We start from the raw sequence: 49,071 nt of genomic DNA, 5'->3' as shown, positions 1-49,071 counted from the left end.
AAGCCCGTCCGCGCCGATGGTACTGCTATACCAAGTGGGAGAGTAGGAAGCCGCCTTCCTCGAAGGGCCCTTCACGTTACGTGGAGGGCCCTTTTTTTATGGAAAAGACCCTCCCCCGTTCAGATTCAGGGGGCAACGACCATACTCCTTATTTACTGCGGATACGATTTGACGTACTCCTTTGGAGACACTCCTTTGATTCTTCTGAATTGCCGGTTGAAGTTTGAGATATTGTTGTAATCGGCCCTATAACATATTTCTGAGACATTTAGTTTTTTCTCTAGTAATAGTTTACAAGCAAACCCAATTCTAATCTGGTTTACATATTGAGTAAAGTTTTCTTTGTGATTTTGCTTAAAATATCTGGAAAAGGCAGTGGGATTCATATGAACAACTTCAGCAACTCTTTTTAAACTAATAGTTTTATCAAAATTGTTCATGACATAATCATACACCTTGCCCATCCTACTTTTTTCGATGTTTCCAACGGAATTTGAAAAAGCAGGAGTAGACAGCAATCTATATTCCGTAGTATTTGAAATTGTATATAAAAGTTTAATAAAGAGAAGAATACGTTCAAAGCCTTCCGAAGACAATATGTTCAGAGCCATTTCCCGTATGAACTGTTTAATCCGTCCTGAGAATTTGATACCTCGCTCACTTAAGCTCAAAAATTCATCAATGGATTTCATTTCTGGTAGCGAAAGAAAGGTGTTGCCGGTAAAATAGCGTTCAAAATTAATTACTATAGCCTTTGCAGAAAGCTTGGATTCAGTTTCAAAATACTCGTTGTCGTTGAGCATTAGATGGGGTAAATTTTTGCCGATTAAAAGAACATCACCGTTTTTAAATCGCTCAATACTATCCCCTACAAACTGAGTTCCCTTACTTTCAAGTATTATTACCAATTCAAGTTCTGGATGATAGTGCCATACCTTAAAGAAGTTTTTTTGATCTAAATAGCTTGTACTAAAAGATTGGTTTAAGGGATTACTGCGATCTACAAGTTTAGCTTTCATTTGAGAATAATTGGAAAATACATTTATGTTTAATTCTTTGCATTTGTGATGCCAAAATGGAAAACATTGCAATTAAAATACCATAAAAAACTATTGATTATAGATTTTGTATCGTTTTTTGTTGAAAATTTAGTAGCCGAAATAAAACTATTGATAGAATTTTATCATAAATCAAAAACTCATTTCTTAATTTAATGACTTTCTTTTTGTTTAAAAGTTAAAATAATATGGATTATAAAAGTGATGATGAACTTTTTATCGTAATGAAAAAAGAACTGTTTTCTGCCGTTATTGGAGATGTGATGGATAAAATGGGTTTTTTACATCAGTTTTTACCTCCTCAAATTCAGCCATTACGAGCTGATATGGTCATTGTTGGTCGTGCGATGCCTGTGTTAGAGGCTGACTGCTATAATGAAAATTCCGAGAATTTGAGTAATCCGATAATGTCCAAACCTTTTGGTTTGATGTTGGAAGCGCTTGATGATTTAAAGAAAAATGAGGTGTATATCTGTACCGGCTCGTCTCCTACCTATGCACTTTGGGGTGAGTTAATGAGTTGTCGGGCAATGCAATGTGGAGCTGTGGGGACAGTTGTGGATGGGTATTCCAGGGATACCAAAGGTATTTTGAAATTGGATTTTCCAACTTTTTCGTATGGTAGTTATGCTCAAGATCAAGGACCGAGAGGAAAGGTTATCGATTTTCGGGTTCCAATAGAAATCAAAGGGGTTCGAATAGAGCCTGGTGATATTGTATTTGGAGATATGGATGGTGTCTGTATAATCCCTCAAAAAATCGAAAAGGAGGTATTAGAAGCGGCCCTGGAAAAGGCTAAAGGAGAGAAAGTGGTTCAAAAAGCAATTGAAAACGGAATGCCCGCCGTGGAGGCATTTAAAAAATATGGAATAATGTAGATGACGACATGCATATTAATATGAATAAATATATAGGTCAAAATGAAAAGGTTTGAAAACCAAGTAGCGATAGTCGTAGGTGGTGCAAGAGGTATTGGAAAAAAAATAGCTGAAAGACTTCTTTTGGAAGGAGCACAGGTTTGCTTGCTTGATATTTTGGAGAAAGACCTTGAGGAATGCAAATTGGATTTCAATGAACTCGGATTGAATGCTTCTACTTTTGTGGCTGATATTTGCGACGAAAATGAAATTATCAATACAGTAGAGCGGATAATTGAGGAAAGCGGTCGTATAGATATTTTGATTAATACAGCAGGTATAGTCGGACCATCAGCAACTAAGATTTTAGATTATGATTTAACGGATTTTCAAAAAGTGATTGATGTAAATTTAACTGGGGCATTTATCATCACCAAAGCAGTGTTACCTCAGATGATCAAACAAAATTATGGTAGAATACTGCATTTCACATCCATTGGAGGTAAAGAAGGAAACCCTGGAATGGTTGGTTATGCAGCCAGTAAATCTGGTATGATGGGTTTGGTCAAGGGCACGGGAAAGGAATATGCTGAAACAGGTATCACCATTAACGGTATAGCACCAGCAGTAATTTCAACCCCTATGAACGAGGACACCGACCCTAAAATGATAGCATATATGACTTCCAAAATACCAATGGGAAGATTAGGGACAACAGCTGAAGCGACATCCCTAGCTTGTTGGATAGTATCCAAGGAGGCAAGTTTTAATACAGGATTTGTATTTGACCTATACTTGGGAATAGTCTCACTAGCCGCTACTGAATTTGGTATTGCAACCTGTATGGCCAATGCCGAATTAGGATATAAATACGGATTTGCTGGAATTACCCCTGGAATAGCACTGGCATTTGCCATGTTTATTGTTGGTTGGACCGGATTTTGTATTAAACCCTTGAGGGATAGAGAAGTAGTAACCTTACCTGAGCTTTTTGCAAATAAATTTGGACCAAAGGTGCGTTGGGCTAGTGGCGTTGTGATTGTTTTGGGAGGATTGCTGAATATGGGGGGTCTCCGACAAGCTGGAATCTTTTTGACCGTAGTGTGTGGGTTTGAAGTGGGCTATTTGGAAGTTGTTATGACCCTTATTCTTTTAGGTGTTGCGATGTACACTATCCTCGGTGGAATGATATCTGTCTTCATAACGGATTATATTCAATTTGTGGTTATGAGTATTGGGTTGATTGCTGTGGTAATACTGCTGGTGGTTGATTTTGGATGGTTCAATATGTTGCAAAGTGTGGATGATTCATTGGGGGCAAATGCCTACAACCCATTTGCAAGTGAAACATATGGTATTGATAAAATCATGCTCGATGTTTTGGTGGCTTTTGCATCCGTATTGACCTGGCAGACTATAATATCTAGGGTCCTCTCCGCCAAGAATACGAAAATTGCAAAACGTATTTTCATAGGCACCTCCCCTTTCCTTTTGGTTCGGTTTACAATACCGGCAATATTGGGAATTGCTGCATTACATTATTTTGGAACACAACTATTTGTAGATGGAGAAGCGATTTTGGCAATGCCGAATCTTTTGGCCAAAGCACTTCCGGTTGGACTTATAGGAATTCTGATTGCGGCCATGCTGGCTGCCGATATGTCTACCAATTCATCGTATATGATTGCCTGGAGTTCGGTAATCTATAATGATATCATGAAACCCATTCACAAGGGTTTGTGGTCCGATAAAAAGGGATTGCTATGGAATAGGATTTTGATTGCGATAATTGGAGTGTTTTTACTACTGTATGGATTATGGTATCCTTTAAAAGGTGATCTGTGGGTCTATCTTCAGGTTACGGGAACGATTTATTTGTCCAGTATGAGTGTATTGTTAATTTCTGCCTGCTATTGGAAACCAGCCAACAATTGGGGCGCAATTGCAAGTATAGCAGTTGGCGGGATGATACCAATATCATATCTTATTTTACAAGAATTGGATGCTGCTCAAACAGAGATACTTAAAATAGGACCTTATAAATTTGGTATTGCTACCTATGCTGCTACTGCGATGGCAATGATACTTGGGTCGAAATTAAAACCTCTAATTAAAAAATAAGTTGGTTATGGAACATTGGTTTTGGACATTGTTGAGTGCACTTATTTTAGGATGGTATATTGTTGTAACGATAATTGTCGCTTTTAAAGGAAGTGGTGATATTAGAAAAATGATTGAAAAAATGAAAAAGAATTAAAATACGTTTTTTGATTTCCAATGAGAAGGTTTTGTGGGTTCGTACCCATATTGCATTCGGAGAGAATAACTTGTCACAATCGATGATATTATGTTGTCAACTTTTTTTGGAAAAAAAAGAAAATAAAAGGAGCAACAATTGTTGCTCCTTTTATTTTTTATCCATCAAAGTTTTTGAAATCTATATTCTGGGCAGATCCCCCTCACCTTTTAACGGTAAGGCCGATTCCCCCATAAGATAGGCATCTACATGATGGGCCGCTTGCCTGCCCTCGGAAATTGCCCAAACGATCAAGGATTGCCCCCTTCGTTGATCTCCTGCGACAAATACACCATCTACATTCGTTTTATAATCAGAATCCGAAGCCTTTATATTCGTTCTGGCATCGCTCTCCAGGCCTAATTGCTCCGCTACGGTCATTTCGGAACCGGTAAAACCCATGGCCAGTAGTGCCAATTCACATTTCCATTCTTTTTCCGTGCCTTCTACTTCTTTTAAAACGGGTCTTTGACCGGGTTGTTTGATCCATTCTACCTCTGAAGTTATCAATCCCTTTAAATTACCGCTTTTATCGCCAATGAATTCCTTTGTGGAAATACTGAAAAAACGTTCTGCTCCTTCTTTGTGGGAAGAACTGGTTCTTAAGCGCATTGGCCAAAATGGCCAAGGTTGGTCAGCGGGCCTGTCGGTCGTAGCCATAGGCATAATCTCAAAATTGGACACTGATTTTGCTCCCTGGCGTAATGAAGTTCCGATACAGTCCGAACCTGTATCGCCGCCACCGATTACAATGACATCTTTGTTTGTAGCCAAAATCTCGTGTTCGAAATTTTTTACCCCATCAACACGGCGATTGTTCTGGGGCAGGAAATCCATAGCCTGTACCACACCATTTAAATCAGACCCCTTGATGGGCAAGTTTCTACGCACTGTAGCACCCCCACAAAGGACAATAGCATCATAATCCGTTTTAAGTTCTTCGGCTTTGATATCCACACCAACATGAACATTGCATTTAAATACAATCCCCTCTTCTTCTAACACGCCTAATCTTCTATCAATAACGTGTTTTTCCATTTTAAAATCGGGAATGCCATAACGCAATAGTCCACCTGGTTTTTCATCCCTTTCAAAAACGGTTACGAGGTGTCCTGCACGATTCAATTGTTGCGCAGCGGCCAGTCCGGCTGGGCCGGAACCTATAACGGCAACTTTTTTATCCGTTCTTGTAGCTGGTGGTTCGGCAACGATCCATCCCTTTTCAAAGGCTGTTTCCACTATGTTTTTTTCGATATTCTCAATGGTCACGGGATCCTCATTAATGCCGAGTACACAAGCTTCTTCACAAGGAGCGGGACATAGACGTCCGGTAAATTCCGGAAAATTATTGGTCGAATGCAATATGTCGGTTGCCTTTTCCCATTTCCCTCGATATACGGCATCATTAAAATCGGGGATTAGATTTCCCAAGGGACATCCGCTGTGACAAAAGGGAATGCCACAGTTCATACAACGCCCCCCTTGTTCTTTCAGCTCTTTTTCTTCCATTGGAAGTGTAAATTCTTTGTAGTTTTTAACACGCTCCTCCACGGGCGCATAAGCCTCTACTTTTCTATCGAATTCCATAAATCCAGTTATCTTTCCCATATTTCGATTTATATAGTTTGTAATTTCTCTTTTTCTAGGCGAATAAGCGCTTGTTTATATTCTTCCGGGAGTACTTTGGTAAATTTGGGTAATGCCGTTTCCCAATTTTCCAGTATGCGTTGCGCCAATGGACTCAAGGTAGCATTATAATGACTTTCGATCAGATCTTTTAATTGTTTGATGTCATTGTCTTCCGTCACTTTCAGTAAGTTCAGACCTTCACTCTTACATCTTTTTTTGAATGTCTTTTTCTCATCAAAGATATAGGCTATTCCACCACTCATTCCAGCACCAAAATTTCGTCCTACTTCCCCGAGGATTACGGCGACGCCACCGGTCATATATTCACAACCATGATCACCAATACCTTCTACAACGGCTTTTGCCCCTGAGTTACGTACGCAGAAACGTTCACCCGCCTTACCGTTAATATAGGCACGACCCGCTGTAGCTCCATATAGGGTTACATTCCCTGTAATGACATTGTCTTCCGGGACTATGGTAGAACCATCGGGCACCTTTATGACCAATTTGGCCCCTGATAACCCTTTACCGAGGTAGTCATTCGTGTTTCCGTTGACGATCATTGTTAATCCTCGTGTTGCAAAAGCTCCGAAACTTTGGCCGGCAGAACCCGTAAAATTCAATTTTAGGGTGTTTATAGGAAGTCCTTGTGCACCGTATATTTTAGAAATCTCATTACTCACAATGGCACCGACTGCCCTGTCCGTATTATAAATAGGGAAATTTAGATTTGCCTTTTCTTTACGGAAAAGCGAGGGATTTGCTTTTGCGATGATGTCAAACTCCATTGATTTTTCAATGTTGTGCTCTTGTTTTTGTGTATTATGGAATTTTGTTCCGGCAGGAACGTCTATCCGGTGTAGAATAGGTGTTAGGTCTATACCTGCTGCCTTATAATGCTCAATGGCTTTTTTGCGATCCAGTTTTTGCACCTGACCCACCATTTCATTTACGGTCCTAAATCCTAATTTTGCCATGATTTCCCGTAACTCCTGGGCTATAAAATACATATAGTTGACCACGTGTTCCGGTTTGCCCTTAAACTTCTTTCTGAGTTCGGGGTTTTGGGTGGCAATACCAACGGGGCAGGTATTTAGATGGCAGACACGCATCATAATGCATCCGGAGGCTACCAATGGGGCGGTCGCAAAACCAAATTCTTCGGCACCCAATAGACAGGCTATGGCAACGTCCCTACCTGTTTTGAGCTGCCCATCGCATTCCAAAACGACCCTGTTTCTAAGATCGTTCAGAACCAAGGTCTGTTGCGCTTCCGCAATACCTAATTCCCAGGGAAGGCCCGCATGTTTTAAAGAGGTTAGGGGAGAGGCTCCAGTACCCCCATCGCTTCCGGAAATTAGAATGACATCGGCCTTAGCCTTGGAAACACCCGCGGCAACGGTACCTACTCCTACTTCAGAAACCAATTTTACATTGATTCTGGCCTTTCTGTTTGCCGATTTTAGGTCATAGATCAGTTGAGACAGATCCTCAATGGAATAAATATCATGGTGTGGCGGTGGCGAAATAAGCCCTACGTAAGGTGTTGAATTCCTTGTTTTTGCAATGGCCGGGTTTACCTTTGGCCCGGGAAGTTGCCCTCCTTCACCGGGTTTCGCCCCTTGCGCCATTTTTATTTGGATTTCTTTGGCACTGCTCAAATAGTTGGAAGTTACGCCAAAACGGCCCGAAGCTACTTGTTTTATGGCACTGTTTTTCCAATTTCCCGTTGCGTTCTTATAAAAACGCTCCTCATCTTCACCGCCTTCACCGGAATTACTTTTTCCTCCGATCCGGTTCATAGCAATGGCCAGGTTTTCATGTGCTTCCTTGCTAATAGAACCATAAGACATAGCCCCGGTCTTAAATCTTTTTACGATTTCCGTCCAGGGTTCCACTTCGTCCAAGGGAATAGGGTCATAATTGGAAAACTCGAACAGCCCCCTTATCGTCATTAGGTTTTTGGACTGCTTGTTGACCATGGCCGCAAAATCCTTATAAGTTTCCGGTTCATTGCCCCGTACCGCTTTCTGGAGTTTGGCCACGGATAACGGGTTGAACATATGTTTTTCACCATCTCTTCTCCAACGGTATTCCCCACCTATCTCCAGGTCAAGGTTTGCCGCTACTTCTTTTTTGGCGAATGCTTTTTGATGTCTTTTTGAAATTTCCTTTTCAATTTGATAAAGACCGATGCCCTGAATTCTTGTAGGTGTATTGGGGAAGTATTTTTCTACGATTTTTGAATTGATACCGATACATTCGAACAGTTGGGAACCTCTGTAGGAGTTTAGCGTGGATATCCCGATTTTGTTCATCACCTTTAAAATTCCCTTTCCAATGGCCTTATTGTAATTTTTGATGGCTTCTTCAAAAGTGAATTCCGTAATATCCTGTTCTTCGATCTGTTCTCCTATAATTTCATTGACCAGGTATGGGTTTACGGCACTGGCCCCAAACCCGAACAGCAATGCAAAATGATGTACTTCCCGAGGCTCGGCGGACTCAATGATAATGCTGACCTTGGAACGTTTGCCCAATTTTTGCAGCCCACTGTTTACAAACGAACAGGCTAAAAGTGCGGGGATCGGGGCGTGGTCTTTATCCACGTTCCTGTCCGAAAGAATAATAATATTGGTGCCTTCATCTACGGCTTTGGATGCTTGTTTTAATATAGATTCCAATGCATCTTCCAACCCATTGTTTCCTTTTTCGATTTTATAAAGGATGGGTATGGAAACTACCTTATAATCCGGACTTGCATCATAATTCTTTATTTTGTCCAAATCCTCTTTGGAGATGACCGGATTTTGGATTTTTAGTTTTCTACAATGTAGTTCTGAAAATTCAAAAATATTGTGGTCACTGCCCAGGGTTAAGCTAATATCTGTAATCAGTTCTTCACGGATACCGTCCAAAGGAGGGTTGGTAACCTGGGCGAACAACTGTTTAAAATAATTGTAGATCAGTTGTGGCCTTTGTGACAGGACGGCGATAGGGGTATCTGCCCCCATGGAACCTATAGGTTCTTTGGCCGTTTTGCCCATAGGTAGGATAATGGTATTGATATCCTCCAAGGTATATCCAAATACGGATTTCCTTTTTTCCAAAGGTGCCTCGCCCAAAAATAAAGGACAATCGTTATAAGGGATATCCCTTAGGTGTACCAAATTGGTATTCAGCCATTTTTTATAGGGATATTTTTTTGCAATATTTTCCTTTATCTCCTCATCGTTTACAATACGGCCTTCCTCCATATTTACCAGGAACATTTTGCCCGGTTCCAATCTACCATGGAATTCAACGTTTTCCGGGGCAATTTCCACTACACCGGTCTCTGAGGACATGACCACATAATCATCTTTGGTAACGGAATATCTTGAAGGTCTAAGGCCGTTTCGATCCAGGACCGCGCCAATATAGTTTCCGTCCGTAAAAGGGATGGATGCAGGTCCGTCCCAAGGTTCCATCATACAGGAATGATATTCGTAAAAGGCTTTTTTGGCCTCGGACATTTCGTCATTTTTCTCCCATGCTTCGGGAACCAAGATCATCATGACTTCCGGGAGTGAGCGGCCTGTCATCAATAAAAGCTCTACGACCATGTCCATAGTTGCGGAATCCGATTTGCCCGGTAAAATTATGGGCAGCACGTTTTTGATCTCTTCTCCGAACAGATCACTTTTAAGCAGTTCTTCCCTGGAGAGCATTCGGGACACATTGCCCCGCAATGTATTTATTTCCCCATTATGGCACATATATCTAAAGGGTTGTGCCAAATCCCAGGTGGGGAACGTATTGGTGGAAAAACGTTGATGGACCAACGCCAAACGGGTCACTACCCTGGAATCCAATAAATCCGTATAGTACAAGCTGATGTCATGCGGCATCAACAATCCTTTAAAAATGATGATTTTAGTGGAAAGACTTGGTACGTAGAAAAATTGGCTTTCCGATAATTTGGAACCAATAATGGTGTGTTCCGTTACTTTTCTGGCAATGAACAGTTTAAGATTAAAATCAAAATAGGATTGTTCGTTGCTTTCTTTTCCAATAAAGATCTGTTTGATGAAGGGCTCGGTTTCTCCGGCTATTCTTCCGGGGATGGAAGGGTTTACCGGAACATTTCTCCAACCCAAAAGTTGAAGCCCTTGTTTTTTGATATTCTCTTCAAATATTGATATGCAATAATCACGTTGATTTTCTTTTTGAGGTAAAAATACGTTGGCTACTGCATAATTACCGGATTCCGGCAATTCAAAATCACACACATCCTTAAAAAAAGTATGGGGGATATCAATTAGGATGCCCGCACCATCACCGGTCTTACCATCGGCACTTACGGCACCACGGTGCTCCAGCCGATCTAAGATTTCCAGTGCCTTATGAATAATATCATTGGATTTCTTTCCTTTTAGACTACATATAAATCCAGCTCCACAGTTGTCATGTTCAAATTCCGGGAGATATAACCCTTGTTTCTTCAGCTTCATAATTTATGGTATTTCTTCAAAAATATCATTTTAGTTGAATAATATTCAGTAAAATAGATATTATTGATAATAATATTCAACACTTTTAATTTGTGGTTAAAAAATGTTAGAATCTATATTTTCGGTATGATCTATTTATCAGATTGATAAATTTAGTACATTGTATAACCCCTTGATAGAAATTTCAAGGGGTATTTTTGTAAAATAACAAATTTTGGTATAAACACCCCCAAAAAATGAGGTGTAAATTTCCTTATTTATGTTATTTATGTATTTTTTTCAAAAAAAATAGGGGGGTATTGAGTTTTAATTGAGAATGCTTCTGGAGATTACAATTTTTTGAATTTCTGAAGTCCCTTCGTATATCTGGGTGATTTTGGCATCCCGCATCAATCTTTCTACATGATAGTCTTTTACAAAACCGTTGCCTCCGTGTATTTGTACGGCCTCTATGGTAGTTTCCATGGCTACCTGTGAAGCGTATAGTTTTGCCATGGCTCCTGAAAGATCATAATTATTACCCATGTCCTTGTCCCAAGCCGATTTATAGACCAAATGTCTTGCGGCCTGTATTTGGGTGTGCATATCGGCCAATTTGAAAGCGATTGCCTGATGGTTGCTTATCTCCGTACCAAAGGCTTTTCGTTCCTGGGCATACTTAAGGGCCAATTCATATGCCCCTGTGGCGATACCCAAGGCTTGGGAGGCAATGCCTATTCGTCCACCGGCCAGGGTTTTCATGGCGAACTTAAACCCAAAACCGTCCTTGCCGATCCTATTCTCTTTTGGGACTTTTACATCATTAAAAATAAGGGAATGTGTATCACTGCCCCGAATACCCAATTTGTTCTCCTTTGGACCAATTTCAAAACCTTCCGATCCTTTCTCGACAATTAAGGCATTGATGCCCCTGTATTTTTTATCCTTATCCGTTTGGGCAATCACTAAATGAACATCGGCGGAACTGCCATTTGTAATCCAATTTTTAGTTCCGTTGAGAAGATAGTGGTCCCCTTTGTCCGTTGCCGTGGTTTTTTGAGAGGTTGCATCGCTTCCCGCTTCCGGTTCGGAAAGGCAGAACGTCCCTATTATCTCACCCGTAGCCAATTTTTTTAGGTATTTTTCCTTTTGCGACTCTGTTCCAAAGGTTTCTAATCCCCAACAGACCAAGGAGTTGTTTACGGAAACGATAACGGATGATGAAGCATCTACTTTGGAAAGTTCCTCCATTACTAAAACATAGGACAATGTGTCTAATCCACTACCTCCGTATTTTGGATTTACCATCATGCCAAGAAACCCCAATTCCCCCATTTTTCTCACTTCTTCTTTTGGAAAAAGCTGTTTTTCATCTCTCTCTATTACTCCGGGGAGTAGTTCGTTTTGAGCAAAATCCCGAGCTGCACGTTGAATTAATTTCTGCTCTTCGGTCAACGAAAAATCCATAGATAATTGATTAAAGGTTTAAGTTATAAATATACGGGTTATATCCTGTAATCTGCTTTAAAACACCTTCTTCATATTCCAAAAATTGTGAAAAACGTTATCGCTGGTTATGGGAATAAGGTTTTTGTCGACCATAAGTAAATGAGTTTCAATAAAGTTCGCCTTAATCTAATTTTGTTGGTGGAAACATGCGCATTTTTAAATATCTTTAGGCGATTTCAATATTGAAAATTACGTTCGGCGTTCCAGACCGGATCAATGCATAAAACCAACTGAAGATGGAGACCATAATCATTATTGTTTTTTTGGCAGGTTATTTGGCGATAACCTTAGAACATACCCTTAAAATAGATAAATTGATTCCGGCTTTGGCCATGATGGCCATTTTGTGGGCCATAATCGCATTGACACATCTGCCTGTTTTTGAAGTAAATTCGGAACTAAGGGAGCTTGAGCCTACCCATATAGATGAAATCCTTCTTCACCATTTGGGCAAGACTGCAGAAATACTGGTGTTTTTATTGGGGGCCATGACCATTGTCGAGATTATTGACTATTTTGATGGTTTCGCTACGATAAAGGGTTATATACGAACCCGAAGCAAACGCAAATTATTATGGTTGTTCTCTATTTTGGCCTTTGTACTATCGGCAATTATAGATAATCTTACGGCCACCATTGTATTGGTTACCATTTTACAAAAGGTCATTAATGACAGGAATACAAGGCTTTGGTTTGCGGGGATGGTCATTATAGCGGCGAATGCCGGAGGTGCCTGGTCGCCCATAGGGGATGTAACCACTACGATGCTATGGATCGCCGATAAGGTATCTGCAGGACAATTGGTGATACATGTGCTTATCCCGTCTATTGTTTGTATGGTGGTCCCTACACTTATTGCAGGTGGGAACAAGGCATTTAAAGGGACTATAGATGTTGATCTCTCCAATAACGGACCCAAATCAAAATACGGCTCTATCATGTTGTACTTGGGCTTGGGAGCCATTGTTTTTGTGCCATTTTTTAAGACGATTACCCATTTACCGCCCTATGTAGGTATGATGTTGTCATTGGCGGTAGTGGCCACATTTGCGGAAATTTACAGTAATTCAAAATTTACGATATCCGATGCCGTTGATATTCCCGGCGAGAGCGATTCGCACGGGCATCACAGTCCGGTCCATGCATCACTGTCCAAAATAGAATTGCCGAGTATTCTTTTTTTCTTGGGGATTCTCTTGGCCGTAGCCGCTTTGGAATCTTTGGGTATGTTGTTCCATTACGCGGAAAACCTTAATTCCGCGATTCCCAATACGGATATTGTAGTAATGTTGTTTGGCGTAGGTTCGGCGATTATAGATAATGTTCCTCTGGTTGCCGCTAGCATGGGTATGTTCGGGGAGCCAATGGATAACCCGTTATGGCACTTTATCGCCTATTCCGCTGGTACCGGAGGGAGTATGCTCATTATCGGTTCCGCTGCCGGGGTAGTGGCAATGGGAATGGAAAAGATCGATTTTTTCTGGTATCTTAAAAAGATAGCGTGGCTGGCTTTGGTAGGTTTTGTAGCGGGTGCGGGGACTTTTATTTTATTGAGAGATTTTATATTGCACGGATAATTTTATCGATAAAATACCGTTATTAAGGCAAATTTGATAATTAACAAAGACACTATGCTATTATTCCAAGATTTGGCCCAGGACCCTGAAACGGGTGAGTTGCTTTCGGAAGAAAAGACGCTTTCCGTTATGGATTTGATTTTTAATGGAGGTACGGGAAGTGTGGTCATTATTACGGTACTTTTTTTAATGTTGGGCGTTGCGCTCTATATTTATTTTGAGCGTTTGCTTGCCGTTAATGCCGCATCTAGAATAGATAAGAATTTCATGAATCAAATCAGGGATCATGTGACAACGGGAAAATTGGAAGCCGCCAAGATTCTTTGTGCCCAGACGGATTCCCCCGTAGCAAGGTTAACGGAGAAAGGCATATCCAGAATTGGCAAGCCTTTGGACGATATTAATACGGCCATTGAAAATGCCGGTACTTTGGAGGTTTATAAACTGGAGAAGAATGTAAGCGTTTTGGCAACGGTTGCCGGTGCGGCACCAATGATAGGGTTTTTGGGTACCGTAATTGGTATGATTTTGGCTTTTCATGAAATGGCCACCAGTGGGGGCCAAGCAGAAATGGGCTCTTTGGCATCTGGTATCTATACGGCAATGACGACAACGGTAGCGGGCCTAATTGTAGGTATTATAGCTTATGTGGGCTACAATCATTTGGTAAACCGAACGGATAAAGTGGTCCATAAAATGGAAGCCAATGCCGTTGAGTTCCTAGATTTGTTGAACGAACCACTTTAATTTTTCGCTATGAAATTAAAAGGAAGGAATAAAGTTAGTCCGGACTTTAGCATGTCCTCCATGACGGATATCGTTTTTTTATTGTTGATATTCTTCATGTTAACGGCAAATTCGCCGAATGCACTGGATTTATTGCTGCCCAAGGCCAAGGGGAAATCTACGAACACACAAAATGTATCCGTGAGTATAGATAAGAACTTGCAATATTTTGTGAACAACCAGAGAATTAATGGAGAATATATTGAAATTGAATTAAAAAAAGCACTTGAAGGTCAAGATAAACCGACCATTATTCTACGTGCGGAGGAGAGCGTTGCTATCAAAGAGGCGGTAAACGTTATGGATATTGCCAATAGGAATAATTATAAGGTAATCTTGGCTGTGCGGCCTAATTGATTTTATTTGATTAGAGTAAAAAAGTTCAATTCGTTTTTTTCGTGATATCCTCCAAAAGTCATAATCACGGCTCATGCTATATTTTTATGATTCAGAAAATAACATAGTAGTTCATACGTCATTTTAAACGGAACAAGCATAATGGCATTTTTAGATACGAGACACAAGAAAAAATCCTTCACGCTTACCACATTTCTTCTGAGTGCATTGTTATTGGTACTCTTTTATATTGGGCTTACCTATATGGACCCGCCCATAGAAAATGGAATTTCGGTAAATTTTGGAACGACGGATTTCGGTAATGGGCGAATTCAACCAAAAGAAAAAATAATATCGGAACCTTTGGATACCCCTCCCGTAAAACCCGTGAAACAGGAGGAAGTAAAGGAGGAAGCTACCGAAACAAAAACCATTGAGGAAACCCCGGAAAAAACAACACCTAAAGAATCCCCATCGGAAAAACTGCTAACACGGGAAAATGAGGAGGCCATAAAAATCAAAAAAGCGAAAGAGGAGAAAAAAAGAGCTGAAGATGCGGCCGAAACCGAACGAAAGAAAAGGGAGGAAGCTGTTAAAAGGGAAAAGGAGAAGGCGGCTAAAATAGCACAACAAAAGCGAGAAGCCGAAGAGAGGGCCAGAAGGGAACAAGAGGCCAAAAAGAAAAAACTGGATGAGCTCATGGGGGGATTGAACAAATCCGATGGTACGGCATCTGGTAGCGAGGGTGATGATAACCGATTGGGAGGCAAAGGTGATCCACAAGGGAATCCCTATGCGACCAGTTATTACGGTAGTCCGGGCTCAGGTAGTGGAACAGGTGGATATGGTCTTAATGGAAGATCTTTGGTGAATAAAGGGAAAGTGCCACAAGAATGTAATGAATCCGGAAAAGTTGTGGTGAAAATTGTGGTAGATAGAAGTGGTAAGGTCATTAGTGCAACACCGGGAGTTCGAGGAACGACCAATACTAATCCGTGCTTACTGGAACCCGCTAGAAAAACTGCTTTTATGCACAAATGGAATTTGGATTCCAAGGCACCCAACCAACAAGTGGGTTTTGTGGTCGTGAATTTTAAATTGGGAGAGTGACCTACGAGCAGACACTGAATTGGATGTTCGCCCAGCTCCCCATGTACCAACAAAAAGGGAAGAAAGCCTTTAACGGTAAACTTGACGGTATTATGGTTTTTACCGAACGCTTGGGCAATCCCCACCGTCTTTTTAAAAGTATTCACGTAGCGGGAACCAATGGCAAAGGTTCAAGTAGTCATATGTTGGCTTCTATCCTACAGGAAGCAGGATATACCGTAGGTCTATATACCTCTCCACATTTAAAAGATTTTAGGGAGCGCATACGAATAAACGGTAAAACGGTATCCAAAAAATTTGTCATCGATTTTATATCAAATCATAAATCTTTTTTGGAGGAACATAAACTGTCCTTTTTTGAAATGACCGTAGGTATGGCATTCGGTTATTTTGCCCAAAAGAACATTGATATTGCCATTATAGAGGTAGGCCTGGGAGGTAGGTTGGATTCTACCAATATTATTGTCCCCGAAGTTTCGTTGATTACCAATATCGGTCTGGACCATATGGACATGTTGGGTGATACGATGGATAAAATAGCTTTTGAAAAGGCGGGGATTATTAAGAAGGATATTCCGGTGGTAGTAAGCGAATATCAGCCAAGGATCGCTTCGGTTTTTGAAAATGTAGCCAAATCCAAGAATGCCAAACTCATTTTTGCCAGTAAAGGGAAATTCCCAAAATATGAAACTTCGCTGTTGGGGAATTATCAAGACAGAAATGTAAAAGGTATTCTTGCCGTAATTAAAGAACTAAAAGGTTTTAAGATAAGGGAAGAACATATTCGGAAAGGATTATTGAAGGTTCAAGAGAATACACACCTTATGGGACGTTGGCAACTATTGGGTGAACATCCAAAAGTAATTTGTGATACGGCGCATAATAAGGAAGGTCTAGCATTGGTGATGCAACAGCTCAAAGAAGAAACATTTAAGAAATTACATATCGTGCTTGGTTTTGTAAAGGATAAGAATTTGACCAATGTACTCCTACTTTTCCCCGGTGAAGCACAATATTATTTTTGTAAACCGAATATTCCAAGGGGACTGGATGCTACTTTATTAAGTGAACAGGCCAATGAATTTGGTTTAAAAGGAGCTGTTTATCCCGGTGTGGATTTGGCATTAAAAGCAGCAAGGACAAATGCATCTGAACAAGATTTGATTTTTATTGGAGGAAGTAATTTTACGGTGGCCGAAATCGTTTAAATTTTGTCATTTTTTCTTTTGGACTAAACAAAACTATTCTATATTTGCACCCCGTTAAGGGCTCTTAGCTCAGTTGGTTCAGAGCACCTGCCTTACAAGCAGGGGGTCACTGGTTCGAATCCAGTAGGGCCCACATAAATAGAAAATCCACATTGAAAGATGTGGATTTTTCTTTTCAAGGAAGTGAAAAATCTTTTTGGTTAGTTATATATTGCCCTTTATTTTACCTGAAAGGTTTGTATTACTTCATCCCCGTAGTAATTTACGTTGCCAAGATTTTTGGCTATAACGGTTACTTCACCGATCCCGATTAACCTTAATATATTTCCGTCAACCGTGGCGGGTCCGCTTACGACTTCATAATAAACGGACAATTCCGTGGCGTCTGTACTGGCATTTAAAGTTACCGGTGAGTTTTCCAGATGCTGATCGTCCATGGAAAAGGAAATGCGCTGTACGGTCTTGCCATTTGTGCTATTTTCTAAATAAGTATAACGATCTGGCATTGCCCAGATACCGTTTCCGTGAGGCCTAAAGGCATTTATACGGGGATATGCCCCATTTTTATAATTCACGAATTCGAAGAAACCACTGCTTAAATGCACGTTACCGGCCCGATCCATGATCAAACGATGGTAAAGGACAATGTATTGGCCATTTGTATTCCAGGGTGTTGGGGGCCTGACGATCAAATCGCCCAACCCCGTTCCCCAATCGGTCGTGGTAACGGAAGCGGTCTTTACATAGAGACCTCTATTGGCCCCTGCATTTCTTTGTCTATAGGCCACATGAAGGATATTGTTGTTATCTATGACCGGGGTGTCGTAACTAAAATCCCCATTGAGCGTGGTCTTGCCGTATTGGCTCCATCCATTCATAAAATCAAACGAGGGATCGGCAATTCCATAATCGCTACGCCAGTATTCGTCCGAAGCAGCATGGTTGCCCGAAAGATAGTGCAACTTGCCCACAGCATCCAATACGATTCCTCCCTGACTATGGGAATCAATATGACCATAGACGGACTGCACCCCCATAAATCGTGAGGTTACCGTAGCATTACCGGACACGGAAGAAGGGCGTATAACTTCGGCAAGATAACCCCTGTTAACGTTGTCCCTTGCACCTTTGTTCATAATTTTATCCTCATCAAAGCCGGAATAGGTCAAATAGGTCCTGTTTCCTGTTGTGGCCATGGTCGCATCACCTCCCGAATGAATGGTAGTGGCACCGAGCCTGCTCCCAATGGTCGTGGTATTGAACGATACCGTACCATTGGAATTACGGTAGGGGATGAGTAGTTTTACAATAGAAACTGCATTTATTGACCAGGTCACTGTTCGGGTAGGCCATCCCAATTCGGCCAAAGATTCATCTCTTTCCGTTATAAGGATGCCCGGTGTTTCCCCATTCTTAAGATTATGTCCTGTAAATTCTTCTACATTCATCATTTGGACCCCCGTAAATGTTTCTACCTGAAAATTGTCGGAATCCAGATTATCCAAATAAAGTATTGCCCATTGTTTTTCCGAATCTACTAGGTAATCCAGTGTAATATACATGTGATCGTCCGAGGTAATCGATACTCTGGGGTGGTGGTGTCCATTGGTGGTGTGGGCGTTCGTTATGGACGAACCCGGATGTTTCACTTTAAGATCGTCCAAATAATTGTGCATTACCCATATGCCGTTGCGTAACGTACGGACATATCCGAATTCCTCGTGAATATTGAATCCGTAAGGGCGGTTTTGACTGTCGAACGCCACGGTCGAAAAATTGTAGAAATCGATCGTATCATAAATAGCCCCTTCATTATGACTGGAGGGCATTTGAAAAGGAGGCTTGTTTTGAGCTTTGAGTTGAGGCGCAACTGTCCATAGTACAAATGTCAATAGCCCTACTTGATAAATTGGTTTATAAATCCATTTTTGTCCATCTCTTTTGACACCGATAATACTATTTCGGAAAAAAATCTCCATAATCCCTAAATTTGAAGTAATTGGGCCATTCTTTTATGACCATAGTGAAACAAACTCCCTAATTTAAGGCAATCATGTTGCGTCGAGTCCATCGTTTCTTTAAAACAGTGTTTTTTAGCATGATTTTAACGTTTAAAACCAGTGTGAAATAAACTTGTCAAGATAAATACTAAGGCATAAGATTTTTTCTTTCTTTCCAGAATGCAAATTTAATTTTACCTTAGCGCCCCATTAGGGATATTAGCTCAGTTGGTTTAGAGCGCTGCCTTGACAGGGCAGAGGTCACTGGTTCGAATCCAGTATATCCCACTTCTTTTTTTATGGATTGATTTTCTGCTAGATCAAGTCCAAAATCCGTTCCAGTGCCATTCCCCTTGAGCCTTTGATCAGAATCGTTGCATTTAAGATTACGGTATTGGCCTTTAGATAGGTTTCAAGGTCTTTGAACCGTTTGAATTTTTGAAAGTTGTTTTGGGTGTGGTAAAAGTTTTCGCCTACAAAAAAGACGTTTTCAAACCCCAGATTGTATGTTAAGTCCGAAATATGCTGATGTTCCTCCTTCGCCGAATCCCCCAGTTCGAACATATCTCCCAGGAACAAAACCTTATTTTTTCCTTTCATGGATTTAAAATTGCCCAAGGCAACTTTCATGCTGGTAGGATTGGCATTGTAAGCATCTAGGATTATCTGATGCCCTTTTTTTGTTATTATTTGAGATCGGTTGTTTTGTGGGGTATAGGATTCGATCGCTTCCTTGATTTTCTCCATGGGAACATTAAAATATTTTCCAATAAGCATGGCCGCACAACAATTGGTGAAATTATAGGCCCCGATCAATTGGGAGTTTATTAAGGTATCCTCCACCTTTAGGCTTATATAGGGGTCGGGTCGGCCCATTTGAATTTGATAGAATTTCGGGTCGTTTTGACTGTAACCGTATTTTTTGATACAACGTTCCAGTTTCTGCCGTTGCACGGGGTCATCGGCATTCATAAAAACGGCCTTATCGTTTTCGAGCAGATAATCGTAAAGCTCACTTTTGCCCTTTATGACCCCATCAATACCTCCAAAACCTTCTAAATGTGCCTTGCCAAAATTGGTAATATAGCCAAAGTCCGGTTCTGCCAGCTTGCTGAGGAATTCAATCTCTTTTTGATGGTTGGCACCCATCTCTACAATGGCAATTTCAGTATCTTTTTTGATGGATAAAAGGGTGAGCGGCACACCGATGTGGTTGTTGAGGTTGCCTTTTGTGGCCACAGCCCTGTACTTTGTTCTTAGTACGGCATGTATAAGCTCTTTGGTGGTTGTTTTGCCATTACTCCCGGTGAGGCCTATAATTTGGGCATTGCAATAATGCCTATGGAAATTGGCCAGTTTTTGAAGCGATTCCAATACGTTTTCAACCCATATGGTGCCCTTTTCCGTTGCAAATCTTTTTTCATCCACAACGGCAAAACTTGCCCCTTTTTTTAGTGCTTGTTCGGCATATTCGTTACCATTGAAATTGTCACCCTTTAGGGCAAAGAATATATCACCTTTGTTTAATTTCCGGGTGTCCGTACAAATAGACGGATGTTCCAGATAAGTTTTATGGAGCGCTTGAATGGTCATGAAATCGAAGATAAAAAAAAGCCCTTTAAAAAAGGGCTTTTAGTATAATGTTGTCGGGAAAATTACTTGGCTTTTTTTCCTCTTACCGTTTTGTTCTTTGTTTTGGATTTTGATCCTACTCTGGACATGGCGCACCTAAACCCAATGTGATCCGTTGCCATATATTGTGGGAGGTATCTCCTTTGTGCCGGATCTAGCCAATATGCCCTATCTCTCCAGGAGCCACCTTTGTACACTCTAACTTCATCATTGATCAGTGAGGTTCTGGAATTGGATTGATCATACTGCCTGATGAGGTTGCCTGCGGAATCCCTTTCTACTTTGTGTTTTGGGGAATCATACATTTTTCTTTGGTCCTCATCATCCTCATCGGCAAATCTGTCAAAAAACCTTGAAGATCCCGGATCACCGTCCCTATAACCTCTATTGTCACTAGATGAAAAATTAGTCCTTAAATAGGTTTCTTCTTCACCTACCGGCACCATTTTGATTTCACCGGGCAGGTTCACGGCCACTACTTTGCCATTCGGCAAGGTATCATAGACTATGGAATCTTTAAGGATATTAACTTTTCCGTCTTCTCCTATGGCGGTTTTCATATAGATATTGCCCCGGTAATAATTGAAATCACTTACTTCATCGTCCACAATGGGCCTATATACATCGGATACCCATTCCGCAACATTCCCGGCCATATCATATAGCCCCAAATCGTTTGGTTTATAGGACATTACTTGTGCGGTAATGTCGGCACCGTCATCGGACCACCCTGCAATTCCGCCGTAATCCCCTTTTCCTTGTTTAAAATTGGCCAACTGGTCTCCTCTTCCCACACGTTGCCCATTTCTGGTATAGTCTCCTTCCCATGGGTATTTTTTTCTACCCCTATAATTATTGTATTCCCTGGAACCTACCTGTGCCTGTGCGGCATACTCCCATTCTGTTTCTGTCGGTAATCTGTATTCGGGCATGATAATACCGCTACTTCGTTTGGCAAAGACGGAAACACTATCTTTTTTCTTCTTGCCCTGGAGCGAATCTATTTGACCGTTATATACAGATTCCGGTCTGTTCAAATAAGCCTCGGTGCTGAAGGTTCCCTGAACTTCCCCGGTAGCCGCTTGGTACTTGGCGTCTGCGGAAAGATAACCTTCGCGTTCCAGCATTACTTCGTTTACCCGATCCGTTCTCCATTCCGCAAATTGGGTCGCTTGTATCCAATTGACACCAACAACCGGATATTCCGCATAGGCGGGATGCCTAAGATAATTATTGGTCATGGTCTCATTGAAACCTAATCGGTTTCTCCATACCAAAGTATCGGGAAGGGCACCTTTGTATATGTTTGCATATTTTGGATTTTCCGGTGGATATACACTTTTAAGATAATCCAGGTATTCCAGGTACATTACATTGGTCACTTCGGTCTCGTCCATATAAAAAGATTGAACATGTTGCGAGGTAGGGGTATTGTTCCAGTCGTGCATCACGTCATCCTGTACTTTACCCTTGGTAAATGTTCCACCCTCAACAAAAACTAGACCAGGTGCCGTTTCTTGCTCCTTGAAATCGGTATTGTATTGAAAACCACCTTCCTTTGCATTTATTTTCCAACCTGTAGCTCTTGAAACGTTTTTGGAAGATGAAGATTTTTTGGAACAGCTGGTAACTGTAAAACCTCCCGCAATAACGGTACATGAGAGTACAACTTTAATAAACTGTTTTTTCATAATTAGGACTTGAGTTCAATCTTTTGATTATATACTTTTGAATGTAGTTTAAAGATTGGATTTTCTGATTAATTTTTATGTCACTTTCGCTGTTTAGAACGATGTTTTTATCATAATATTTTATAATTCGAAATATTTTTGACGTTCCCCATCCTTTGCAACAACCAAAGCCTGTTTCTAACAATCATAACGCCCGAAAAGGTATTATAGTATGGAGGCTATCCTATTCTTTTAGGGTCCTTGTAGGAATTTTATTGTTTATGTGAGAAACACCGGAAACAGTATTAATATTAAATGTTCCATGGTTTTTCTTCAATTATCGGATTCAAAATATTAACATACCAACACAAGATAATGCCAAAAAGGGCGTTTACATGTAAAATACTGACTGTATGAGCGATATGAAGGAAGTTCATATTTGCTCCTAAAACCAACATTATTACTTAAATGAAAAAGTTCTCGATTATTATCCTGTTATTATTTCTTGTAAAAGTATCTGCACAAGAAGATCAGCGGGTCATTACTACCGCTGTTCCATTTTTAACTATTGCTGCAGATGCCCGGGCCTCGGGTATGGGCGATATGGGTGTGGCCACTTCGACCGATGCATTTTCGCAACAGTGGAACCCGGCCAAATTTGCCTTTGCCGAACGCAAAATGGGAATAGGGTTGAGTTATACACCGTATTTGGAAAGTATCATTACGGATATTGCCTTGCTCAGTGGGGGATATTATAATAAAATAAACGATCAAAGTGCTTTTGCCCTGAGTCTAAGGTATTTTACTTTGGGTGAGATAGAATTGCGCCAGTTTGCCAATGACCCGGGAACATTGGCCAAACCTAATGAGCTGGCATTGGACGGGTCTTATTCGTTAAAATTGAGTCCCACATTTTCAATGGCAGTGGCAGGTAGATATATTCGGTCTAATTTGAAATTGCCGCAAAACGGTACAGAAGATTCCCAGGCCGCAAGTTCGTTCGCGGTAGATGTTGCCGGTTACTATCGTTCCAGGGAAATTGCTTATGATAATTTTGATGGGAGATGGAGAGCAGGTTTCAATCTCTCGAACATTGGCGGTAAAATTCAGTATGATCAGGGAGGCCAAGAAAATTTTATACCGAGCAATATGAGACTTGGGGTCGGTTTTGATTTTATCCTGGATCAGGACAATGTAATCGGGCTGACTTCGGAATTCAGTAAGTTATTGGTGCCTACACCACAGGATTTGGATGGCGATGGAGATATTGATTCGGAGGATAATGACATCTATCAAAACGAAAGTGGTTTTAGTGGTATTTTTGGTTCATTTGGGGATGCTCCCGATGGTTTTAGCGAAGAATTAAAAGAATTTACCTGGGCCTTGGGTGCGGAATATACCTATCAAGATGTTTTTATGCTTCGTACGGGCTATTTTAATGAAAGTGAGGAAAAAGGTTCCAGAAAGTTCTTTACTTTGGGTGCCGGATTCAAGTTTAAGGCCGCTCAAATAGATTTATCTTATTTATTTTCTACTTCTCAGGTTAGAAATCCATTGGAAAATACATTGCGTTTTTCTTTAACGTTTAGTTTGGGAGAAGAATACCTTAACGATTAAAATCTATTTTTAGATGGGATAAGAACCTGCTCGTAAGCAGGTTTTTTTGTTTTACATAACTTCCAATTTAAAATGTACATTTAATGCAGTGTATAAATGATGGAAAACATATGGAATGGTTAAAAAACAGCAAATAACTTTTGAAGCTCATATTTACGATTCCCTTCAGGAATTGCCCCAACAAGATAAAGACCTTATGACAAAAGCGATCAATGCACGCCAAGGTGCTTATGCCCCTTATTCTAATTTTCAGGTAGGCGCAGCGGTACTTTTGGAAAACGATGAGGTCGTTTTGGAAATAATCAGGAAAATGCTTCTTACCCCTCGGGCTTGTGTGCGGAAAGGGTGGCCGTTTTTCAGGCGGTGGCACGATTTCCAAAAATCAAGATCAAGGCTATTGCCGTTACCGCGGCCTCCATAGATCATATAGTAGAACGACCGGTGGCACCGTGCGGTAATTGTAGACAGGTTATTTTTGAATACGAATTCAGGCAAAAACTACCTATTCGATTACTGTTTATGGGAGAAACGGGTGAAATTATGAGCTGTAGTTCCATAGCGGACATTTTACCTTTGGGCTTTAACGACACTTTCTTAAAATAGACGGAATTATAGGCATGGTTTTATAAAAAAACGCCCTGAATATTATTTTGTGATATGTGGATTTTACCAACTCATTTTAATTCTCCCTTTTTTTTATCCATTCATTTATATGTGTATTTTTGCTCTTCTGTGGAGTTTAATCTACAGAGCAGGATTTTGAATCTAATTACATAGACATATAATACATTGAATTAATGGAAAAAATCACCAAGGAAATCTATTTGAAATGGTATGAGGATATGCTTTTTTGGAGGAAATTTGAGGATAAGCTTGCGGCGGTATATATTCAGCAGAAAGTAAGGGGTTTTCTTCATCTGTACAATGGTCAGGAAGCTGTATTGGCAGGTGCCCTACATGCCATGGATTTGACCAAGGACAGAATGATTACGGCATATAGGAACCACGTACAGCCCATAGGTATGGGGGTTGACCCAAAACGTGTCATGGCGGAGTTGTACGGCAAAGTTACCGGTACGTCCAAAGGAATGGGCGGTTCTATGCATATATTCTCAAAAGAGCATAGGTTTCATGGCGGACATGGAATCGTGGGAGGACAAATTCCACTTGGTGCCGGAATGGCCTTTGGCGATAAATACAATGGGAGCAATGCGGTAACGCTATGTTATATGGGGGATGGTGCCGTAAGACAGGGTTCCTTGCATGAAACCTTTAATCTGGCCATGTTATGGCAGCTTCCCGTAGTATTCGTATGTGAAAATAACGGTTATGCCATGGGAACATCTGTGGAAAGAACTTCTTACTCTACCGAAATCTGGAAATTAGGACTGGGATATGAAATGCCCTGTGGACCCGTTGATGGAATGAATCCCGTTACCGTCGCACAGGAAATGAGTAAGGCCATAGAACGTGCCAGAAGTGGTGGCGGGCCAACCTTCCTTGAAATGAAAACATACCGTTATAGAGGGCACTCCATGTCCGATGCACAACACTACAGAACGAAGGAAGAAGTAGAGGAATACAAAAAAATTGATCCCATAACACAGGTCTTGGATGTTATAAAAGAAAAAAAATACGCAACCGAAGATGAGATCGCGGCCATTGATAAAAAGGTGAAGGATTTGGTCAGGGAATGTGAGAAGTTTGCGGAAGAATCGGATTATCCACCGGTAAACCAATTGTACGATATGGTTTACGAACAAGAAGATTTTCCATTTGTTCAACATAAATTGTAAGTAGATGGCTCAAGTAATAAATATGCCCCGCCTTAGTGATACTATGGAAGAAGGAACCGTGGCAAAGTGGTTGAAAAAGGTTGGGGATAAAATTGAAGAAGGTGATATTCTAGCCGAAATAGAGACGGATAAGGCCACCATGGAGTTTGAATCCTTTCATGAAGGAACGCTATTGCACATTGGTATAAAAGAAGGAGATGGCGCACCGGTAGATTCCCTATTGGCGATCATAGGTGATGACGGTGAAGATATTTCAGCATTGGTGAACGGAGCCAATGAAACTCCCGTGGAAGAAAAAGTGGTATCGGATTCCGGTAGTGCTGCGAACGTACAGGATGAGACACTTTCCAATACAGGTCCCGTTGAAATTCCCGAAGGTGTCGAGGTCGTTAAAATGCCCCGTCTGAGTGATACCATGGAAGAGGGAACCGTGGCTACTTGGTTAAAAAAAGTTGGGGATACCGTTGAAGAAGGCGATATTTTGGCAGAAATCGAAACGGATAAGGCTACGATGGAATTTGAGTCTTTCTATGCGGGAAAATTACTTTACATCGGTATACAGGAAGGGGAATCGTCGCCAGTGGACGAGGTATTGGCCATAATAGGCCCGGAAGGAACGGATGTTAATGCCGTACTGAACGCAAAACCAGGGGCGGAGATAAGTGTGGAGGCCAAAGCGGAAACGGCAAAAGAAGAGAAACGATCCGTTCCGGCTCAAGAAGATAGAGCGGTCATAACGGACGGGCAACGCATTTTTGCCTCGCCTTTGGCAAAAAAAATAGCAGCGGACAAAGGAATAGATATATCCAATATTCCCGGTTCCGGGGATAATGGGCGCATTATAAAAAAGGATGTTGAAAATTATAGCCCGTCCCAAGCTACAGGACCCGCAGTAAAAGAAGTGGCAAATAGTGATACTGCATCTGCTATTACTCCCATGTCCTTACCGGTAGGCGAAGAAGGGTCGGAAGAAATAAAGAATTCTTCCATGCGCAAAGTGATTGCAAAAGTATTGGGGCAATCCAAATTTACCGCCCCACATTTTTACTTGACCATAGAGGTGGATATGGACAATGCAAAAGCCTCTAGGGTACAGATCAATAGTTTGCCGGATACCAAGGTCTCTTTTAACGATATGGTGTTAAAGGCATGTGCCATGGCTTTGAGAAAACACCCACAGGTAAACACTTCATGGAACGGGGACACCACAAGATATAACAAACATATCCATATGGGGGTTGCCGTTGCCGTAGATGAAGGTTTGGTGGTTCCCGTGGTTAAGTTTGCCGATCAATTAGGACTTACCCAGATAGGGGGTGCCGTAAAGGAATTGGCCGGCAAGGCAAGGACCAAAAAAATTGCCCCGTCCGAGATGGAGGGAAGTACCTTTACCGTGTCAAACCTTGGGATGTTCGGAATTCTGGAATTTACATCCATTATAAACCAGCCAAACTCGGCTATCCTATCCGTAGGGGCAATAGTGGAGAAACCGGTAGTCAAAAACGGTGAAATTGTGGTGGGAAATACTATGAAACTGACCTTGGCATGTGACCACAGAACGGTGGACGGTGCCGTAGGGGCCCAATTCTTACAGACTTTGCGTCATTTTATCGAGAATCCGGTAACCATGCTGGCTTAAGGCTATGTATATAAAATACAATTTAAGAAAGCAATCCTTTTCAGGGTTGCTTTTTTTATCTTTAGTACCTCAAGGTGTTTTAGGACAATGAATCAAAATAGCATGAAAAAAATTATCTTTTTAATAGGTATCGGTATTTTTATTTCCTGTGGTTCGGGTAAGGTCGGTCGGGAAACAGTTTTAAATCAAGGCAATTTGCCTGATGGTGTTAAGGGCAGTATTAATGGGGAAGAAATAGAAACTGGGGAAAATACGATTTTCAGAAAAGAGTCGCATAATACAATACATTTTTCAACTCCGGACCAGATTAAGAAACTGATGGAATTCTTGGCTTCGGACGAATTGAAAGGACGGGATTCCGGTAGTGAGGGAATAGCAAAAGCGGCAAACTATGCCGAAACCATTTTTAAGGCCAATGGTATAAAGCCTTATTTTAAAACTTATAAGGATACATTGGGCAATTTTAAAAAGCAGGCATATAATGTGGTTGGCCTTTTGGAGGGAACGGATAGTGAATTAAAGAGCGAACATATTATCATTGGGGCCCATTACGATCATCTAGGGGAAATAAGTCCCGAGAATGGGGATGCCATTGCCAATGGAGCCAATGACAATGCTACAGGAACATCTACCGTTCTGGAACTGGCACGTTATTTTGGAAATGCCGGAACAAATAAAAGAAGTATTGTTTTTGTATTGTTCAGTGCCGAGGAAAAAGGGCTTTTAGGATCCAAACATTTAGCGGAAAAATTAAAGAAGGAAGATTTTAACCTCTATACAATGCTAAATTTTGAGATGGTCGGGGTTCCCATGGTCGGTAAAGACCACTTACTGTATATAACAGGCCATGAACTTTCTAATATGGCCGATATAGCCAATGGTTATGCGGGTGAAAAAATAATCGGTTTTTTGCCCAAGGCCAAAGCGTTTAATTTATTCCAACGTTCGGATAATTATCCGTTCCACACTGCTTTTAACATACCTTCCCAGACCTACAGTACTTTTGACTTTACCAATTTTGAGCATTATCATAAAGTGAGCGATGAAAACGAGTTGATAGATTATGAACACATGGCTAAAGTGGTCAACAAAATGATTCCCGTTATCGAGGGAATCGCGAATGCTCCTATTAAAGAAATCAGCTACCATTAATGGCAAATATTATTATTACAGGAGCGAGCAGGGGCATTGGTTTTGAACTGGCCAAATTGTTTGCGGACGATGGTCATCAGATTCTGGCCCTCTCTAGAAATACGGCCCCAATAGAAGAGTTGAAGCATAAGAATATCCATGCAATTGCTTTTGATTTGTCCATTTCCACTGATTTTAAAAAAGTGGGAGATTTCTTGAAACAAGAATGGAAACAGGTGGACGTTCTCATTAATAATGCAGGAAGATTATTGAGCAAACCTTTTTTGGAAACTTCTTCTGAAGAATTTAAGGCAGTGTATGAGGTAAATGTATTCGGTGTAGCGGAAATGACCAGATTGGTCGTTCCGTATATGCCTTCGGCCGGGCATGTAGTAACCATAAGTTCTATGGGTGGCGTACAGGGTAGTTTAAAGTTCCCGGGCTTATCCGCTTATAGTTCCAGTAAAGGTGCCGTAATTACCCTAACGGAACTTTGGGCGGAAGAATTTAAGGAAACAGGCCCCTCTTTTAATGTTCTGGCCATAGGCGCCGTGCAAACAGAAATGTTGGAAGAAGCCTTTCCGGGTTATAAAGCACCAATATCCGCATTGGAAATGGCCTTGTATATTAAGGATTTTTCCCTGAACGGAAATAAATGGTATAACGGAAAAATGTTACAGGTGTCCAGTAGCACGCCTTAATATGGAAAATACCCTTAAGAAATACCTGCCGGAAAGAGCGGTTCCCTTATGTTTTGATTTGGTCCGAGATTATCATGTGCATTTAAAAATTGTAAACGAGCGGGTTACACGGCATGGAGATTATAGAAGATTGCCCAATGGACATCATCAAATTACCGTGAATGCTACCCTTAACAAATACCGGTTTTTGATTACCCTTGTTCATGAAGTTGCCCATTTGGTCGCTTTTGAAAAATATGGAAGGAACATAAAACCTCATGGTTTGGAATGGAAGCGTACATTTCAATATTTGATGCTGCCATTTATTAGACCCGAAATCTTTCCGTCCAAACTGCTACCCCTTTTGGCGCAGCATTTTAAAAATCCAAAAGCCAGTAGCAGTACAGATGCTAATTTATCCATAGCTTTGAAACAGTTCGATTTAGTTGAATCCGACAAAACCTATGTTTTTGAACTGCCTATCGGAAGTTTGTTTCGCATTTATAATGGGAAACTTTTCAAAAAAGGGAACAAAAAAGTGAAACGGTATGAGTGTGTCGAATTGGAAACGGGGAAAATGTATTTGTTCCAACCTAATGCAGAAGTTGAATTGATAAACGATTAATATGAACAAAAATTATTATGCAGTTTTAATGGCGGGAGGCGTTGGGTCACGATTTTGGCCCGTAAGTACCTCCACTTATCCAAAACAGTTCCATGATATGTTGGGTACGGGAACAACACTTATTCAAAAGACCTTTCAGCGCCTGAACAAATTCATACCAACGGAGAACATATTGATCTTGACCAATGAAAGATACAATGATCTGGTGCTGGAACAACTGCCCATGGTCTCCCAAGATCAAGTTGTATTGGAACCTGCTATGCGCAATACGGCACCATGTATCCTATACGCTGCCCTTAAGGTTCAAAAAATGAACCCTAACGGACTTATGATCGTGGCACCCAGTGATCATTGGATCGAAGATGAAACGGCTTTTGCCAATGATGTTGTTGCCTGTTTTGAAAAATGCGAAAAAGAGGAAGTGCTTTGTACGTTGGGAATAAAACCGACTTTTCCAAATACAGGTTTTGGTTATATTGAATTTGATAAATCCGACGATGTACGAATTAAGAGGGTAAATCAGTTCAGGGAAAAGCCCGATTACGAGACGGCCAAGGACTTTTTGACCCAAGGTAATTTTTTATGGAATGCCGGAATATTTATGTGGAGTGTAAGTGCCATCGTAAATGCCTTTAAAACACATCAAAAAGAACAATACCATCTTTTTGAGAAAGGAACTTCTTGCTATAATACAGCGGATGAACAGGGTTTCATCTATGAGAACTATCCAAAAGCGGAGAATATTTCTATTGATTATGCCATTTTGGAGCAATCTGATGCCATTTTTGTTCTGGCTGCCACTTTTGACTGGAACGATTTGGGTACTTGGGGAGCCCTCTATGATAAACTGGATAAGGATGGTAATGATAATGCCGTGGTCAATGCGGGAGTTTTGACTCAAGATGCCAGTGGCAATATGATAAGGACCGATTATAAGAAGGTTGTTGTCGTAGACGGATTAAAAGACTATATTATCGTAGATAAAGAAGAAGTACTTTTAGTATATCCAAAATCGAAGGAACAGGATATTAAAAAAGTGCTATCCCGTGTTAAGGATACTTTTGGAGATCAATATGCTTAGTATATGGAGAATAACCTGAATCCGGATAATGCAAGACCGACCAATCAGCCGCAAGAGAGCGGTGAAGATGTAAAAAAAGACTTTAAAGGCCTTTTGGGAAGTACCAAAAGATTTCTTTTGGAATTGTTGGATATCCGGACCAATACGGATCAAGATGCTACAAAGGAGGCGATTATTGCGGATATACCCTTTAAAGGACATACCTCGTGGATTTTAATCTGTTCCATTTTTATCGCTTCCATAGGACTAAATGCCAATTCTACGGCCGTGGTTATTGGAGCTATGCTTATTTCGCCATTAATGGGCCCAATTTTGGGAATCGGCATGTCCGTGGGCATCAATGATTTGGATACATTAAAAAGGTCGTTAAAAAACTTTGCCGTAATGGTGGTCCTAAGTGTATTGACGGCTTTCCTGTTTTTTAAATTCTTTCCCCTTAGGGATGAGTCTTCAGAATTGTTGGCTCGGGTAAAACCGGATATTCGAGATGTGTTGATCGCTTTTTTTGGAGGTCTTGCCTTAGTCATAGCAAGGGCGAAAAAAGGAACCATTGCCAGCGTAATTTTTGGTGTGGCCATTGCCACAGCACTGATGCCTCCACTTTGTACGGTGGGATTTGGGCTTGCCATAGGTAATTGGGAGTATGCCAGCGGTGCCATGTACCTGTTTGCCATAAATACCATATTCATTGCCTTAGCAACATTTCTGGTCATAAAGTTATTGCGATTCCCCATGGTGCGTTACGTGAATTCCAAACGCCGTCGTCTCATTGCAAGATTGGCATCATTGGTTGCCGTTGCCGTAATGGTGCCGGCCGGCGTAACCTTTTGGAACGTGTTTCAGGAATCACTTTTTAAACGGGCCGCGAATGCATTTATCTCGGAGAATATAGTACCTTATAAATTTGCCGGGGAGGGTCGGTTTTTGGAGGATTTTACGGATTTGGAGTATAATGCGGGCAAAAATTCTTTGGTCGAGGTCGTTTTTATGGGAAATGAAACGGTCCCTGATAATATCATTGCGACATGGAAAGCCAAAATGAGTGAAAATGATAGATTAAAAGAGTGTGAACTACATATTATCCAGGGCTCCAAAAATTCAGAAATAGATCAATTCAAATATGTAAACGAACTCTATGAGTCCCAAAAAACGCAACTGTCCAATAAAGATGAAAAAATAAATTTATTGGAAACCGAACTGAATCGTTTAAAATTGATTTCCAATAATGAAATACCTTTTGCGGAGATTAGTAAGGAAGTTAAGACCAATTACGAAAATCTGGAAAGATTGGGATACTCTTATTTGATTTCTACGGATTTTGAAAAGATGGATACCGTTCCGGTCTTTGAGGTCCTGTGGAAAAAAAATGCTAAAAAGGCACAAACCATTACCAACGTAAAAAAAATTCAGGAGTGGTTAAAACTTAGATTGAAAGACGATAGGGTTCAAGTGAAAGAAGTGTTCAAAGATTAATTACGTTCCTCAATATACATCTGGCGAACCTTCTTGAAGAGATCCGAAGAGTACACAAAATTGGTTACGGCCTCATTATCGGTCTTGAAAATTTCGTGCTTTGTGCCTTCCCATTCCTTTATACCGTTTTTGAGGAACAATATCTTTTCACCTATTTGCATTACCGAATTCATATCATGCGTATTTATGACCGTGGTAATATCGTATTCTTCGGTAATTTCCTTGATCAGGTCATCAATTAATATAGCGGTTTTGGGATCCAAGCCAGAATTTGGCTCATCACAAAAAAGGTATTTGGGATTCATTACAATAGCCCTGGCAATGGCCACGCGCTTTTGCATTCCACCCGAAATTTCGGAGGGGTATTTATAATGTGCATCTATAAGGTTTACCCGTTTTAACACCGTATTCACTCGGTCGCTCATTTCGGACCTGGACTGTTTTGTAAACATTTCAAGGGGAAACCGGACGTTACCTTCCACCGTCATACTATCAAAAAGGGCACTTCCCTGAAACACCATGCCCATTTCCTGGCGCAGGTCTCGTTTCTCATCGTCCGTTAAATTGGCATAGATTTTTCCGTTGTAATCAATACTTCCCTTTTCCGGAGAAAAGAGCCCCAATAAACATTTTAAAAAAACCGTTTTTCCCGATCCGCTTTGCCCAATGACCAAATTGGTCTTTCCTGTTTCAAAGACGGTAGATATTCCCCTTAATATGTGGGCGTCACCAAAAGATTTATGAATATCGTTTACGGTTATCATTAGCCCAGGAGTAATTGCGTTAACAGATAGTTTAAAATAATAATGACGACACTTGTCCAAACGAACGATGTTGTACTGGCCTTGCCTACTTCCAAGGCTCCACCCTTCATATAATACCCATGAAAGGACGGGACAGTGGCTATGACAAAGGCAAAGATCAATGTTTTGGTAAAGGCATAGGTAATGTGAAAAGGAATGAATTCGGTTTGCAGGCCCGTCACAAAATCCGTACTGGTAAGGAACCCTCCAAAAACCCCGGCAAGCCAGCCGCCAAAAATACCGACATACATAGATATGGCAATGGCAAAAGGATAGAATAACATGGCGATTATCTTTGGAAAAACCAGATAATTGAGGGAATTGACGCCCATTACCTCCAGGGCATCGATTTGCTCGGTAACCCGCATCGTACCAATACTGGACGTGATGTAAGAACCAACTTTGCCAGCCATGATGATAGATACAAAAGTGGGGGCAAACTCCAAAATGACAGATTGTCTGGTGGCAAATCCTATTAAGCTTCTTGGAATGATCGGATTGGTAAGGTTCAATGCCGTTTGTATGGCCACAACGGCACCTATAAAGAAAGAAATAAAAACAATGATACCCAATGAACCGTATATCAGTTCATCTATTTCCTTTAAAATCAGCGACCTCATTATCCTCCATTTTGTGGGTTTTTTAAAGACCTCACGAATCATAAGGGCATAGCTGCCTATGGAAGAAAAATAGTTCATTTATAAAAAATAAATTTCTTAATCGTAAAAATAACAATAAAGGAATTGATTTGACTTGCAATTAAAGTTTTAAGAGGGATTTTATTTACTTTTACCGTGCTAATATAATAAAGTATGAACCTTAGAGACCAACTCACTTTTACCCTCTTTTTCTTTGTCGTTTTAACCGTTTTTAGAGTAGAGGCCCAAAGGAAGGTCAAACCCGGGGAAGGGGTGGTTTTAAGAACTTCACCTAAATTGGTCGTAGGGATTATAGTGGATCAGATGCGTTATGATTATTTAACCCGTTTCTATGAACACTTTGAGGATGGCGGGTTTAAAAGAATGATCAATGAAGGGTTCAACTGCAAAAACAATCATTTTAATTATGCCCCTACCAGTACGGGACCGGGGCATACCTCCGTATATACCGGAACCACCCCGGCAACTCATGGGATTATTGGGAACAATTGGTACGATAAAAATTCTGATGAAGAGGTCTATTGTGCTTCGGACACTACTTATGTTTCCATAGGAACGATGACTTCGGCTGGGCAGATGTCACCACATAGAATGAACGTCACCACAATTACGGATGAGCTTAGATTGCATACCCAAATGAGGGGGAAGACCATCGCCATTGCCGTTAAAGACCGGGGAGCTATACTTCCGGGTGGCCATACCGCCAATGCCGCTTATTGGTTCCATGGAGGGAATGAAGGTAAATGGGTGAGCAGTTCGTATTATATGGACAGATTACCAAAATGGGTGAATGATTTTAATACCTCGGGAAAGGTTCAATCTTATAAAAAAGCTTGGACCACGTTAAAAGATATTGACACTTATGTTGAAAGTGGATCGGATAATAATGCTTACGAAGGTTTGTTTCAAGGTGAGACTACTCCCACCTTTCCACATAATACATCAAATCTTTTGGACAAGACCAAAGATTACGATCTGATAAAGGGAATACCTTATGGGAATAGTCTGACCATGGATTTCACCATTGAAGCTATTGAAAATGAACAGTTGGGTGTGGATACCGATACCGATTTTTTGGCGGTAAGCTTTTCCAGTACCGATTATGTGGGGCATAAATATGGCGTAAATTCCAAAGAAATACAGGATACGTATTTACGGCTGGATCAGGATCTGGCCCGTTTGTTCAAGACCTTGGATAAAAAAGTAGGAAGAGGGGAATACACCGTTTTTTTAACCGCAGACCATGCGGCTATCGATGTGCCTGCCTATTTAAAAGATCAAAAGATTCCGGCAGGTTATGTGAACGAAGAAACTACGAATGCCAAATTTTCCGAGTTCTTAAAATATACCTATGGTACGGTAGATATTGTAAAAAATTATTCCAATTCCCAATTGTTCTTGGATCATAAGATTATAAAGAATCTGGATTTGGAGCTCAAAGAAGTACAGGAAACCATTGCTGAAGAATTCTTGGGTTATGATTTTGTGGACAGGGTATATACCGGATATCAAATGTGGCAAAATAACTATACAAAGGGAATTCCTTATATTTTGCAGAACGGATATAACCAAAAGCGCTCTGGAGATGTACTATTGGTAGTTAAACCGGGTTTTATAACATATCCCAAAACGGGTTCTACCCATGGGTCTCCCCAGATTTACGATACACATGCCCCTTTACTCTTTTATGGTAAGGGAATACGAAAGGGAAGCACCGTAGAAAGGACCGAGATTCCAGATATTGCTCCAACAGTGGCTTCATTATTGGGAATCGCATTCCCTAGCGGAACTACGGGAAAACCAATTTCTCAAGTATTGGAATAAAAAGATTATGAACGATCATCCAATCGGAATTTTTGATTCAGGAATTGGAGGGACTTCTATTTGGAAAGAGATAGTTGGCCTTTTGCCCTATGAACATACAATTTATCTGGCAGATAGTAAGAACGCTCCTTATGGTGAAAAATCATCCGAGGAAATACTTCGACTCAGTATTAAAAACACGGAACTTCTTCTTGAAAAAAAATGTAAATTGATCGTGGTTGCCTGTAATACGGCTACCACCAATGCGATACAACATTTAAGGAAAACCTATTGTAATATATTTTTTATCGGCATAGAGCCCGCCATTAAGCCCGCGGCCCTGCATACCAAATCGAAAAAGGTAGGCATTTTGGCAACCAAGGGAACTTTAAGCAGTAGTCTTTTTAATAGCACTTCACAATTGCACGCAAACGGTATTGAAGTTATTGAAAGACAAGGAAAAGGACTGGTAGAACTGATAGAAAACGGAGCATTGGAAAATGAAGGGGCACGTGCGCTTTTACAGGAATATCTGAAGCCTATGTTGGATGGGGGAATAGACTATTTGGTTTTAGGGTGTACACATTATCCTTATTTGATTCCATTGATCCGAGAAATAATTCCCGGGAATATAACCATTATAGACTCGGGAGAAGCCGTGGCAAGGCAAACGAAAGCTATTTTAGAAAAAAACGATCTCTTAAATGAAAATGGGATAAAAGGAAATCATGGATTTTATTCTAATCTGGATACTAAAGTATTGAAAGGCATTTTAAAAGATTTTAAGGGAAAGAAGCAAATCCGTTATCTGGATTTCTAATCTATTTGTGGCCTTACATAGGTCAAATAAGTAAAGGCATATTGATGTCGGTCATCTTTTGGATGAAACGTTTCTTGTACCAATTGCCAGTTTTCGTTGTTTATTTTTGGGAAAAAGGTATCCGCTTCTAAGTGGGCATGGACTCGTGTTAATTCAATTTTATCCGCAAATTTTTCACTTTGTCTATAAATTTCGCCCCCGCCAATAATAAACGCATCCTCACCTTCTGCAAGTTGTAAAGCCTTTTTTAAGGAGTGCACTACAATACAGTCATCAAATTCGACCACATATTTTTTACTTCTTGTAATAATAATATGGGTGCGATCGGGCAACGGTTTTGGAAGGCTCTCAAAAGTTTTACGGCCCATGATGATTTTATGTCCCATGGTTATCTTTTTAAATCGCATAAAATCATCGGGGAGATGCCATACTAAATCATTGTCCTTTCCAAGCGCATCGTTTTCGGAAGCTGCGGCTATTATGGTTATTGAGCCTTTGTAGTTTTTTTTGTCCAAATTTTTCACCTTAAATTATTACACGTATTTTGGATTCCGCTGCATCCATTAATAAATATATGGGTGAATGGATATAGCTATCTTTAGTACAAAGATAAACCAATTCAATAGCACCTTTGATCTATGGAAAAGATAAGGAAAGAGTTCCCCGTTTTAAGAAAAGGTATTTATGTTGATACGGCAACTTATGGACCGTTATATGATTCATTGATGAATTGGAGACAGGGGCATGATCTGGATTTTTTAGTGCATGCCAGTGATATGCGTGAAAGATCACTAAAATTGATATCGGATACCCGTTCAACGGTCGGCGATTTTTTCAAATGTAAATGGCAAAACGTTTCCCTTATCAATAATTTTTCTACAGGACTGAATGTCTTGTTAGGAGGAATGGATAAAAAGAAGAAAGTATTGCTTTTGGAGAATGATTATCCATCCGTGAACTGGTCGTTTGAAAATAGGGATTTTAAGATTTCTTACACAAAGGCGGCCAACAATTTGGAAGAACGTTTAAAGGAAATTATTGCCAAAGATCATATAAACGTACTTGCATTGAGCCTAGTACAGTGGGTCGATGGATTTATGGTCGATTTGGGTTTTTTGAAAAATTTGAAAAAAGAACACCCCGATTTAATCATTATCGCGGATGGCACACAATTCTGTGGAACACGAACATTTGACTTTGAAACCTCTGGAATAGATGTTTTGGGAGCAAGTGGCTATAAATGGTTGTTGGCCGGTTATGGTAATGGCTTTATGCTATTCTCCGATCAGGCAAAAGATACTTTTTCTTTGAACTCGATTGGTTTTAACGCTGCAGATGGGAACTTTGATCAAAAAAATGATATAAGGTTCGCCAAGAAATTTGAACCCGGACATCTATCCTGTCTAAATTTTGGAAGTTTAAAATTCTCCTTGGAATATATGAAAAGTATAGGCGTAGAGCGTATTTCCGACCACAGTTTAAAAATTTCGCAATTGGCGAAAGAAACTTTTTCAGAAATGGGACTTTTAAAAGAGACCATAATGCGAAGAAAAGGACATAGTACCATATTTAATATCAAAGGGAATGATCGAATATTCCAACTCTTACGGAATAATAATGTACACTGTGCCCAAAGGGGTGAGGGGATAAGGCTTGGTTTTCATTTTTATAATGAAGAAAGTGATTTAAACGAAATAGTAAGAATCTTAAAAACAGCGTTGTAACGATTGAATACTTTAGATTTTTGATAGGGCGAAATTTACAGTTGTTATTAATTGTTATTAAATTTTTATCAAATTGATAAAAATGATATGAGTCATTGGAAATGAGCTTTTTAATGTATTGCTTTGCTCTAAATTTTAACATTTAAAAAGAAAATCATGGCAATTGCAAAACAATATTTAAAAACCAAGCCTATATGCAAGGTTACTTTTACGGTCCCGGCCGAAGAAGCTGAAAAAGTGGCCGTTGTAGGAGATTTTAATAATTGGAGTTCTGAAGAGAGCACTTTAAAAAAGTTGAAAAACGGCACTTTTAAAGGCACTTTTAATCTTCCAAAAGAGAATTCTTATGAATTTAGATACTTGGTAGATGGTGTTTATATCAACGAATCGGAAGCTGATCGTTATCAATGGAATGATTATGCAGGTTCCGAGAACGCCGTTCTAGAATTATAGTAAGTTCAATAAGGAAATGGATAATGGGGAAATCTAATGAATGATTTCCCCTTTCTTGTTTTTAGGCACAGTAATTACTCTGTAATTTCTACACCTTTCCAAAAGGCGACCCGGCCTTTGATCCCTTTCGCAAGCTCACTTACCTCGGGGTAATACCAGGCGGCATCCTTGTTTTCCGCTCCATTTACCTCCAAACTGTAATATGAAGCCTGCCCTTTCCACGGACAGACGGTATGGCTTGAGCTTTCTTTAAAGTATTCTTTTTTAATACTTTCGGGTGGAAAATAATGATTGTTTTCTACTATTAGCGTATCATCACTTTCGGCAATTATGGTATTGTTCCAGATAGCTTTCATATTTCTGATATGGTTTTGGGTTACGTGCTACTTTTTTTGAATACATAGTTTTTATAGCGATTATCCGTATCGCTAAACTCGGTTACTATTTTTAAATGGGCCTTTTTCGCCAGCCTTGCCACTATTTGGTCGTCATATTTCTGGGAAATTTCAGTGTGTATGGTTTCCCATTGCTTAAAATGCACGTTTAGGTCTATTTTATTGATCCTAACGGATTGCTCTCTTTTAGAGACCAAATAACTTTTGGCGGTTCCGGTTTCCGGATCATATACTTCCCAATGTAGGAAGTCCTCAATATTAAAATCCGCATCCAATTCACTATTGATGCGGGAAAGTAGATTTTTATTGAATGCAGCGGTTATTCCCTGGGCATCATTATAGGCATCTAATATGGTCTGTGGATCTTTCTTTTGATCAAAACCCATAAAAAGCAAATCGTCATCCGTCATGAGTTCCTGGATGCGATTTAAAAAATCTATGGCTTGGTGGTGCAAAAGGTTTCCGATATTGGATCCTAAAAATAGGATTACCTTTCTGGTGCCATTGAGTTTTGCAATGGATTCCAATACTTCAAAATACGTGCCCTGCAATGTTTCTGTCGTCACTTGGGGCAGTTCTTTTTGAATGGAGACATTTAATTGATCTAAGGCGTTTTGACTTATATCAATGGGCAGGTATTTAAAATCGATCTTATTTTCCGATAAATGCCGAAGCAGAATTTTGGTCTTTTTACCATCTCCGGCTCCCAATTCTATTAAATTAAAAGTATTGGGCCCCTTTGAGAACAGTTGGCAGATTTCATGTTGGTACGTTTCCAGAATATCATACTCGCAATTGGTCAGATAATATTCCGGCATGGCCATGATGTCCTGAAAGAGCCGATCCCCTTTTTTATCGTAAAAGTATTTCGAGGATAAGTGTTTGGGAAAGTCGGTCAAGCCTTTATGAACATCTTTTTCAAATTCGGATGTCAGTGGTGGAGAAAGGGTTTTATGCATGTGCGGTTTGTCGGGATTATCTGGCCAACCTTAATCCGGTATATTGCCATCTAAGATTGGGTTGAAAAAAATTACGGTATGTATGGCGTGTATGTTTATTGGGAGTGGCCACGGAACCTCCACGGAGTACTTTTTGGTTTACCATGAACTTGCCGTTGTATTCTCCTAATGCCCCATCTGCTTTTTGATAGTTGGGATAGGGCAAATAGGCACTCTCCGTCCATTCCCATCGCTTTCCCCAGGGGAAATAGGTCTGTGCGGTTTCCCATTCGAATTCTGTGGGCAATCTGAAACCGCTCCATTGGGCAAAGGCAAAGGCCTCAAAATAAGAAATATGGGTGACCGGCATGACCGTATCTAATTTTTGAAGACCGTTCATGGTGTAATGATGCCAATCGTCATCAATTTTATGCCAATATAAAGGGGCTTTAATCTGATTATTATTTACCCAGTCCCATGCTTCGGCATGCCATAGGTCGAACTTTTCATAGCCGCCGGCTTCAATAAAGTTGACGAACTCCGCATTGGTCACCAATTTGTTGGATATTTCATAAGCATGTAAATATACTTTATGCCTTCCCAATTCATTGTCATAACAAAACTCATTGGAACGATGCCCTATTTCATAAACGCCTTCATCTACAGCTATCCATTCCTGTTGGTATTGTTCCGATGGATGTTCTTTAAATGCATCTGAATATTTGGGCAATAGGGGATTGTTCCCCAAAATGTACTTGATATCCGTTAGCAATAGTTCTTGGTGTTGTTTTTCATGGTGGATTCCAATTTCAAGTAAATCATATAAGGATTTGTTCTGATCTATGGAGAATAGAGCTTTCATGGCATCCGTAACATAGTTGCGATAAGCGTACACTTTCTCAACGGACGGTCTGGAGAGATTTCCACGATCGGAACGTACTACTCGCTTCCCGATGGTTTCATAATAGCTATTGAATACATAGGAAAAATCTCCGTCAAAAATTTTATAATCCGGGACGTAAACCTTTAGGATAAATTCCTCAAAAAACCATGTGGTATGCCCCAAGTGCCATTTGGGTGGGGAGACATCCACTATGGGCTGCACCACATAATCTTCAATTTCCAAAGGTTTGCAAAGGGTTTCGGTATAAGCCCGGGTTTCCAGAAAGAAATCCAATAGGGAATCGGTAAGCAACATTACTAACAATTTTATCGTAAGATAAAGAAATAACCGATAGGGCCTTTGATACTATACGGAAATAAATTGCATTAAACCGCAACCACCCCTTTAATATGTGGATGTGGATCGTAATCCACCAATGTAAAGTCCTCGAATTTAAAATCAAGAATGTCTTTCACTTCCGGGTTCAGTATCATTTTGGGCAATGGCCTAAATTCTCTGCTCAATTGAAGCTCAACCTGTTCCATATGGTTGTTATAAATATGTGCGTCTCCAAAAGTATGGATGAAGTCCCCCGCTTCATAGCCGCAGACTTGGGCCATCATCATGGTAAATAATGCATAGGAAGCTATATTGAACGGAACCCCTAAAAATATATCCGCACTTCTTTGGTATAACTGTAATGATAACCTGGGGCGTGCATTTTTGTTTCCTTCTGGTGCCGGTGGACTTACATAAAACTGAAAAAATGCATGGCAGGGGGGTAGGGCAGCCTTCCCATTGGCAACATTTTCCGAAAAAGACTTGGAGGTGTCGGGCAGAACACTGGGGTTCCATGCGGAAACCAACATACGCCTACTGTTGGGGTTGTTTTTTAACGAATGCACAATTTCTTTGATTTGATCAATTTCATCATTGTTCCAGTTCCGCCATTGGTGTCCGTAAACGGGGCCAAGATTTCCCTGCTCATCTGCCCATTCGTTCCAAATACGTACCCCTTTCTCCTGTAGATAGCCAATATTCGTATCGCCCTTTAGAAACCATAGCAATTCATATATGATCGATTTTAAATGCAGTTTTTTTGTAGTGACCATCGGGAAGCCCTTGGAAAGATCAAACCGCATTTGATAACCAAATACACTCTTGGTACCCGTACCCGTACGGTCTCCTTTTTGATTTCCGTTTTCCAGAACATGTTTTAGTAAATCGTGGTATTGTTTCATGGTGGATAAAGTTAAAAGGTAAAGCGTTAAGGGTAAAGGATTGTAACCTATGATTTATTATATTTTATTAACGATGAGATTCGTTTTTGAAGGTTTTGAATCTATTTAATGGTTGTTTATGCAGAAGTTATACTGATAAAATCTAAATCTTCACAAAGAATAATATGAGTTTCCAATTCATAACTGGAGCCAAAACTAATTTGAAGCAAACGGACAAAGTCTTTTTGGGAATATTATGCACAACCCTCTGTAATATTCGCCGGAATGGATATAGCACATCTATTTATTTGCGATACAGGGCCAAATTTTTCTGAGGCGGCAGCGAAGATGTGGGAGCATAGATTTCTTTTACTAAGGCTCGGGCATCTGTCCAGACTTCAAGTTCCCTAAAATTTCTCATGATTATTTTTTAGACCTTCACCCTTATCCTAAAATCATTCCCGCCATGGTGGCTGAAAGTAAAGAGGCCAATGAACCGCCCAGAACCGCCTTCATTCCGAATTCCGAAAGTGTTTTCCGTTGCCCCGGGGCCAATGAACCTATTCCTCCAATTTGAATACCGATGGAAGCAAAATTGGCAAATCCGCAGAGCATATACGTAGCCATAATTACCGATTTGTTGTAGGTAAAGTGCGTGGAACTGGCCATGTTTTTAAGCTCCGCCAATTGGGAATAACCTATGAATTCACTAGCGGCCAGTTTAATGCCCAAGAGTTGTCCCATAAGCATCACATCATTGTCATTAACACCTATTAACCACATTAATGGGGCAAAAATGGTCCCTAAAATGCTCTCTAGCGATAGTTTTTCATATACGGAATTGCCTGCGATCCATGAATTAACGGACCCTATTTCCCCTATTAATTCCAGACCTCCGTTGATCATCGCTATGAAAGCTATAAAAATCAAGAGCATGGCACCTACGTTTATGGCCAATTTTAAACCTTCTGATGTGCCATTGGAAATAGCGTCCAAAACATTGCTCCCTATTTTTGCATTGGAAATTTTGACCTTACTGTTTATGGCCTCGGTTTGCGGGTATAAAATTTTGGATATTACCACCGCTCCGGGTGCGGCCATGACCGATGCGGCTATTAGGTGCCGGGCAAATTCCAATCTGAGAACCGGGTCGTTTCCCCCAAGAAATCCTATGTAGGCCGCAAGTACGCCACCGGCTACCGTGGCCATACCTCCGATCATGACCAAAAGGATTTCGGATTTGTTCATTTTTTCCAGATAAGCCTTTATAAGCAAAGGTGCCTCGGTTTGCCCTAAAAATATGTTCCCGGCAACGGAAAGGCTTTCCGCCCCCGAAATACCAAAAGCTTTGGTCAATAACCAGGCCAGGGCCTTTACTACTTTTTGAATAATGCCAAAATAGTAGAGAACGGAAGTGAGCGCCGAGAAGAATATTATTGTCGGTAAAATTTGAAAAGCAAAAACATAACCGATGCTGGGGTCATCTAAATTTAGGAGATTGCCAAATATGAATTTACTGCCCGATAGTGTAAAATTTAATATTTCATTAAAGAATTTGCCCAAAATATCAAAAAACCACTTTACGGCCTTGACCTTAAGGATTCCAATAGCCAAGATCAACTGAATTCCGATACCTATACCGACAGTTTTCCAATTGATCGCTTTTCTATTGGCACTGAACAAGTAGGCTAATAAGAGTAATACGAGCATGCCAAGGGCACCTCTCCAAAGGCTGTTGAGGGAAAACCCTTCGTTGGGGATGATCTTTGGAACTTCGGACTGGGAAATATCGTTGACAATAGTAGTGTCAATAATATTTTCAATGGTTTGTGAGGTAATAGTGCCCTGGGAAGACACGCTTATGGCAATAAGCGCAATAATCAATGAGAGCGCTATTTTTTTATTCATATTGGAGGGGTTGATCCATCAGTTTCTTTTGGATATTTCATCCCTTAGTTTGGCCGCTTTTTCATAGTCTTCGTTATTTACGGCCTTCTTGAGTTCTAGCTCCAACTCTTCAACGGTTAGTTCCGTGTAACCGTCCGAAGCCCCGGATTCTATCTCTACCGTTTCTCCCTCCTGAAGAATTTCATCTACCATAATACTGCCTTCGCCATCCTTTTTTTCTTTGTCCTTGGATGAAAATTTCAGGAAAATACCGGCTTTGTCCAGAATAGTCTTATAGGTAAAGATGGGGGCATTAAAACGAAGGGCCAGGGCTATGGCGTCACTGGTCCGGGCATCTACAATTTCTTCAATACCGTCCCGTTCGCAAATAATACTTGAATAAAACACACCATCGACCAATTTATGGATAATCACTTGTTTGATGATGATATCAAAACGATCCGAAAAATTCTTGAAAAGATCATGGGTCAATGGCCTTGGGGGCTTTATTTCTTTCTCCAATGCAATAGCAATGGACTGCGCTTCAAAAGCACCAATGACGATAGGTAGTTTTCGATCTCCTTCTACTTCATTCAAAATAAGGGCATAAGCACCGTTTTGTGTTTGGCTATAGGAAATCCCCTTTATTTTTAATCGTACTAAACTCATGTGGGTCATATAAAATAGAAAGGGCTGTTCAAACCATTGGGACGCCAACTATTTGAACAGCCCTTTCGGGCACAAATTAACAAAAATTAGCTGTTCTGGGCTTTAAATTCCTTTAATTTTTCGATCAGTTGGGGTACTACTTCAAAAGCATCTCCCACAATACCATAATCGGCTGCCTTAAAGAAAGGCGCTTCTGGATCGGTATTGATCACTACCTTGGTTTTGGAGGCACTTACACCGGCCAAATGTTGAATGGCTCCTGAAATACCTATGGCAATATATAAATTGCTGGCCACCGGTTTTCCGGTTTGGCCTACATGCTCTCCGTGTGGTCTCCAACCCAGATCGGAAACTGGTTTGGAACAGGCAGTGGCCGCGCCAAGTACACCTGCAAGCTCTTCTATCATGTCCCAATTTTCAGGACCTTTAAGCCCGCGTCCGGCGGAAACGACGATATCGGCATCCGCAATGGTGGCTTTCCCCGTTACTTTATCGATATCCGCGGATTTAGTATTGAAAATTGCATCCTCCAGAGATACATCAAAATCTTCAATTGCGACTTCGGTTTTATTTTCAACGATGCCAAAGGCATTGTTGGAAACCCCTATTACCTTAATATCCGTAGCTATTTGGGTATAGGCAAAACCTTTATTGCTGAATGCGGTGCGTTTTACCGTAAATGGGGTTATGCTCTCGGGAGTGGCGACAACGTTGGGAACGTATCCCGCTTTTAAGGAAGCCGCTAAAAGTGGTGCCATGTATTTGGTGTCCGCACTGGAACTTACAATTATGAGAGTGGCACTTTCGTGTTCCACGGCCTTGGCTACGGCCTTGGCATATCCGCTGGCATTAAAAACGTTAAGGGCATCGTTTTGTATATTCAAAACTTTTGAAATACCGTAATTTCCAAGTTCCTCATTTTCACTGGAATTAATGGATATAGCCGTAACGGAAGTTTCCATTTGTCGGGCAACTTCGGTCGCATAAGAGGCAACCTCAAAAGCATTTTTTTTAAATTTTCCGTTTTCGGACTCTGTATATACTAATACTGACATAATATTTTTAATTTCAAATTAATCCCCATAACCATCTGAGGGCAAAAATGGTTTTCTTGAATCTGCTGCTTTTATTTTGATAATTAGATGACCTTGGCTTCGTTATGTAAAAGATCGATCAATTCGGTTACATTATCGGCCAATTTTACAGCTCCTTTTGGTGCGGGCTTTTCAAACTTTACATCTTCGGTAGCCTTTGTAGCCTCAATAGGTTCTATAACGTTCAGTTTCTTTTGGCGGGCCATCATGATACCTCGCATATTCGGGATTCGCAGGTCACTTTCTTCAACCAGTCCCTTTTGTCCCCCAATAACCAGGGGCAGGGAAGTGTTCAAGGTCTCTTTTCCGCCGTCGATCTCCCGAACAGCTTTGACATTGGTGCCTTCGACCTCCAGATTTATACAAGTATTTACAAAATTCATATCCAACAGGGATGCCATTATACCGGGTACCATACTGCCATTATAATCTATGGATTCACGACCGCCAATAACCAGGTCATAACTTCCATTTTTTACAACGTCCGCTAATTGTGTCGCCACAAAAAAACCATCCACTGGTTCGGCATTTACCCTAATGCCCTCATCCGCACCAATGGCCAACGCCTTTCTCATGGTGGGTTCAACGGCAGGGCCTCCCACCGTGGCCACATGCACTGTTGCCCCCTGTTTTTCCTTGAACCACATGGCCCTGGTCAAACCAAATTCGTCATTCGGATTAATTACGAATTGTACGCCATTGGTATCAAATTTTGTGTTGTCCTCCGTAAAATTTATTTTGGAAGTGGTATCTGGGACACTGCTTATACAAACTAATATTTTCATTTATTCATCGCCTTTTAAATACTGGCTACGAAGATAGCTATATTATTTATAAATTTATTATGCATGCATAATAAATTTATAACTTTTTTTGATTCTCCCATTGGATTTTTTGACATATAATTTCCTATTTTTGCTTGCTTTCACGGCAAGAACAAAGACTAATTTATCATTCAGATGAAAACGATACAATTTAGAGAGGCAATAGCGGAAGCAATGTCCGAAGAAATGCGCAGGGACGAATCCATTTACCTGATGGGGGAAGAAGTAGCGGAATACAATGGAGCGTATAAGGCCTCTAAGGGAATGTTGGATGAATTTGGTGCAAAACGGGTTATAGATACTCCTATTTCCGAACTTGGTTTTGCGGGAATAGGAGTGGGTTCTACCATGACGGGAAATAGGCCGATCATCGAATTCATGACCTTTAACTTTGCTTTGGTCGGTATAGACCAGATTATCAATAATGCGGCAAAGATTAGGCAAATGTCCGGAGGGCAATTTCCGTGTCCTATAGTTTTTAGGGGGCCAACCGCATCTGCGGGTCAATTGGCGGCAACGCACTCCCAGGCCTTTGAGAGTTGGTATGCCAACTGTCCGGGACTCAAGGTTGTGGTGCCATCCAATCCGGCCGATGCCAAGGGGCTTTTAAAATCCGCCATTCGTGATGATGATCCGGTAATTTTTATGGAATCCGAACAGATGTACGGGGATAAAGGTGAAGTTCCGGAAGGGGAATATACCATTCCGTTGGGTGTGGCCGATATCCGTAGGGAAGGAAAAGATGTGACCCTGGTTTCTTTTGGAAAAATTATAAAAGAAGCGGATAAGGCCGCCGATGAGTTGCAGAAGGAAGGTATTAGTTGTGAGATTATAGATTTACGCACGGTTAAGCCAATGGATTATGAAGCCATTCTTACATCGGTAAAAAAGACCAATAGATTGGTCGTTTTGGAGGAGGCTTGGCCTTTTGGAAATGTAGCTACAGAAATCACCTATCATATTCAAAGACACGCTTTTGATTATTTGGACGCACCTATTGTAAAAATAAATACGGCCGATACCCCGGCTCCTTATTCTCCGGTACTGTTGCAGGAGTGGTTGCCAAACTATAATGATGTGATCAAAGCCGTTAAAAAAGTGTTATATAAATAAAAGTATCCTTTTGTAAAAGTATCTTAGCTTCTTCGACCAAGGTGGGGGGAGCTTTTTTATTGGTACATTATTTGTGATAGGACTTCCTGAGAATACATCGTCATTCATGAAACGAATCTTTTTTTTCTTTTTTCTTTTTTCGATATGTTTTTTAAATGCACAGACCAAAGTGGATGGCATTGTGGTAGATCGGTCCGGTGAACCCGTGGCTTTTGCCAATATATTGTTTGAAAACTCTACGGAGGGGACAATTACCGATGATAATGGTAGATTTTATCTGGAGTCTGAAAGCACGTATAAAACGTTGTTGGTTTCCTTTATTGGATATGAAAATAAGTCCATAAACCTTAGTTCAAAGGTTACGTATGGAATGCAAATTACACTTCAAGAAGCCACGGAACAGCTTAATGAAGTGGTGTTGATTTCTGGAAAGCAATCCAAAAAGAACAACCCTGCAGTGGATATCCTTAGAAAAATATGGGCAAAAAAACGAGAGAACGGTGTACGAAAGTTTAAACAATATGCTTTTGATAAATACGAAAAAATAGAGTTTGACCTCAATACGATAGATAGTGCCTTAATGAAACGGAAAATCTTTAAGGGGTTGGAGTTCGTTTTTCAAGATCTGGATACCTCCCGGATTACCGGTAAGACCTATCTCCCTATTTTTTTAAATGAAACTTTTTCCAAAGTGAACGGAGATAACTTGTTAAAGGAAGAGAAGGAAGAGGTTTTAGGCGTGAAAAACTCTGGCTTTGATAACAATCAGGCTATTTTGGCATTCGTTTCCGATCTCTATCAGGATTATGACATTTATGAAAATTACCTGAAGTTCTTTGATAAAAGTTTTACCAGTCCTTTATCAAAGACGGGAATAGATACTTATAACTACGCTCTGCGCGATAGTGCTTTCATAGATAATAAATGGTGTTATAACATTGTGTACTATCCAAGACGTAAAAACGAACTTACGTTTAAAGGTGATTTTTGGGTGAACGATTCTACGTATGCCATAAAGAACATTAATTTGGAAGTTACTAAGAGCGCCAATCTCAATTGGGTGAAAGAGCTGTATATAGAACAGGATTTTCAGGTGATGAACGATTCCGTTTTTCTACTAAAGCGGGATTATTTGTTGAGTGATTTCAGTTTTCGAAAAAAAGAAAAATCCAAGGGGATTTACGGAAAAAGAACAACGGTGTATGATAGGTATACTTTTGATAAGGAAAAACCAAAGGATTTTTACAAAGCGGATAAAAACCCCTACGATCTACAGTATACCATAAAAGATGATGCTTTTTGGGCAGAAAATCGTCTGGAGTCCTTAAATAAGGACGAGACCGGTATCTATAAGCTTTTAGATACCTTAAAGACCGTCCCTAAGTTCAAGACCTATTACAATTTGGTAAGCATTTTGGCCTCCGGTTATGTAGAAATAGACAAATGGAATTTAGATCTTGGTTCTATCTATAGCGTGGTCGGTTTTAATAATGCGGAAGGGCCACGGGTACGTTTGGGTGCCAGAACTTATTTTGGTCAAAATGATCCGTGGCGTATAGAGGGGTATACTGCCTATGGTTTTAAGGACAGTAAATTTAAAT

Annotated in this window: 41 protein-coding genes, 2 tRNA genes and 1 pseudogene (1 of these 44 running past the window's edge); 25 read left to right on the top strand and 19 right to left on the bottom strand. The window is 40.6% G+C overall.

The window, feature by feature from the left end:
- Positions 1-152 precede the first annotated feature (152 nt).
- The gene (locus tag ACKWB9_RS10760) at positions 153-1,019 is read right to left on the bottom strand and encodes an AraC family transcriptional regulator (RefSeq protein WP_414003011.1); all 867 of its coding nucleotides are present in this window, start codon (positions 1,017-1,019) and stop codon (positions 153-155) included.
- Positions 1,020-1,282: 263 nt separating this feature from the next.
- Between ACKWB9_RS10760 and ACKWB9_RS10755 the strand changes: the two genes are divergently transcribed.
- The 3 genes from ACKWB9_RS10755 to ACKWB9_RS10745 are packed head-to-tail and all read left to right on the top strand — an operon-like array spanning position 1,283 to position 4,172.
- Positions 1,283-1,936, top strand: a complete 654-nt coding sequence (locus tag ACKWB9_RS10755) for an RraA family protein (protein WP_414003010.1) — start codon at positions 1,283-1,285, stop codon at positions 1,934-1,936.
- A 42-nt stretch (positions 1,937-1,978) separates the two neighbouring features.
- Complete coding sequence (locus ACKWB9_RS10750; protein WP_414003009.1) at positions 1,979-4,036, top strand: SDR family NAD(P)-dependent oxidoreductase; 2,058 nt, start codon at positions 1,979-1,981, stop codon at positions 4,034-4,036.
- A 7-nt stretch (positions 4,037-4,043) separates the two neighbouring features.
- Positions 4,044-4,172: a hypothetical protein gene (locus ACKWB9_RS10745; RefSeq protein ID WP_414003008.1), complete on the top strand. Its 129-nt coding sequence runs from the start codon at positions 4,044-4,046 to the stop codon at positions 4,170-4,172.
- A 180-nt stretch (positions 4,173-4,352) separates the two neighbouring features.
- Here the strand turns inward: ACKWB9_RS10745 and ACKWB9_RS10740 are convergent, their stop codons facing one another.
- The 3 genes from ACKWB9_RS10740 to ACKWB9_RS10730 form a co-directional block, all read right to left on the bottom strand.
- Entirely contained in the window at positions 4,353-5,819 is a 1,467-nt protein-coding gene (locus ACKWB9_RS10740; protein WP_414003007.1) for a glutamate synthase subunit beta, read from the bottom strand.
- Between the two features lie 8 nt (positions 5,820-5,827).
- Positions 5,828-10,336 carry a glutamate synthase large subunit gene (gene gltB / locus ACKWB9_RS10735; protein WP_414003006.1) on the bottom strand — a complete coding sequence of 1,503 codons (4,509 nt, stop codon included), beginning with the start codon at positions 10,334-10,336 and terminating at the stop codon, positions 5,828-5,830.
- Positions 10,337-10,642: 306 nt separating this feature from the next.
- The gene (locus ACKWB9_RS10730; RefSeq protein WP_414003005.1) at positions 10,643-11,782 is read right to left on the bottom strand and encodes an acyl-CoA dehydrogenase; all 1,140 of its coding nucleotides are present in this window, start codon (positions 11,780-11,782) and stop codon (positions 10,643-10,645) included.
- 278 nt (positions 11,783-12,060) lie between these two features.
- Between ACKWB9_RS10730 and nhaD the strand changes: the two genes are divergently transcribed.
- The 6 genes from nhaD (at position 12,061) to ACKWB9_RS10700 (ending at position 16,974) form a co-directional block, all read left to right on the top strand.
- Entirely contained in the window at positions 12,061-13,401 is a 1,341-nt protein-coding gene (gene nhaD / locus ACKWB9_RS10725) for a sodium:proton antiporter NhaD (RefSeq protein WP_414003004.1), read from the top strand.
- A gap of 54 nt (positions 13,402-13,455) precedes the next feature.
- Positions 13,456-14,148 (top strand): MotA/TolQ/ExbB proton channel family protein, encoded by a 693-nt coding sequence (locus ACKWB9_RS10720; protein ID WP_414003003.1) that lies wholly within the window; start codon positions 13,456-13,458, stop codon positions 14,146-14,148.
- 9 nt (positions 14,149-14,157) lie between these two features.
- Positions 14,158-14,544, top strand: a complete 387-nt coding sequence (locus ACKWB9_RS10715) for an ExbD/TolR family protein (RefSeq protein WP_414003002.1) — start codon at positions 14,158-14,160, stop codon at positions 14,542-14,544.
- 141 nt (positions 14,545-14,685) lie between these two features.
- Positions 14,686-15,633 carry an energy transducer TonB gene (locus tag ACKWB9_RS10710; RefSeq protein WP_414003001.1) on the top strand — a complete coding sequence of 316 codons (948 nt, stop codon included), beginning with the start codon at positions 14,686-14,688 and terminating at the stop codon, positions 15,631-15,633.
- A complete protein-coding gene (locus tag ACKWB9_RS10705; protein WP_414003000.1) occupies positions 15,630-16,841 on the top strand; it encodes a bifunctional folylpolyglutamate synthase/dihydrofolate synthase in 1,212 nt (403 codons plus the stop codon). Before ACKWB9_RS10710 ends, ACKWB9_RS10705 begins: the two co-directional genes overlap by 4 nt.
- A gap of 58 nt (positions 16,842-16,899) precedes the next feature.
- Positions 16,900-16,974: transfer RNA gene (locus ACKWB9_RS10700), tRNA-Val, on the top strand.
- 85 nt (positions 16,975-17,059) lie between these two features.
- Here the strand turns inward: ACKWB9_RS10700 and ACKWB9_RS10695 are convergent.
- Positions 17,060-18,820 carry a hypothetical protein gene (locus ACKWB9_RS10695; protein WP_414002999.1) on the bottom strand — a complete coding sequence of 587 codons (1,761 nt, stop codon included), beginning with the start codon at positions 18,818-18,820 and terminating at the stop codon, positions 17,060-17,062.
- Between the two features lie 234 nt (positions 18,821-19,054).
- Here ACKWB9_RS10695 and ACKWB9_RS10690 point away from each other — a divergent pair.
- Positions 19,055-19,129: transfer RNA gene (locus ACKWB9_RS10690), tRNA-Val, on the top strand.
- A gap of 27 nt (positions 19,130-19,156) precedes the next feature.
- Here the strand turns inward: ACKWB9_RS10690 and ACKWB9_RS10685 are convergent.
- Positions 19,157-20,434: a UDP-N-acetylmuramoyl-tripeptide--D-alanyl-D-alanine ligase gene (locus ACKWB9_RS10685; protein WP_414002998.1), complete on the bottom strand. Its 1,278-nt coding sequence runs from the start codon at positions 20,432-20,434 to the stop codon at positions 19,157-19,159.
- 62 nt (positions 20,435-20,496) lie between these two features.
- Positions 20,497-22,164 carry a gliding motility lipoprotein GldJ gene (gene gldJ, locus ACKWB9_RS10680; protein ID WP_414002997.1) on the bottom strand — a complete coding sequence of 556 codons (1,668 nt, stop codon included), beginning with the start codon at positions 22,162-22,164 and terminating at the stop codon, positions 20,497-20,499.
- A 447-nt stretch (positions 22,165-22,611) separates the two neighbouring features.
- Here gldJ and porV point away from each other — a divergent pair, with 447 nt between their 5' ends.
- The 9 genes from porV (at position 22,612) to ACKWB9_RS10635 (ending at position 32,185) form a co-directional block, all read left to right on the top strand.
- Positions 22,612-23,760: a type IX secretion system outer membrane channel protein PorV gene (porV, locus tag ACKWB9_RS10675; RefSeq protein WP_414002996.1), complete on the top strand. Its 1,149-nt coding sequence runs from the start codon at positions 22,612-22,614 to the stop codon at positions 23,758-23,760.
- 330 nt (positions 23,761-24,090) lie between these two features.
- On the top strand, positions 24,091-24,363 hold the full coding sequence (locus ACKWB9_RS10670; RefSeq protein ID WP_414002995.1) for a cytidine deaminase family protein: 273 nt from the start codon (positions 24,091-24,093) through the stop codon (positions 24,361-24,363).
- A 194-nt stretch (positions 24,364-24,557) separates the two neighbouring features.
- Positions 24,558-25,556, top strand: coding sequence for a pyruvate dehydrogenase (acetyl-transferring) E1 component subunit alpha (pdhA, locus tag ACKWB9_RS10665; RefSeq protein WP_414002994.1), 999 nt, complete (start codon positions 24,558-24,560; stop codon positions 25,554-25,556).
- A gap of 4 nt (positions 25,557-25,560) precedes the next feature.
- Positions 25,561-27,195 (top strand): pyruvate dehydrogenase complex dihydrolipoamide acetyltransferase, encoded by a 1,635-nt coding sequence (locus ACKWB9_RS10660; RefSeq protein WP_414002993.1) that lies wholly within the window; start codon positions 25,561-25,563, stop codon positions 27,193-27,195.
- A 102-nt stretch (positions 27,196-27,297) separates the two neighbouring features.
- Complete coding sequence (locus tag ACKWB9_RS10655) at positions 27,298-28,347, top strand: M28 family metallopeptidase (RefSeq protein WP_414002992.1); 1,050 nt, start codon at positions 27,298-27,300, stop codon at positions 28,345-28,347.
- A complete protein-coding gene (locus ACKWB9_RS10650; protein WP_414002991.1) occupies positions 28,347-29,027 on the top strand; it encodes an SDR family NAD(P)-dependent oxidoreductase in 681 nt (226 codons plus the stop codon). The genes ACKWB9_RS10655 and ACKWB9_RS10650 overlap by 1 nt, the downstream gene beginning before the upstream one ends.
- A 1-nt stretch (position 29,028) precedes the next feature.
- On the top strand, positions 29,029-29,631 hold the full coding sequence (locus tag ACKWB9_RS10645; protein ID WP_414002990.1) for a SprT-like domain-containing protein: 603 nt from the start codon (positions 29,029-29,031) through the stop codon (positions 29,629-29,631).
- Between the two features lies 1 nt (position 29,632).
- Positions 29,633-30,712, top strand: coding sequence for a mannose-1-phosphate guanylyltransferase (locus ACKWB9_RS10640; RefSeq protein ID WP_414002989.1), 1,080 nt, complete (start codon positions 29,633-29,635; stop codon positions 30,710-30,712).
- A gap of 3 nt (positions 30,713-30,715) precedes the next feature.
- On the top strand, positions 30,716-32,185 hold the full coding sequence (locus ACKWB9_RS10635; RefSeq protein WP_414002988.1) for a DUF389 domain-containing protein: 1,470 nt from the start codon (positions 30,716-30,718) through the stop codon (positions 32,183-32,185).
- Here the strand turns inward: ACKWB9_RS10635 and ACKWB9_RS10630 are convergent.
- Positions 32,182-32,949 (bottom strand): ABC transporter ATP-binding protein, encoded by a 768-nt coding sequence (locus ACKWB9_RS10630; RefSeq protein WP_414002987.1) that lies wholly within the window; start codon positions 32,947-32,949, stop codon positions 32,182-32,184. The genes ACKWB9_RS10635 and ACKWB9_RS10630 overlap by 4 nt on opposite strands.
- Positions 32,949-33,686: an MlaE family ABC transporter permease gene (locus ACKWB9_RS10625; RefSeq protein ID WP_414002986.1), complete on the bottom strand. Its 738-nt coding sequence runs from the start codon at positions 33,684-33,686 to the stop codon at positions 32,949-32,951. Before ACKWB9_RS10625 ends, ACKWB9_RS10630 begins: the two co-directional genes overlap by 1 nt.
- Before the next feature lie 114 nt (positions 33,687-33,800).
- Between ACKWB9_RS10625 and pafA the strand changes: the two genes are divergently transcribed.
- Positions 33,801-35,471: an alkaline phosphatase PafA gene (pafA, locus tag ACKWB9_RS10620; protein WP_414002985.1), complete on the top strand. Its 1,671-nt coding sequence runs from the start codon at positions 33,801-33,803 to the stop codon at positions 35,469-35,471.
- A 7-nt stretch (positions 35,472-35,478) separates the two neighbouring features.
- The gene (murI, locus tag ACKWB9_RS10615; protein WP_414002984.1) at positions 35,479-36,270 is read left to right on the top strand and encodes a glutamate racemase; all 792 of its coding nucleotides are present in this window, start codon (positions 35,479-35,481) and stop codon (positions 36,268-36,270) included.
- On the opposite strand, the gene ACKWB9_RS10610 is transcribed toward murI, so the two are convergent.
- On the bottom strand, positions 36,267-36,794 hold the full coding sequence (locus tag ACKWB9_RS10610) for a dihydrofolate reductase (protein ID WP_414002983.1): 528 nt from the start codon (positions 36,792-36,794) through the stop codon (positions 36,267-36,269). The genes murI and ACKWB9_RS10610 overlap by 4 nt on opposite strands.
- Positions 36,795-36,908: 114 nt before the next feature.
- Between ACKWB9_RS10610 and ACKWB9_RS10605 the strand changes: the two genes are divergently transcribed.
- Positions 36,909-37,994 carry an aminotransferase class V-fold PLP-dependent enzyme gene (locus ACKWB9_RS10605; RefSeq protein WP_414002982.1) on the top strand — a complete coding sequence of 362 codons (1,086 nt, stop codon included), beginning with the start codon at positions 36,909-36,911 and terminating at the stop codon, positions 37,992-37,994.
- Between the two features lie 156 nt (positions 37,995-38,150).
- Entirely contained in the window at positions 38,151-38,447 is a 297-nt protein-coding gene (locus ACKWB9_RS10600) for an isoamylase early set domain-containing protein (RefSeq protein ID WP_414002981.1), read from the top strand.
- 74 nt (positions 38,448-38,521) lie between these two features.
- Here the strand turns inward: ACKWB9_RS10600 and ACKWB9_RS10595 are convergent, their stop codons facing one another.
- The 9 genes and pseudogenes from ACKWB9_RS10595 to ACKWB9_RS10555 all read right to left on the bottom strand — a co-directional run bounded on the left by ACKWB9_RS10595 (position 38,522) and on the right by ACKWB9_RS10555 (position 46,318).
- On the bottom strand, positions 38,522-38,803 hold the full coding sequence (locus tag ACKWB9_RS10595) for a DUF427 domain-containing protein (protein ID WP_414002980.1): 282 nt from the start codon (positions 38,801-38,803) through the stop codon (positions 38,522-38,524).
- Between the two features lie 20 nt (positions 38,804-38,823).
- On the bottom strand, positions 38,824-39,801 hold the full coding sequence (egtD, locus tag ACKWB9_RS10590; RefSeq protein WP_414002979.1) for an L-histidine N(alpha)-methyltransferase: 978 nt from the start codon (positions 39,799-39,801) through the stop codon (positions 38,824-38,826).
- Between the two features lie 16 nt (positions 39,802-39,817).
- The gene (egtB, locus tag ACKWB9_RS10585; protein WP_414002978.1) at positions 39,818-40,978 is read right to left on the bottom strand and encodes an ergothioneine biosynthesis protein EgtB; all 1,161 of its coding nucleotides are present in this window, start codon (positions 40,976-40,978) and stop codon (positions 39,818-39,820) included.
- Positions 40,979-41,049: 71 nt separating this feature from the next.
- Positions 41,050-41,904, bottom strand: coding sequence for a thymidylate synthase (locus ACKWB9_RS10580; RefSeq protein ID WP_414002977.1), 855 nt, complete (start codon positions 41,902-41,904; stop codon positions 41,050-41,052).
- A 116-nt stretch (positions 41,905-42,020) separates the two neighbouring features.
- Positions 42,021-42,233, bottom strand: a pseudogene (locus ACKWB9_RS10575) (four helix bundle protein).
- 94 nt (positions 42,234-42,327) lie between these two features.
- A complete protein-coding gene (locus ACKWB9_RS10570; protein WP_414002976.1) occupies positions 42,328-43,791 on the bottom strand; it encodes a NupC/NupG family nucleoside CNT transporter in 1,464 nt (487 codons plus the stop codon).
- 18 nt (positions 43,792-43,809) lie between these two features.
- Positions 43,810-44,439 (bottom strand): bifunctional nuclease family protein, encoded by a 630-nt coding sequence (locus ACKWB9_RS10565; RefSeq protein WP_414002975.1) that lies wholly within the window; start codon positions 44,437-44,439, stop codon positions 43,810-43,812.
- Positions 44,440-44,525: 86 nt separating this feature from the next.
- Entirely contained in the window at positions 44,526-45,494 is a 969-nt protein-coding gene (locus tag ACKWB9_RS10560; protein WP_414002974.1) for an electron transfer flavoprotein subunit alpha/FixB family protein, read from the bottom strand.
- A gap of 83 nt (positions 45,495-45,577) precedes the next feature.
- The gene (locus tag ACKWB9_RS10555) at positions 45,578-46,318 is read right to left on the bottom strand and encodes an electron transfer flavoprotein subunit beta/FixA family protein (RefSeq protein ID WP_414002973.1); all 741 of its coding nucleotides are present in this window, start codon (positions 46,316-46,318) and stop codon (positions 45,578-45,580) included.
- A gap of 174 nt (positions 46,319-46,492) precedes the next feature.
- Here ACKWB9_RS10555 and ACKWB9_RS10550 point away from each other — a divergent pair, with 174 nt between their 5' ends.
- Together ACKWB9_RS10550 and ACKWB9_RS10545 are read left to right on the top strand one after the other, a co-directional pair.
- The gene (locus ACKWB9_RS10550; protein ID WP_414002972.1) at positions 46,493-47,470 is read left to right on the top strand and encodes a pyruvate dehydrogenase complex E1 component subunit beta; all 978 of its coding nucleotides are present in this window, start codon (positions 46,493-46,495) and stop codon (positions 47,468-47,470) included.
- Between the two features lie 106 nt (positions 47,471-47,576).
- Positions 47,577-49,071, top strand: the 5' portion of a protein-coding gene (locus tag ACKWB9_RS10545) for a DUF5686 family protein (protein ID WP_414002971.1). The gene runs 1,007 nt beyond the window's last position; 1,495 of the gene's 2,502 nt are visible here — the first part of the coding sequence; the start codon lies at positions 47,577-47,579; the stop codon falls past the right edge of the window.

Source organism: Maribacter spongiae, from assembly GCF_047345125.1.
Classification (GTDB): Bacteria; Bacteroidota; Bacteroidia; order Flavobacteriales; family Flavobacteriaceae; genus Maribacter.
The sequence above is the reverse complement of the archived record's forward strand: the minus strand, read 5'-3'. Positions and strand labels throughout refer to the sequence as shown.

What these genes read in the sequence shown, in the direction of transcription:
- ACKWB9_RS10760 (WP_414003011.1), bottom strand. Translation starts at nt 1,019, where the DNA reads ATGAAAGCTAAACTTGTAGATCGCAGTAATCCCTTAAACCAATCTTTT.
- ACKWB9_RS10755 (WP_414003010.1), top strand. Translation starts at nt 1,283, where the DNA reads ATGAAAAAAGAACTGTTTTCTGCCGTTATTGGAGATGTGATGGATAAA.
- ACKWB9_RS10750 (WP_414003009.1), top strand. Translation starts at nt 1,979, where the DNA reads ATGAAAAGGTTTGAAAACCAAGTAGCGATAGTCGTAGGTGGTGCAAGA.
- ACKWB9_RS10745 (WP_414003008.1), top strand. Translation starts at nt 4,044, where the DNA reads ATGGAACATTGGTTTTGGACATTGTTGAGTGCACTTATTTTAGGATGG.
- ACKWB9_RS10740 (WP_414003007.1), bottom strand. Translation starts at nt 5,819, where the DNA reads ATGGGAAAGATAACTGGATTTATGGAATTCGATAGAAAAGTAGAGGCT.
- gltB (WP_414003006.1), bottom strand. Translation starts at nt 10,336, where the DNA reads ATGAAGCTGAAGAAACAAGGGTTATATCTCCCGGAATTTGAACATGAC.
- ACKWB9_RS10730 (WP_414003005.1), bottom strand. Translation starts at nt 11,782, where the DNA reads ATGGATTTTTCGTTGACCGAAGAGCAGAAATTAATTCAACGTGCAGCT.
- nhaD (WP_414003004.1), top strand. Translation starts at nt 12,061, where the DNA reads ATGGAGACCATAATCATTATTGTTTTTTTGGCAGGTTATTTGGCGATA.
- ACKWB9_RS10720 (WP_414003003.1), top strand. Translation starts at nt 13,456, where the DNA reads ATGCTATTATTCCAAGATTTGGCCCAGGACCCTGAAACGGGTGAGTTG.
- ACKWB9_RS10715 (WP_414003002.1), top strand. Translation starts at nt 14,158, where the DNA reads ATGAAATTAAAAGGAAGGAATAAAGTTAGTCCGGACTTTAGCATGTCC.
- ACKWB9_RS10710 (WP_414003001.1), top strand. Translation starts at nt 14,686, where the DNA reads ATGGCATTTTTAGATACGAGACACAAGAAAAAATCCTTCACGCTTACC.
- ACKWB9_RS10695 (WP_414002999.1), bottom strand. Translation starts at nt 18,820, where the DNA reads ATGGAGATTTTTTTCCGAAATAGTATTATCGGTGTCAAAAGAGATGGA.
- ACKWB9_RS10685 (WP_414002998.1), bottom strand. Translation starts at nt 20,434, where the DNA reads ATGACCATTCAAGCGCTCCATAAAACTTATCTGGAACATCCGTCTATT.
- gldJ (WP_414002997.1), bottom strand. Translation starts at nt 22,164, where the DNA reads ATGAAAAAACAGTTTATTAAAGTTGTACTCTCATGTACCGTTATTGCG.
- porV (WP_414002996.1), top strand. Translation starts at nt 22,612, where the DNA reads ATGAAAAAGTTCTCGATTATTATCCTGTTATTATTTCTTGTAAAAGTA.
- pdhA (WP_414002994.1), top strand. Translation starts at nt 24,558, where the DNA reads ATGGAAAAAATCACCAAGGAAATCTATTTGAAATGGTATGAGGATATG.
- ACKWB9_RS10660 (WP_414002993.1), top strand. Translation starts at nt 25,561, where the DNA reads ATGGCTCAAGTAATAAATATGCCCCGCCTTAGTGATACTATGGAAGAA.
- ACKWB9_RS10655 (WP_414002992.1), top strand. Translation starts at nt 27,298, where the DNA reads ATGAAAAAAATTATCTTTTTAATAGGTATCGGTATTTTTATTTCCTGT.
- ACKWB9_RS10650 (WP_414002991.1), top strand. Translation starts at nt 28,347, where the DNA reads ATGGCAAATATTATTATTACAGGAGCGAGCAGGGGCATTGGTTTTGAA.
- ACKWB9_RS10645 (WP_414002990.1), top strand. Translation starts at nt 29,029, where the DNA reads ATGGAAAATACCCTTAAGAAATACCTGCCGGAAAGAGCGGTTCCCTTA.
- ACKWB9_RS10640 (WP_414002989.1), top strand. Translation starts at nt 29,633, where the DNA reads ATGAACAAAAATTATTATGCAGTTTTAATGGCGGGAGGCGTTGGGTCA.
- ACKWB9_RS10635 (WP_414002988.1), top strand. Translation starts at nt 30,716, where the DNA reads ATGGAGAATAACCTGAATCCGGATAATGCAAGACCGACCAATCAGCCG.
- ACKWB9_RS10630 (WP_414002987.1), bottom strand. Translation starts at nt 32,949, where the DNA reads ATGATAACCGTAAACGATATTCATAAATCTTTTGGTGACGCCCACATA.
- ACKWB9_RS10625 (WP_414002986.1), bottom strand. Translation starts at nt 33,686, where the DNA reads ATGAACTATTTTTCTTCCATAGGCAGCTATGCCCTTATGATTCGTGAG.
- pafA (WP_414002985.1), top strand. Translation starts at nt 33,801, where the DNA reads ATGAACCTTAGAGACCAACTCACTTTTACCCTCTTTTTCTTTGTCGTT.
- murI (WP_414002984.1), top strand. Translation starts at nt 35,479, where the DNA reads ATGAACGATCATCCAATCGGAATTTTTGATTCAGGAATTGGAGGGACT.
- ACKWB9_RS10605 (WP_414002982.1), top strand. Translation starts at nt 36,909, where the DNA reads ATGGAAAAGATAAGGAAAGAGTTCCCCGTTTTAAGAAAAGGTATTTAT.
- ACKWB9_RS10600 (WP_414002981.1), top strand. Translation starts at nt 38,151, where the DNA reads ATGGCAATTGCAAAACAATATTTAAAAACCAAGCCTATATGCAAGGTT.
- ACKWB9_RS10595 (WP_414002980.1), bottom strand. Translation starts at nt 38,803, where the DNA reads ATGAAAGCTATCTGGAACAATACCATAATTGCCGAAAGTGATGATACG.
- egtD (WP_414002979.1), bottom strand. Translation starts at nt 39,801, where the DNA reads ATGCATAAAACCCTTTCTCCACCACTGACATCCGAATTTGAAAAAGAT.
- egtB (WP_414002978.1), bottom strand. Translation starts at nt 40,978, where the DNA reads ATGTTGCTTACCGATTCCCTATTGGATTTCTTTCTGGAAACCCGGGCT.
- ACKWB9_RS10580 (WP_414002977.1), bottom strand. Translation starts at nt 41,904, where the DNA reads ATGAAACAATACCACGATTTACTAAAACATGTTCTGGAAAACGGAAAT.
- ACKWB9_RS10570 (WP_414002976.1), bottom strand. Translation starts at nt 43,791, where the DNA reads ATGAATAAAAAAATAGCGCTCTCATTGATTATTGCGCTTATTGCCATA.
- ACKWB9_RS10565 (WP_414002975.1), bottom strand. Translation starts at nt 44,439, where the DNA reads ATGAGTTTAGTACGATTAAAAATAAAGGGGATTTCCTATAGCCAAACA.
- ACKWB9_RS10560 (WP_414002974.1), bottom strand. Translation starts at nt 45,494, where the DNA reads ATGTCAGTATTAGTATATACAGAGTCCGAAAACGGAAAATTTAAAAAA.
- ACKWB9_RS10555 (WP_414002973.1), bottom strand. Translation starts at nt 46,318, where the DNA reads ATGAAAATATTAGTTTGTATAAGCAGTGTCCCAGATACCACTTCCAAA.
- ACKWB9_RS10550 (WP_414002972.1), top strand. Translation starts at nt 46,493, where the DNA reads ATGAAAACGATACAATTTAGAGAGGCAATAGCGGAAGCAATGTCCGAA.